We start from the raw sequence: 52,898 nt of genomic DNA on the forward strand, positions 1-52,898 counted from the left end.
TGGTCGACCACGGCGGATTCGCCGCCGCCGAGCGCGCCTTGGGCATCCCCAAGTCGCGACTGAGCCGCCGCATCAGCCAGCTGGAAACCGACCTGGGCGTGCGCCTGCTGCAGCGCTCCACGCGCCGTTTCGCGGTCACCGACGTCGGCACCAGCGTGCACCGCCATGCGCAGACGATGCTGGCCGAGGCCCAGGCCGCACGCGAAGTGGTGGACCGACTCAGCGCCGAACCGCGCGGCGTGGTGCGCGCCAGCGTGCCGGTGTCGCTGGCGCAGATGCAGCTGCCCAAGCTGCTGCCCAAGTTCCTCGAGCAGTATCCGAAGGTGCGGCTGCAGCTGAACATCAGCAACCGCCGTGTGGACATCATCAATGAAGGCTACGACGTGGCCCTGCGCGTGCGTTCGCGCCTGGACGACGACGGCAGCCTGGTGATGCGCAGCTTCGGTCAGGTGCAGGAACTGCTGGTGGCCAGCCCGAAGTACCTGGACCGCGCCGGCCGTCCCAAGGACCCGGAAGAACTGACCCAGCACGTCACCCTCAGCATCAGCGAAGACGAAGCCCGCCAGCGCTGGGAGCTGCATGGCCCGGAAGGCGAAGTGCGCCGGGTTGACCTGCAGCCGCGCGTGGCCGGCTTCGACTTCCCGCTGCTGCAGAGCATGGTGAAGGACGGCTTCGGCATCACCATGCTGCCGGAAACCGTGTGCGCCGACGCCGTGCGCAACGGCGAGCTGGAAGTGGTGCTGCCGGACTGGTCACTGCCGCAGGGCGTGTGCCATGCCGTGTTCGCCTCGCGCCGTGGCCTGCTGCCGGCGGTGCGCGTGTTCACCGACTTCCTGGCCGAGCACCTGCCGCCGCAGCTGGAGGCCTCGCGCCTGGATTGCGGTGGCGCCTGTGAAAAGGCCAAGGAGCGGATCAAGGCCAGTGCACTGGGTGCGCTGGCCGTGGATGCCGGCTGAGAGCGCTGAACGGCAACGCCGGGCCATGCCCGGCGTTGCTGTATTCCGGCGCCGATCACTTCCGGCCGAACAGCCGGTCCCAGAAGCTCCGGCGCCGCGGTGCGGCCGGTGGCGGTTCGGCCGCAACGACGGGCGCTTCCAGCACCGCCATCAGCTCCGCGCTGCGTGGCTTCTTCAGGAAGCGCGCGTAGTCCAGATAACTGGTGACCTTGCTCATGTGCAGGCGTTCGGGCATTGCCGGCAATGCACCGTCCTGCAACAGCACCCGCAATGCCTGCGGACGGTCCAGGCGGATCGCCTCGAACAGCGCGGTGCCGCCACAGCCCGGTTCGATCTGGTTGGCGCGCTGTGGCGCATCTTTCAGCAGGGCTCGCAGCGCCTCCGCGTCATCGCGCTCCACGGCGGCCACCAGCCGCGCCAGCGCCTCGGCTTCCGCAGGCGGCAGGTTGTCGCGATAGGCCTGGTCGGCGATCTCGCGCTCGTCGCGCCCGTCACCGCCCTCGATGCACAGGAAATCGGTGACCAGGGCGACCGGTATGCCGGACGTATCCAGCGCCCAATAGCTGGGATAGACACCGTCGCCCCAGCCACTGGTGAATACCACCAGGCCGTGCGGCGAGTCCTCGCCCCAGGGGCGGTACTCGGCGCCTTCATCCAGGCCATCGTGATCGATCAGTGCATCCGACCATTCACCCTCTTCGTCGCCATCGGCCTGTTCGATCAGGGCCAGCAGCGCCTGCTGGGTGTCGGTGTCCATGAAGCAACCGATACCGGCGTCGACCGGATAGCCGATGAAGCTGTCCTCATCCAGGCCGGTCAGGTCCTGCGTGGTCCAGCGCGCCATCTGCCAGTGCAGGGCGGACGCAGTGAGCAACTGGCGCGGCTTGAACCAGACCATCGCCAGCGCCGGGCGGCCGCTGTGCACGATGATCTCGACCGGGTGCCGGCCCAGCGGCGCGGTGTAGTCGGCCAGCGCCGGCGCCTCGGCCTGGACCAGCGGATCGCAGACCACCAGCTGCCCGCTGCTGACCGGCAGGTGCCCGGCGAAGGTACGGTGCAGGGCCACCGCAGCCAACTGGGTGTCATCCAGCAGGGTGGTGCGCAGGTTGGCCAGATCGAGATGGGCCATGGCGGCTCCGATTGCAGTGGAGGCCCCACCGTGCCGGATGCGGAGGGCAGGGGCAAGGGTGGTCTTGGGCAAATGCCGTTCACGTGCGAGAATACGCCGCTGCCCGGGCATCCGGGACCCGATTGGAGAGATGGCCGAGCGGTTTAAGGCACCGGTCTTGAAAACCGGCGAAGGGTTAAACCTTCCGTGGGTTCGAATCCCACTCTCTCCGCCAATCCTTAGTAAGTGTTTGTTTGTAAACGACATTTTTTAGGGACTTGAAGGGCGGCTTGGGGCACAAATCGGGGCACAACTCCGATGCGGTTACCAAGCTATCTCACTCGCTCTTCCACTGGTCGTTACCAGTTTCGCATGCGCGTTCCGACGGACATGCGCGGCATCGTCGGCAAACCTTTCGTCAAGCATCCCTTGGGCATCCACCTGTATAGCGCAAGAGTGGCTGCCTTGGCCATCGCGCAGCGTTATGCTCAAGCATTCGATGCCATCAGGGATGGGTGCATGACCAAGAAGGGACTCACGGTTGAGGATGTTCTCCGCAGCGTCGCGGAGAACGGCTCCAGGCGTTATGAAATTGACTTGCCGGGCTTCCGTCTTCGGACCACGGATGCGGCCGACCATGCTCGAGCAATGGAGGCGTTGGAAGAAATCGGCAAGTTCCACTTCCGTGATGCGGGTGCAGTTCCGGCGGCGGCTGGGCCAAACCCGTTGGAATCAGCGGCGGCGCAGCCCCTGCCAGCTGAGACGATCAGCCTCATCGATGCGAAGCGAATCTGGCAGGACAAAGTCGCCGCCGAGGACATCGAGGTCAAAACGGTCGGCATCAAACTGCTTCCCGTGACAGAGCTGATCGAGTTCTTGGGCGCCGAGCGCGAGCTGCATACCATCACGCGGCCTGAGATGGCCCGCTTCTACGACCATTTGGCCAAGCGCGGGTTAACGCGTTCTACACTCAACAATCGCCAGAGCTACCTCGCAGGAAAGAGAGGATTCTTCACTTGGGCAATGGCTTCAGGCTATGTGCTCAAGGGAGACAATGTCGCCGCAGGTCACGTCAGCGTTTCGATGGCGGAGAAGCGCAAGCGCAGGAAGTTTGGCTTCCAGGCCTTTACCTTGGATCAGGTTCATCAACTCTTCGCGCCCGATAGCTTCAAGCAGCTTTCAACGGGAGCGCGCTGGGCGGCTTTGTTGGGCCTGTATACGGGAGCCCGGGCGGGTGAGGTGGGGCAGCTGTTCACCCTCGACGTCAAGGAGGAGGAGGGGATCCCGTGCATACGGTTTACCGATGAGGGGGAGGATCAGCGGTTGAAGACCGATGTTTCCAATCGGGTCGTCCCGTTGCATCCCGACCTGATCAAGCTCGGTTTCTTGGACTACGTCGCCGAACGAAGGGAGAGCGGGGACTGGCGATTGTTTCCGCAGGCTGACAGTAAGGCGAAGAATGGTGCGGGGAACTGGATATCGAAGGCGTTCAGCTACTACCTCCAAAAGCACAGTGGTGGGTGGCCGAAAGCGAAGCGTGGTTTCCATAGTCTCCGAAAGACCGTGATTCAGGAGATGCAGGGCAGCGGTGTGGCCTCTGAGATGCGAGCCCAAATCGTCGGCCACGAATTGGACGACGAACACCACGCGACTTACAGCAGGCCCTTTACGGTGAGTGAGAAGCTCAACGGTGCCGGAGGAACGCCAGCTTTGGGTGTCCTAGATTACGGAATCGACCTGGAGGCGCTGCGCACCCTGCCGGCGCGCAAGGTCGGGCGGCGCAGCAGCAATGCTGCCGCGCGCTCTTCAAAGGTCGGCCGTAAGGGGAGCGAGCCGAACTAATGGCCCTCACTGCCGCCGATGCCTACCGACGAGCCATCGACCGCTTTCTCGGCAAACTCTCTGGCTCCGAAACCGTGGGCCAGATGGAGAAGAAGGTTGCAGACCATCTGCGCCTAGCGAAGTTGCGCCCCACGGTGGACGTGGAGCTGAGCTTCAATGAGGCCGCTGGGGTGTTGGCAATCAGCACGGCTCAACTGCACCACCTCTTGAAGGAGCACGCCCCGTCGGGGACGTTGTTCATGGTGAAGGGGGCGCGCAAGCGCTCGACCACCCTCACCCTGTTGATGGCCTGGGCTGCCGAACTCAATGCGAAGGGCCTCTGGAAACCGTTGAGCGAACGGGGTTTGACGATCAATACACTCCTTACTGCCGAACTGCCGTTTCTGGTGGCCAAAGGGCCCAAGGCTAAGCAGTTCTTCCTGGAGCCACTGACTGACCAACCGATCACCGATGCGGTAATTCGCCAGCTCCAAGCATTCGGCGCGCAGATCGGGCTTGGGATTCGGGTCTGCACACTGACCGAGGCATTCGCCCAGCCATGGCAGAACCCTGACGTCAAGCGCCAGTGGGTGGACGCATTCAACAACGCAGCCCAAGCCCAGGCCAGCCGCCTGCGGGACCTTGCTCAGCAGCTCGACGCCTCGCGAGCTAGGGTGATCGAACAAGCGCTCGACGAGCGTTTGAACCAAACCGCCCAACACACGCTAGCACTCAAGAGAAAGCGCGTCTAAGCAGTGCCTGAATCGGATTGGAAGCCTCCAATGTCCGTATTTTGGGTGGCGCTGAATTTGGATGATTACTCCAACGTCCCGGTGGTCGGAGCGATGGAGCAAAAAGATGGGCCTTGATATGTATGGGGGGAAGATCCGCAAGGAGGAGACGTCGTGCGAGGGACAGGTGTTCTTTCAGTGGCGATGCCATCCCAACCTCCACGGCTGGATGTTCGGGCTGCACAGTGCACGGACGGGGTGCTCTGACCCGTTTGAGTTCAACATGGTTCGCGTGTTTCTCGGAGCGGCAGACCTCGACGCATTGGAGCAGGCTGTCCTCGATGAGCGGCTGCCCCACACGGTGGGCTTTTTCTTCGGTGAATTGGATCCCGATCAAGCTGAAGAAGATCTGGACTTCATTGCGCAGGCCCGCGCATTGATCAACGACGGTTGGGACGTGTTCTACAACTCTTGGTGGTAACCCGCCCTACGGCAAGGGGATGGAGAAGTGGCTGAGCAAGCTGGCCAACCACCCCGGCGGCGGTATCGCCCTGGTGCCGGTCAGCATGGAAACGGGGTGGATGCACAACTGCGTGCTTTCCCACCCCAACGTGACGGCGATCCTGTTTACCCGCGGGCGGCTGGAGGCTCCCAAGGACGACCCGTGGCAGCGGATGCGTTGAGTTCGTGTCTCAGCTGGAGAGACAGTTGGGCACCATCATTGCTGCTAGGAACACGGTGTTCCCTTCGGCTATCCTGCCCAGGGTATCCATCACTGGTATTGCTAACAACAGGGGGCGTTATGGCAAGCGTGACAGTAAGGACGCGGGATGAGCTGGAAGCGGCCAAGAATGCAAAGGCGCAGCAGATTGTGGTTGTGGGCAAGTTGGCAGACGACCTGAAGAAGACGCGCAAGTTCGCCAAGCTTGGTGCCGTCGGTGTTGCAGCAATCGTTGCTGCAGTTGGGCTCGCTCCAGTAACGGCTGGGCTCAGCACGCTCAGCCTGGGGGCGGTCGCGACAGTCACTGGAGTCGAGATCATCGGCATCATCACCGCCGCAAGCCTTGGTCTCTCTTTGATCCTCGCAATCTACAAAGGCTACGATGTGGAATACGAGGCTGGCGGAAAGGTCATTTTCAAGCGCAAGGAAGGAAAGTGATGCCCGGCTTCGTTCCAGGGGCGCCTTACCTTTTTGTTTGCGAGAAGTGCAGTCATCACTTTCAGCGGAAGATCAACTTGGGGCTCTTCTGTCCGGCATGCAAGTCGCTGTCCGTGAAGCCTCGTTTGGTCTGTAAGTAGTGCTCGTTGGCCGCCATAAAGTTGGCGGCCACTTCCAATGACCGGTCGAATCGGGTTTAACATCGCGGTCTCAGGTGCCCCGTAACCCTTTTGCTTCAAAGCGCTCCAGTATCGCCGTCACGGCTTCTGCGGCACGGTCCGGTGACGCATCTATGCGTTCCAAGCCCGTCATGGCGACGGGCAACGGCGCATTCGGATCGGTCGTGGCCACCACGGCCAGGACTCTTCCTCGGATGGTGTCTTCCACCGTGGTCCATTCGTCGGCGAGACGCTGGGGTTTATCGGTGAGAAGGACCACCATGACGGGGCCGGGTGTCAGCAGGCGGTTGGAGCGTCCCCGAAGTGCTGCGCTGTTGTGGACATGGATGGCCCGGCGGTGCCCATCTTCGGTCAGTTGGACCAGGACGCTGTGGCAGCTCGGCGCGCCCATCAGCGCCTTAATGAAGTGGCGCTTGAGATGGCCTGCGGTTCTGCCGGTAGCGATTGAACAGGCAAGGCGGCCATAGACGGTGGCCTTCTCGGCCTCGATGTCCATCTCCAATGCCCGCAGCATGGCCAGAAAATCTTCCGAGGTCATGGCCTCCGCGTTCTCGGGGAACACCTGACCCTCAAGCGCGGCACGGGTGAACTCCCGGTAGCGCTCCTCAGTGCGCTTGGCAAGCCAGGCGGCGATGAATTTTGGGCCCTTCGAAAGAACGGCGAACGGACCGGAGATTTCCTCCAGGGGGGCAAGGTCAGGGTAGTCCATCGGGGTCTCGTGACGGTTTGCGGGTCCAGGTAGCTCATCCTCAAGCCTTCAAGCCCGTTCTTCAATCCTCCGGTTGAATTCCCCATTGGCAACGCGCGTGAGCTCGAACAGGTTGAGCGCTGGGAGCGCTGCAAGGCTAGTCTGCGCGCGAAGGTCGAGCATCCGTTCCGGGTGATCAAGCGGCAGTTCGGCTACACCAAGGTGCGCTATCTCGGCTTGATCAAGAACACGGCACAGGTGCTCACCCTGTTCGCGCTGTCCAACCTGTGGATGGTGCGCCGGAAGCTGTTGGCGGCACAGGGGTAACTCCGTCTTGAGGTGCCCGCAAGGGCACTTCGAGAGCGGAAAACATGGCAGTCCGCCGCGTCTGAAGGCCCAGGATGACTCCGGCGCTGAAAACCCACGACTCAGTGTGAATTGATCAGACCATCCCTATTTCTACTTTTGGCCGCTGCTAAAAATGGGGGGATTACCCGACGAGCTCCGCCAGGCCGCTTTTGACGAGCATTGGGACGACGAGACAAATTAAGATGAGTGGAAGGAGGACGCCCGCATCGACAGCGGCAAGACTACGAGGCCTTCCTGACGGCCGCGACCGAGTATCCGCTCCACTTCGCTGTTGCATGCGGCGATGCAGAATGGGCCGGTGACCTGCTCAAGGCTGGACGCACGCCTCAGGATCCCGATTTAGAAGGAACAACGCCCACGGATCTTCTGGGGCGGCCAGGTAATGATCAATCCGATCAGGTCATTCGTGCCCACAACCGATCCAAGCTTTTTGACGAGCTCCTTCCCGCTGCCAATGCTTGGAATCCACCGGAAGGCGGATTTGGGGCCGACGCCAAACGTCAAGTCGGTGCGGCCATGAAAGCCCAGGGTGAGGAAAGGGAAGCCAGAAGCCTCGAATCCGACAACGGTTTTGACATGGAAAAAGAAAGGCCGCAAGAGCCGTCTTCTTCTATTTAATTCCCTTGCGAGGTTCTGATTTTCTGCTAATGGTGGGAGGTCAAAATACTATTGTGGAGGTGTGGGTTGAACATTTCGAATCTCAAAGACGTTCTTCTGAAGCAAATCGGGCTTACCAAAATCCCCGCTGATGTGAACGCAAGGGATGAAGATTGGCTGGATCAAACGCCACTTCATGATGCGCATCACCCGCGCGAAGTTCGGAGGCTGTTGGATGCTGGGGCTGACATCGAAGCGAGGGATGGCCTTGGAAATACGCCGCTTCATTCTGTGACAAGCGAGGGAGCCGTGATTGAACTGATCAAGGCCGGGGCAGACATCAATGCGCAGAATAACCAAGGGGAAACACCGCTTTTTAACGCGAGAGGGCAAGGGGATGCCAGGGCGTTGATTGCGGCCGGGGCAGACATTCATGCGCGCGATAACCGAGGGAAAACGCCCCTTTTCGGAGCGAGCGAAGGGGCTTTAAGGGAGCTCGTGAAGGCTGGCGCTGACATCAACGCTCGCGACACCCAAGGGAACACCCCGTTGTTTGGCGCACACAACGACAGTCTCAAAGCGTTGCTGAAGGCGGGAGCGGATGTCAGCGCGAGGAATAATGAAGGGCAAACCCCTCTCTTCCGAGCAACCGGGCAGACGGAGGCCCGCGCCTTGATTGCGGCCGGGGCAGACATCCTAGCCCGGGATAACCGAGGGCGAACCCCTCTCTTCGAGGCGAACACGGGCGCGCTTAAGGAACTTCTGAAAGCAGGCCTTGATCCCGCGGCGAGCGATGACCAGGGGAATCAACCGCTGCATATAGCCAGGGACCCCGAGGCGGTGGCCTTGCTCACCCGTGCAGGCGCAGACGTCATTGCACGGCGAATGGACGGCCAGGCGCCGATCCACCGTGCGATTTTTCCAGAGACGATTGAAGCGCTCGCCAAGGCAGGGGCGGATATGAACGCCCAAGACAACAACGGGAATACCTCTCTTCATGCGGGCCGCGATGCCACTGTCTGGAGTGCGCTGATTGAGGCGGGCGCAGATCCCCACATCCAAAACCAAAAGGGCGAAGCGCCGATCAACAGCGGCAAGCCATTTTTCAACGACTTGCGGGCTCAAGAGAGGGCCAAGCTCCTGGTCAGCCTGCTCCCGCCCGCCAACGCTTGGAAGCCACCGGAAGGCGGGTTTGGGGCCGATGCCAAACGCCAGGTTGGTGCGGCCATGAAGGCCCACGGGCAGGACAGCCAAACCCAGGAAGCCCCTCGCTTGCGAGCGCGCTTCTAAGCCCAAGGGAAAGGCGGCGAAACGGGAACGAGGGCGACGAATGCTTGCCCCATCCGCGCCACCGCTCGATCCACCTTGTTCCAGTCCACGTCTACCATGTGGACGGGAGCAGGTGGTGGTAAGGCGCTGCGGCGCACATCGATCTCGAGTGAGCCGATCTTGAACGACTTCCAGATGGGAGGCTTGGGGGTCTTGGTCTGAAAGAATTCACCGGTCTGCTTGAGCTGGAACTCAAGCATTCCGAAAGCTTTCAACAGCCGATAGGCATTGTCGGGTGATACGGGCATGGCCACATCGTAGCCCAGCCTACTGCTACCCCGCAGCCTTCCACGGACGCCCCTGTCGGGCAGCAATGTCCGCCGCGTCCTCGACCCCCTTCATCCACCAATGGGTATCGTCCAGAGTGGCCGGGGCACCGCGCTCATCCAGCAGGCGGTCCAATGCCTCGCACGCGGCGAACTCGGCATCCCGCTCCCGGCTGCCCGGTGGGTGCGCATGCGCCCGGCCATGGCGATATGCGACCAGGGTCTTGGCGCCCATGTTCCGGCTTTGGGCCAGGTTCGTGCTCTCCAACGGATCAACCCCGTTGTCCAGTAAGGCGCGAACGGTCGGAGCGTCAGCGGTGAGCAGGGCGACGTGGAACGGCGAGTAGCCACGGGCGTCGTGCGCGTTGGGTTGGGCCCCGCGCCCGATCGCCGCAGCCACCTGAGCGGGGTTGCGCTGTTGGATTGCAGCGAGCAACTCGGTGTTGGCCATGCGTCCTCCTTTCCCACTGGTTTACCGCGGCAGCGGAAACGCGCAAGGGGGCAGGCGTTTGAAAAACTGTGGGGCAACCCCAGCAGTTTTTCGCTTTAGTCGGGAATGCCCACTGGACAGATGGATCTTATCTGCTTGCATGGGGTTGAAGGGATACAAATGTATTCCATGGGGGAGACGGGGATGGGGATCGCGAAAACCATTGATGGGGCGGGAGGAAAAACGCTGAAGCGGTCGAAACGTCCACCCACCCGAAACGCCGAGCTCTACACCGTGACCGTCTACCCCGAGCGAAAGAACGCCGCGATCGCCGTGACTTGGCGCACCCCCACGGGGCATGCGAGAAGCCTTAACCTGGGTTGCCACGCCTTGCGGGTGATCGAAACCCAATCGGGGCTTCCCGACAAGTGAGCACGGCGGCGCCGTCCAAGTCCAGCAGGCCATGCCCTGGAACCAATCGCAGTTGGCGGCCGCATTCCAGACAAGCGCAACTGATCCGCGTGACCTGCAAGAGCGAGCCGTCGGCCCGCCGCACACCCTCAACCTGATCGATGAAGGAACGTCCAATGTTGGGCATGAAGATGAACAAAAAGCTGAACAGAGCGGAATGCATATGATGCACCGTGACAACCCCACCGGAACCTGATGAGAAAATTGAATTCTGAAGAATTCATCTACGGGGTCGTCCGCGCAGTCCGCACGCCAGATGCCGCTGCCCGATCCCTCTATTGCCGTAGCAGGAGCATGATCAAGAGGCGCGCTGCACGGTGACAGCCTAGGCACAGGGAAGTGACCGAGCGGCGCTGTTGGAAAGCGCTGAGCCAGTGCGTTCACCAGCAAAAGGCCAGACCGGCGGCCAGTCGGTTGCGACCACTGCCGAGGGTGTGTGTCGCACGTTGCCCTAAAGAGGCCACTTGCTAGGGGTGCCGATCACGACGATGCCCTGAACTGCCGGGGCGTCACCTGGGGCGAGGGGAGTCACCCCGTTGGTTCGGCGGCGCCAACTGGGGTCAGCGCCATGGCGGAGAGTTTCACGATTGTCGCGCCCATCGGACGCACGGAGATCTTGCTAGGACGGAGGTCAAGCGCCAGTGAACGCGCTTGGGTTAAACCGCGCTAGAGGCCTACCCAACCTGGATGGCGGCCAGAGCGTCTTTGGTTGAGAGAGGGCGGCCGTAATGCCATCCCTGGCCGATGGCCTCTGGCGCGATCCGGTAGAGAAGTAGCTCTTGCTCTTCTGTTTCGACGCCTTCTGCGATGACATCCAGCCCAAGCTCACGCGCGATGCGATACATCCCTGGCAACACGGGCCGCAAGGGTGAGTCCTCGTTGATAGCGGCCACGAACATGCGATCGATCTTGATTCCTCGAAACGGTGACTGGGCGAGGTGAGAGAAGTTCGCGCTGCCCGTCCCGAAGTCGTCGATCAAGAACCGGTATCCCAGAACCGAGAGGGCCTGCATGTTGCTCTTGGCGGCGGCAGACACGAGTTCTTCCCGCTCGGTGATCTCGATGCGAATCTGTTCGGGGGACACGCCAGAATCGGTGGAAACGCTGCTGATGTAGCGAACGATGCACTCTTGGGCCATGTCCACGGGCTCGGCATTGATGCTCACGTAGAGGTTTCTGTGCTCCCGCAGAGCGGGGGCGAGGTCAGTCATGGCACGGGCCAGCACGTATCGAAAAAGATCAGGACTCAGGCCGAGGCGGTGGGCGATGGGCACGAAGACGGCCGGCGGGATTTCATCGTCTCCCGGCGGGCGCCAGCGGCTGAGCGCTTCAAATCCCACGAGCTCCCGCGTGCCAATTCGACGCAGTGGCTGGTAGGCCAGTTCGATCTCGCTGCGCTTCAGTGCAAGCACCAACCGTTGCTGGATGGTTTGCCGAGCCGTGATTTGGTGTTTGATCAGCAAGAACGCGAGCAACAGCCCTACCGAGGCACCCGCTGCCAGGATGGTGGTGAGCAACGCCGAGGGCAGTTCGGACACCACGTGCCTAGGGCTGGTAACGAACGCGCAAACGTCGGCCACCCGGCTGCAATGTTGAGCTTGGACGAGAGACGGGGTGCCGACGCGGCTGGTCGGGGACAAGGTGCGGAATGTAAACGATCGGTCCTTCGTTTCGATGCTGATGGAGCTGCTGCGCGCAGGGTCCAAGCTCTCGAAGGCAGACGGGGAGGACACGGTGAATGTGTCGCCTTGGGCGATCAGATTGGACCCGGTGTAGGGGGAGCCAACGAGATCCGATGCGTGCCAAAGCCGGACAGCGCCGCTGGAGAAGCGTGGGGCGGGGAGGGTGTAGGGGCGCGAGCGCCCCCAGAGAGCGCTGCAGACAAGGCGTCCGTCTCGGATGCGACCGATGTCGCTCATGTAGCTGGAGCGGAACGCGATCTCTTTCAGTGAGTCAATGTCGGTAGCCGAGCAAGGCGGCTGTCCAATGCGAGAGGCTTGTTCGGCCGCGACGCGCCTTGCAAGGGATATAGCCTCCGAGCGCGCCACCGCGGCTTCCGCCACGGCCTCCGCCCCTGCCTTGTCACGCACGTAGAGGATGGCTTGGGCCACGGCGAGCATCGCCAGAAGGCACACCGCCGTGGCTCCTACGATGGTCAGGACGTAGCGAAGCCGATTTTTTCGAACTCTCAAAGCAACCCCCGATCTGACACGCTCCATCGCTGCGCTGGGCTTTGCGCCTCATTTACCTAGTAAGAGGCATATCGGCAAGCTGCCCATGAGCTTCAGCCCTAACCCCACCGGCATGCAAGCCCTGATCGAACAACCATACACCCGCGCCTGAGCTGTACAGCTGACGGACGCGAGCCAAGGGTCCGTCAGCGGTGACATTTGCGTCGCTTTTAATCACAGATGATCACTGTCACATGCCCCATCTGGTGCGGACGCTTGCCTTGCCCTGGGCGTCCCACACCTCCGCTGGCTTCTTCAGGCGAGATCGGAGGACGGCCGGGTCAACCGTGGGGCGGGCCGCCAGGACATCTTCCTGCTGCTCGTGGGTGAACCAGCGGCGCTGTGCGAAGCAGGTCCGCTCTTGTTCTGCCTTGTGGTCCAGCCATGAGTCGATCGTGCCCTGCTGGTCCTTGAGGAATGCCACCTCCTCGCGCAGGCGCTTCTCCGTCAGCGCCACGTTCAGCGCTTGAACCAAGGCGGCGCCCTGGGCATTGGGCAACCCATCGGCCTTCACTTCCCGATGCTGGCCCGGGTGGAGCGTGATGTCGGTCCAGAAGGTGCCGGCGTTGACGCGGTAAGCCGCCTCGTCTTCGACGTTGACCCGGTGGGTGCGCCCGTCCAGCGCCAAGGCGAGCTCCAGGCCGTCCAAGCGCAAGCGCCACTCCGATGATCCCGTGAGGCGCTGGCCCACCCACGACGGGGTCCATTCCTTCGCCATCCTTTTGCTGTCCATGCCCCGCGATCATCCAACGCTAAAGTGAGAAGCCGATCACGTCATGATAAAGCGTGAATGCCTGTGTGGGCGGCCACCTTGGCCAACCCCGGGTGCCAAGTCCCCTTGGCCATGCGCTGCTGGACGCGGGCGCGATATGCATCGGGTGAGGGGGCCGGGGTGGGGCGTTTGTGGCGGCGCAGGTTGCAAAGGTGGCACGCGGCCACGACGTTGTCCGCCACGTCCTTCCCGCCGTCCTGACGGGCAAGCAGGTGTTCTGCCGTGCATTGGAAGGGTCCTGCCGAACGGGGGCGCAGCCCCAGCTCGTCGGGCGAGCACAGCCACATCGGACCGCTGCAGTAGTAGCAGCGGCCTTGCTGGGCGTGGAAAGAACGGGTGCGCAGGATTTTGAGGGTCTTCGTGCTCAACGGTGGGCTCCGGAATCGAAAAGGATTCCCGCGCCCCCATTGGGTGGACCTCGGGCACCCGGAGCCTATTGGCTATGCGGGCACAACACCGACGCTTTAGCGACCGGCAGGGGTTTTATACGCCGTGCCACGGGCCTGAGCAAGAGGGCGCCACTCACAAGTGGCCGTAGTCTCGGTTAGAACAACCCCGCTGAATCCAGGTGGTGATGTTGGCCCGGCAGAGATCCTCGTCCTGTCCGTCCACGTTGGTCATGCCCGATGGCGGCGCGGACCACATCTTCTGCAGCACGTAACGAGGCTCAACGCCCATGCTGGTCAGGTAGCCAGCTATTTGCCGGTAGGGCTGGCTGTCAAAGGGGATGGCATGACCATTGGGTGTGTAGATCTGATGGAATCCGAGCTTGGGATAGGGCGACCAGTTCTGCCGTTCAACCCCAGCCATGAAGACCAGAGGGCAGGCGGAGTAGCAGTTGTTGTAGAGGGTGGTGTCCAGCCGCTTGCGTCGAATGTAAGCACCGGCCTTCATAGCTTCATCGACGTAGCCCCCGCCGCTTCCCAGCATCACTACTTCTACCGTGGGGTTGGCCTCGATGGCGTCTTCGATCTTCTGTGCAAACCCGGCCTCAATATCACCCAACACCTTCAGGGCATGGCCCTCGTTCGTCACCACATAGAACGAGGATTGTCCCTCCTGCTTGATGTAGGCCTTGGGCAGGCCAAGCTGGCCGGCACAGTCCAGGTTCCAAGTGATCACACGTTCGTCGTGCGGCATGTCCAGCATGCGCTGAGCAACGCTGGCGAAGTTGCCTAGGGAATTGCCCATGATTCGGAGGTCTGAAGCATTCTCGGTGGTTTGAGTCTCGTAGTCCGGCTCGTATGCGATAGCCAGCGGGGTTACCAAGTCCGCCTTGTCCAGCAGCTGGCCGAGCACAAAGCACGTGTGCTCAGGGATGTGGATTTCGTTGAACGCCGTGCCGGCCGAACTTGCCCCATCGATGGACACGCCAGCCTGGAACACCTTGGTGCCCAATGCGTCCCTTTCTTTAATCAGCTTTCTCAGCCGCGCCACCACCGCCGGATCATCGACGTGCCCCCTCGGTTCATCGGCGGCGGGAGCAGGCTCTTCCACCTGCGCCGGCTTCGTTTCCGCTTCGGGAGTTGGCTCGGGTAAAGCCGGAGCGGGAGTCGGTGCCACCACGGGCGGCGAGGGTGGTGTGGGCGCGTTGCATCCCACGAGCATGGCTACGAGGGCCAGGCCAATGATCCGTTGGCTCATAAAGTGTTCTTCCCCTGATTGGCAAAGAATACCCGAGGCCCCGAGGGATCGCATCGTGGGGCGATGACCCGCGCACCAGCAGCTAAGGCCGCGGATTCCCTTCCCGGTGCGGCCATGCCTATTTCGACCGCCGAGCACCCCGGACCATGCCCGACCAGAGCGAGGCGATGGCGGGAGGGGCGTGGGCCACTGCTCCATTGGGCGCGGTTGCCGGGTGCGAAACCTTGGGTCCACGCGTCTGAGCGCAAGTGCGTTGCACTCCTACACGGTGTTTCGGCCTCTCTGGCCTCCTGCGCTGCCGCTTCGTCGCTGCCGAGGTGCTGCACGGCCTTTCGTCTCCCCGGATCGGTTCGCGAGCAATCCGCTCGAACCCAACGGAGCAACACCATGATCAAGAAGAATCCCCAGCCCGCCACCGACCGCCTCGACGCCTTTCTGGTAGAGGAATACGAAGTCCAGGGCGAGAAGCGCAGCAACTGGTCGAAGATCGGCGCGGCCTGGCCGCACCAGGATGGCAAAGGTTACCGCCTCGTTCTCAACGCCCTGCCAGTCAACGGGGTGGTCGTGCTCCGCCTCCCGGAGCCCAAAGACGCCTGAACCCCATGGCGCCCTTCGGGGTCCCTTTCGTGTTCCTAAGGGAGAACGCCCGTGACGACCATCAACGCCCAGTGGTGCACCGCCTTCAACGCCGCTCTGCAAGCGCACTTCGCCCTCACCATACAGGACGCCGGGCTCACCGACACCGAGTTGTCCCGCTACAGCGACCTGCAGCCCAAAGAGGCTGCCCTCACCTTTGGCGAAGACCACGATCTGGAGCGCGTGGATCGCGGGTGGTTTGGCTAGCCGCTTTGGCTGCCATGCCATGCCCGACGGACGCCACTGGGACCAACTTGGCTCGGGCAGACTGTGAGGTGTGTCACGCAATCGGTAAACTGTGCCCGCGCCAAGGTAGGCGCTATCAGGGGCACCATGAAAAAGTTCGTTCTTCCTCTCGGCTTCTTGCTGCTGTCAGGCTGCGCCACGTTTGCGCCAGCGCCGCCGCGGCAGGTGGCTTTGACCACCACTTTCGATCCCAGCGAAGTTGCTTGGTTCTCTGAGAAAGGCACTGGCGCCATCAACGGCCAAGCCTTCTTCCAAACCCGGGGTGGTCAGCCCAGAACCTGCGCGGGGTTGGAAGTCTCCTTGCAGCCCAAGTCCGGCTATGGTCGCGAGCGCCTGATCGCGCTTTACGGCAGTGCCGAGAGCGGGTATACCACCGTGGGTTCGGCCAACGTGCAGTTCATCCCTGACAGCGCCGATTACAAGCAGGCGCGCAAGACATCGGTTTGCGACGCCCAAGGCAACTTCAGTTTTACTGGGCTGCCTGCAGGAGAATATTTCCTGACCACCGGCATCATGTGGTCCGTTCCCGGTCAAGAGTTCATGCCTCCGCAGGGTGGACTTCTGATGCAAAGCGTCAAGCTCTCGGATGGGGAATCCACGCGAGTCATCATGACCCGTTGAGGTTGGCCGCCCCAAAAACACCACGCCTTCAGCCGGCGAGTGAGTGAAGCGGACTGAGTTGGGGGGCATTGCGTGCCCCCCAAGTCAGTCAGCCAAGAAAGTTGGATGCTTGGTCGCGCCCTTGCCCAAGGGCATTGAATTGTTGAGTCAACGCCTGCAGCCCCTGCTGCAAGGCCGTGTTGTAGGTGAGCGTCTGGTGGCCGGCATGGGCGTCGGCCACTCCCGCAAGAGCCATGTTCCAAGCGACGGGCAGTAGTTGGGGGCTCGGGTGGCTGGCAATGATCGTTCGCAGCCCATACTCCAACGCCTTGAGGTATCCGCGATGGGCTTCCAGATCGACTTCGCAGGCATCCAATCGCGCTGCCAGCTCTTCTAGGGTTTGGGCCATGATCGGGCTCGACAGGGGGGAGATGAGGCCCGATAGTGGCAGAAAGCCGCCAGACTTTTGCGATGAGCATCCTCAACGTTCTGCTGAGTGCCAACCAGCTGGTTGTGACCGTGGACACATGGGCCGAAGACGCGCACAGCGGACAAGCTTCGGCGGGAGCCAAACTGCTCCTCATTCCCCAGCACCAACTGTTGCTGGCGACCCGAGGGTCAGCCCAGTTCTTCCTTCGCATCTACCAACTGTGCCTGGAGGCAAGTTTTCGGGCCGATTTCACGATGGAGCAACTGAGTGCTGAGCTCGGGCTCGTGATCGATCAGCTTTGGCCCAACTACATGAAGGCCGTTGCCGAGGCTGGGTTGCCGGCGGAACACTGCGCCACGGAGTTGGTCTTGGGTGGTTGGTCGCCCAAGAACGGCCGGATGATGGCCACGGCCTATGCCAAACACGACTTGACCGTTCCAGCGGTTGTCCAGCCCATAGGAGGACAGCTGGCGTCGCCCGGCGATCCGCTCAGGGAGTGGCCGCCCAGCATGGCCACCCAGGACCTGCTGGTGGCAGCGCAGCTCCAGGCTCGATACCTCAACGCCAGCATGGGGCGGACCGTCGCCGGCGGGCGGTTGCTATTGGGCTTTTTGAAGCCTGGCCAGGCGATGGTCAAAGACTTGGGCCCGATTTAGCCCTGCCAATTTGGTCACTCGGACCGTTCAAAGCATTGCCCCAGTCGAGCGTCGGCTGACGGGCAGGTGCAGCCGCGCCTGCAGCGTGATCGGGCTTTTCTCCCAAATTTTAGCTTTAGTCAAAATAACCCTCTTGTGGGTTTCGCGTGTCGGTGTATCCCAAGCGTATGACGTTCGCGATGCGTGCGTCTGACACCGACCAACGAAATGCAAAGGGGGAGAGATGTTCATTGGATTCAGACTGACGAAGCGGCTTGTCGTCAATGCCGTGGTTGCCCTGGTGCTGGCGCGATTGCTTTTCATGGGCATGGACGGCTTGGACCGGTTTTCCGACACGTGGAACCGCAACTTTGGGGCGAACATGCCCAACGCCAGCGGATTGCGCGGCGCCGTCAACGGCGCACGCCAGGTGTTCCCGTCTGGGCTGGACGAGTATGCGCGCCAAGGCGAACTGGACGCGGCCCAAAGCACCTCGTTCATGGACGTGTTTGCCAGCGTGTTCGGGCGCGTGAAAAACGAGGAGGTGATGTTGCCCTCTACCATCAATTCCGCCGGAGGGGAGGGATCGATCTATGACCGCTACGACCAATGATTTTGAATGGCTGTCCATCCTCTCCGGGTGGTCCTTGCTCAACGACAGCGCGGCGCTGCTGTGCACCCCCGGCCAGCGCTGGGCGGGCTTGGAGGGATTGCTCATCGGCTACGTCCTCATCGCTGGACAGTGGTTCGTCCTGGCCACCATGGCAGGGGCGCTGGCATGACCACCGTCGGCGCGGTGCTGGCCACCGTGCTGGGCCTGGCTGGCATCCTATGGGTCAACGGGCGGCATGCCAGCGGGGTGCGTCGTGAGCGTTACCGCTTGCGGGCCCAAATCCTGGCCGGTTTGGCGCTGGCGTGGGTGCTCACGATGGCGAGGCTGTCCACGTGAGCCGCCCACCTTACGTGCAGATGGCCGTTCGCGTGCCACGGCAGCTGAAAGATCGGCTGGAGCAGGCGGCAGCCCGAGAGGGGCTGCATGCCAGTGAGTTGGTGAGGTTGCTCTTGAACGATGGCCTGAAAAGGCGAGAAGCACCCGAATGAAAAGCAATAAAGAGGCCCCTGTAAGAGGGGCCTCTGTGTGGACTACTTGCCGCGCGTGTCGGCATATTGAGCAGCAGTGAAGTATCCGCTCAGGTGGTCCACGAACGTTTGAAGCAGGTGGCCGTGGTAATAGGCGTAGATGATCTGCCGTTCTTCTTGGGTGCCTTTCGCCATAGGGCCCACTGTAAAGGAGAGGTTCGGTTGCGTGGCGTCAGCGTTGATGTTGGCCTTGAACGCCAGCTTGCCTTTCCAGCGCTCGGAAGTGTGCCCAAAGTTCTCCCCCACCTGCTCCCACGTCTGAATGCTGTCCTGGCCTTGTTTGGCCTTGAGCTTCGCCTTGAACTTCTGGAGAAGGCCTGCTGGATCTTGGGTGTAGAACTTCAACATTTGGTTTCCCCTGTTAGACAGGACGCCCCTGCCCTGAAAAGCAGTTGGGGCGAGTTTTGGAAAGAGCAAGGGTCAACCTGGAGGCGGACCGGGTCTCCTTTGCTGAAGAGCCGAGGGAAACATGCGCTCTCACCTCATGAGTAAATCCTGATATAAGTGGCTTCCAGTCGAAACGAGGGGCCGCAATGAGTGTGGGAACGGATGTCCGCAGCTTGGAAACAATGGATCAGGAGGAGAAGCTCAGAGAGCTGTTCTCTAATGGACTGAGGTTGGCACGATTCAATTTAGACAGCTTGCCTGCTGAGGTGAAGGACTACGGAGCGGTATGGCTTTCAACCACCGAAGTCGCGCTAGTAGATGAGCGCATGATTGGCGCCTTGATAAGTGCGTTGAACACTCTTCGCGACGAACGCAATCTCCATGCGGCGCTAATTGCCGAACAGGACGCAGTGCTCGTCTTGCAGCGCGATGCGCTGAGAGCCATTGAAAGCTCTTCCCAACGGGACCAAGAAACCGAACGGCCCAGACGCGGTGGTTGGATCACGCGCGTCTTCGGGAAGGCGCGTCGGGCTGGAGATGCGTCACATTCGCTCTCGGGCAGTCTTCGCGAGGCTCTAGATGACCTGCTACCCGGCTGGGCAAAGGGCACCCTGAAGGTGGGCGAGGAAGTCTGGGAAATCTACGGCAAGAAGTAGAGAACAGTCGTCCAATAGTCCTAATCGACCGATCATTTCAGCGGGACTACGTCTTGGTTGTCCGTTCCGAGGGCTCTAAAGATTCCGCGTAGGTTCTCACCCGCGCCAGCAATTCACGCTGGCGTTCGGGTGGGAGCCGGGACACCACCAAGATCACTTCCGCCAGCACGTCGGACGTGGCGTGGAAATAGGCCACCGGGAGGCCCAGTTCTTCGGCCAGGCGTTCCATGGTTGCTTCGTCGGGCATGCGCTCCCCTCTCTCATAGCGAGAAATGCGCGGTGCCGCAGAGTTCTGGTCTTCCAATCCCAAAACTGCCCCAAGATCTGCCTGGCTCAGCCCTCGGGCCAAGCGAGCCTCACGGAGGCGGCGGCCGTAGGTATTGGACACAGGAAGCGGGGCTGGCATCGGTCGGAAGCTGAACGCAAGGATCGGCCCGCCAGTGTGATGCTTCCAAGCATCGCTTGCATTTGCCAAAATGGCAAATATGGATGCACGTCCTACAGGGGGGAAGCATGAAAAAGGTGCTGTGCGTAGCTGGGGCTGTAGCAATCTTTTTTTGGTGCACCGCTGAGCAGGCCCAGGCCGACTCGGATCTGCTTCGCCAGATCGGCCGAGCCATCCAAGGCACGCCGAAGGTGGTCAGCGAGAGGTCGCGGAGCCCTTACCTTGAGCCGCCCGGGACCTACTGGGACCTGGATCAGGAAGGCTTGGAAGGGGTTCAACACCTGCGGGCCGGGGTGACGGCTGTCGGAGGCGGGGGCGTGGACACCTGCGACATGCAGCTGCTCGCCATGGCCCATTCGTCGTATCGCATCGACGCCGACAAGCGCCAATGGTGCCTGAGGCAATGGTGGCTGATGGACACGAAGGCCCAGGGCGCCAACGGCATCTCAGGCGATGATCCGGCTGCCATCGAGCGCCGTTATGGCCCGGCTTTCGACGCGCGCCTGCAGCGCTTCATGGCCATCCGACGGTTTGCCGTTCGTCCCACGTTTCAAGCCCTGGGCGATGTCGCCTACCGAGCCGACCGTGGGGTGCTGGAGGGATTCATCCCCATGCCTCAGGTGTCCGCGGCCGGGCAAAGCGTCACCGGCAAGGGCTTTGTGCCGTGGGTCCACCGCACCGCCGGAGGGGTGTCCAGTCCACCGAACGCCGGCCGCTTCCACCTGCTGGTCCGAATGGACACCCAAGAGGCCGCCAATCTCGCACGACAAGGTCGCAGCTACCGAGACGATCTGGTGGTGTTCTCCGTGAACCGGGTCTGGGTGGAGGGCACGGCGCCAAAAATGGACGTGACGATAGAGAGGGTTCGGCTCGGATACCGCGACGAAACCATCGACGTTGATTTGACCCATACGCAAGGAGCTCCTGCATGAAAGCATCCCTCGTTTCCCTCGCCCTGATCACCGCTGGGTTGGCTGCTTGCAGCAGCAAGGCGGATTTGCCCACCGTTGAACAAGTTGCCCATGCTTACGAGGCGCATACGAATGCCAACCTCTCCAGAGAAATGGGCCAACGAATCGAGGTCCGGGGGTGGAAAGACCTCACCGCGGATTGCACCTCAAGTGGTCCTCAGCGGGCCACGTGCGTGACCGGTGGGACGTTGGACGTGGTCGGGTTCCAGGGCGGCCAGCAGTTGAAACCCGATCCCGTTCCCGTGCCGCCGGCCTACGACTTCGTCTTTGAGAAGCAACCCACCGGCTGGGTGCCGGCCGGAGCCCAGAAGAAGGGCTGACCTTGCCAAGGGGCGGAATCGCGCTATGCATTGAGGAAACACCACTTCAAGGAGGTCCCATGTCTTACAACGCTCACCACACCCCCGGCGGTCACATGCAGTGGGGCTTGTTGGCCCCCGCCACTGTGATCCTTGGGGGAGCGGGCTTGCTGTTTCTTGCCGGGGCCCAAGAGATCGGCCAGAACGTGGGCTACGGCTGGCAGGCCGGCCTGGCAGTCGCTGGTGGGGCAGCCGTGCTGCTCCTGCTGGCCTTGCTCTACCTTCCGCTGCAGCGCAGCGTTCTGGAGGCAGTGGAGCAGGGCGCGGTGAATGCGCGCATTTCCACCGCGGAGGCGGTGCGCCAGATCATCCGTGACTACGTCGAAGGACAACTGCTACGGAACCACGTTCGGGGCAGCCGCCATGGCTGACCGCCGCCCACCACCGCCTGGAAGTCTGAGCGCCGAGCTGATTCACGCGTGCGTCGATGGAAGTCTTTTCCGCGCTCTACAGGCCCTGCGGCAGGGCGCCAACCCCAACGCGTGGCGCCTCAACGAAGGTCCTGCGCTCCATTCCGCACTTGCCTGGCCCCGCATCGTCGAAGCCCTCCTGCAAGCTGGTGCGCACCCTCAAGAGAGGAACCACTGGTGCGAGCGCCCGCTGGAAAAGCTTGCGGCTGACTACCAGTTGAGCGACGACGCCGACGAGCGCAGCCGACTTGAGCAGACGGCGTTGCTGCTGTTGCGGCTGGGCGGCAACCCTCACCGGGGCAGTCCGTTCTGGAACACGCCATCGCTGAAGGCGGCGATGCCGCACGTGGTGGCCACGGTGGTAGCCGAACGACGCGCGGTCCACCTGGAGCAGGCATGGGCAGTCCGGGGAAGCGTCAGTGCAAAGCGGGCAAGGCTGTAGAGCCGACGCCCCAACGCCGCCACCGGTCGCTGCGCGCCGGTTTCTGTAGAAGCAGCGGTGGAAAAGAGCAGGTGACGCCTTCGGCGCGACAAGTGATGTTAGGAAAAACTGCGGCCTTAGCTCCGCAGTTTTTACTTTTAGTCAAGATTTTGTCCACTAAGGCCGTGGACAAATTTCCACGGTGATCTACTTTGAATTCATAGGGAGGCAATAGCGCCGACCAACAATCAAAGGGGTTTGTAAATGAGCACCAAGACCTACACCTACGCCGAAGCAATCCGGGTTGCCCGCAAAGAAGGCGTCGTCAAGCTGGAGGAAGGCGTCTATCTGCGTTCCCGGAAATCGATCCTTTCCAACACTTACGATTACTGCCCCTACAGCGGTTCATACGGAACCGATCTCTACGATTACAAGAACGAGTTTGTGGACTTCAGGCAGGCTCCGTTCTGGATCACTACCGACTACCGCCCGGGCCCTTACGTCTGTGAGGTCCAGCCCGTCTTCGAAGAAAACGACCTGTTTTACGTTTTCGAATTGCTCGCATACTGCGAGCTCGCAGAAAGCGAGTAAAGCCACAACGCTTTTCCCGCCGACTTAAACTGGAACCGCCGACATGACCCTTTCTCTTCTCGCCATCGCTGCCCCCATCGCCCTTCCGTTTAGCGTCTGGTTGGCCCAGCGCCTTGAACGCTACGTCGATCGTGCCCTTTGGGCGCACTGAGGGAAACACCATGACCACGCGTGCCGCCCGCCACCGCTATTACGCATACGAGCGCCGCGATGGCTCTGTGTGTTACCTGCCAAAGCTGTTGCACGAGGGGATTCAGCGCTACCCACGAACGATTGCGCACTACCACCTGGTGCATTGGCTGCCCACTTCGACAACGGCAGGCACCGTCTAGCCGTTGAGGTGAAGACCAGCCGGTGCAGCGAAGACGAACTCCAGCGAGGCGTCTATCAAGCGGTGAAATACCGCGCCGTTCTCCGGGCCGAGCAGAAGGCGATCCGTCACGTGCCCAACGGGGAGGCGGTGCTGGTATGCACGCGCGCTCCGAACACGGAAACTCGAGCACTCATCAAACGCCTGCAGGTGCGGTTCCAGCAAGTGCCGCTGGAGGCGGAGCAAGAATGAAGCCTGAGGAACTGGAGCAACGTATTCGCCAAATCGATGGATTCGTTCGGGTCCTCACGCAGGAGTGCCACATCCTCGACGAGCGCCGGCACATTTTGTCCCCGCTCATTCAAGACCCCGAGATCCAAGCGGGGCTGAAAGCCAAGCTGGACAAGACGCAGGGTGCCAATGCTTGGAACCACCTGGCGCCGCTTCTTGGACAAGACCTGGTGCGCGATCAGTCACGGCTTTTTCTGGATAACGATTCGCGGTCCGGTAGCCTGACCAACCTCTGGCGAAAGCTTCAAGCAGATCCCGCGATCAAGGAGCACTACCGGGAGCGCTACGGTCGCATCTTCGATCACTTCCACGACGAACCGATCAGTGACCTGCCGCCCGAAAGCTCGGCTGTTTTCCAGGAGAAGTTCAGACAGAGCGATCGGGACGAGAACTACTCGCGCTTCGATAGCGGTTGGGAAAAGGTCTCCAATGAAATGGTGATACTTTCGGCTGATCCCGTGGCAGCGAAAATCAAGACCCTCCGGGACAAGCACCACGCCCACCTGGAAATGCGCAAGCTGGACGAGGAGCCTGGCGCGTTTGACATCAACACGCTTGGGTTGACCTTCAATGAGTTCCTGGCTTTTGGCGATCGTTGCCAAGCCACCGTGGCAGAGCTGGGACTGCTGCTGACCGGGACCAGCTGGGATCCACAGCAATACGCATCGGTTCACGAAGCCCAGGGCAAGGCGATGTGGAAAACCTTGGCTGGGGTTTGACTTCGAGGCACAACAGCGAAGAGCCCAGAAGCCGCCGCAGGTGGTCACGCTTCGTAAACGTTTGGGTCGGTTCCGCAGTGATGACGGCGGTTCTGGAACACCTGGCCCACCTGGCCTGAGGGGCAGGCGATCGGCCGGTTCTCGCTCCACTCCTGGCACGGCGGCACCGTGCTTGTTGGCGGTGGCGGCGTGACCGGCGGTGAAGTGGGCGGAGCCGGAGGCGTCACGCTCACCGGGGGAGCGGGCGGCGTGACCGGTGGGGGCGTCGTGGGCGGAACGCTGGGCGGCGGCGCGGTTGGGGGCGACACCGGCGTGGAAGGTGGCACCGGTCCCACAGGCCCCACCGGGGTTCCCACGGGCGGAGAAACGGGTGGGGTGACCGAGGGCGTGGCGGGCGGCAACACCAGCGGCGCCCCGGTCCATTCGCCCCCCAGCAATCCGCTGTGGTAGACGAAGACCACGCGCGATTTGTCAGCGCAGGTGCGGCCCAGCAATCCCACGTCGAGCTGGCCGCCGGTGTTTCGAATCACCGACACGTCCGATACCTGAGCGTCCCACACCCCGCCCGCGTTGGCCGCGACTAGGTCCACGCACGCTTGACGAGGAAGGCCGGCGTAGCTCACGGAAAACGAATCACCGAAGCGATCGACCGTGTAGGGCTGGACGTTTACCGCCCCGCCCCACGCGTTGGTCAAGACGCTTTCCCCGATGCCGAGTTGGGATTCGGGGGCCAGGCCATCGACCACCACGGCGGTGGTGCTCACCCCGCGGAACGTTCCCACCACCCCAAAACTGTTTTCGATACGACGGGACAGCTCGCGCAGGTTGCGCGTCTCGCTGCCCACCTTGGCCTTTGCATCGACCTGGCCAAAGAACAGGAACATCGCGCCCGTGGCGGCGGTCACGGCCCCGAGCGCAAGCAAGGCCTCGGTGAGGGTGAAGCCCAGCGCGCTGCGCACGCCCTTGGAAAGGCGGGTGAGGGTGGGCGAACAACGGGGGCGGGTTGTGTGCGTCATGCACTCAGCATGCGATGCACCTGGGATTCCGCAAGCCCCTGTTTTTAGTCAAAAAAAGATCGATTTTTCATCTTGACATTGCTCGGCGATCTGGTCGCATGAGGTCAAGTGAGTGGGGCGACCTACTCACGAACGTAGCTCCAAACAACCCAAGAGACCGCCACCATGATTGAAAGCCCCGCCAACTTGTCCCGCCTTATTGCTGGCCTTCCTTTCGCGCACATCCCTCCCACGGTTCCCGCGTTCCTGCCCGAAGGCAAGCTTCGCCGGCAAGCCCGCCTGGCGCGCGAGCAACGCCACTTCGAGCGCCAGCTGCGCAAGGAGCTGAAATGGAAATGACCACAGACCGGCGTGCTCAACGGCTTCTGGATGCCATCGAGCACCGCAACCCACAGGCTTTGAAGAGAACCATTGCGGCCATCCGCGAGGCACGTCTGAAGGCGTGGAGGGGCCTGACGGCTTTCCCGTCCTTGGACCACCCGGTGGGGCCCAACGGAATCACCGCTTTCCACGTCGCTTGCATGGCGTGGCACGTGAACCAGGATGACCCGGCCAAGCGACAGTGCTACGACAAGATGGCTGGAATGCTGGCTGAAGCCGGAGCGGACGTGTTCGCGGAGTTCGGTCCGGCAAAACAACGCTGGACGATCATCGAAGCACTGCATGGCGCTGCGCCACCGTCTGTCAAAGCATGGATGGCCTCTCAGCCGTTCGATCTGCATTGCTCGGCGTCAAACACCGCCCACACGCTGCGGTGGGACTGCCGTCGTCCAGCCGCCTTGTCGGAAGGATAGAAAATAATCCAAGGGCTGAACGGCCCGAAAGGGTTGCAAAAACATGCACTTGCGCTATGGCAGCGTCGGGGTAGATTCGATAGGAACCCCTATCTACTCACGAAAGGATGTCCTATGCGACTGTGCAACTTCTCACTCAAGGGTGGCGTCGGCCGCACGACGCTGGCCCTGAATCTAGCCGGGTGCTATGCCCGTGACCCCAGCCTGCGTGTGCTGGTCAATGACCGGGACCCCCAAGGCGGGGCCTGCGCGTTTGCCTCACTGTCGGACGAAACACCGTTCAGTGTCGGGCGATCGCGCTCCCCTGGCTTCGACGTGGAGATCACCGACACCCCGCCGCGTCTGCCGGACAACGAGGTGATTCCCGAGGCGGACCTCTACCTGGTGCCGACGTTGCTCGACGGGGCCAGCTTCCTCATCTTCCTGCGAACCGTGGATGTTCTTGAAAAGAAGGGAAAGCGTTACCTGCCCATCGCCAACCGGGCCAACGAGAGGCGGGCAGCCCATCGACGTCGCCTGGAGCACCCCAAGATGTCGGGCGCCATGCTGGTGCGGGATCGTGCGTTGTTTGCGGACTGCTACGAGGAGGGAAAGACCGTGTTCGACGCCAACGGCCGCTGGGCCCGGGTGGCCCAGGAGGAGATCCACGCCTTGGCGGTCCGGGTGCGCGACATCCTGGCTGCTGGTGCAGGCCGGAGGGCTGCGGCATGATGGAGCTTCCCTTGGTTTCCCTCCCAGATCCACTCATGGCCACTCGCAAAGCTCCTGCCAAGAAGGCTGCCACCAAGAAGGCCGCGGCGAAGAAGGCGGCCAAGCGCACGTTGGACGACGTCAAGGACGTGACCCATGCCAAGCCCCGCCGGGCCAGCAAAGCAGACAGCCTGCCTGTTGCCCACATCCCGGAGCATTTGTTGCTGGGGCCGGGCGACTACCCGGAGCGCAAGTCCTACTTTGACTACGACGACAGCCAGAAGGCGGGCAGCGTCGGAGGAAAGCGGGTTCACATGGTCATGCCCCGATCGGTCACCCTCCATGACTACCGCCGTCGGGAGGACGGGCTGCGCCACCACCGGGCCATGGTGACCATCCCGCCAAAACTCCGCGAGAACATCGCCAAGCTGTTTGGCTTCGACGATTCGGAAGGCGCCGGCAGTGAAGTCGCGTTGACGACCGCCATGGTGGCGTTGGCCGACTACGCCGCGGCGTCGCTCATCCAGGATAAGACGCTGTTGATCGTGAGCTCGCCCGAGGACGAACACGCGGAGGACCGCAAGGCCGCCAGGGTGGCGGTGCGGAATCTGGGGATGAGCAAGAACGGAAAGATCTACTGACCCTCACAAACAGGGGAACGAAGAAAGCGGCCATAGCCGCTTTCTTGTAGCTGTGGATCAGCCCGTGGGCAGAACAAAAGCAGCTAAAAAAGCGTCCCCTGGCGGGAGCAGGCATACGCCTACGGCGCGGAGAACCGTTGATTGAACTTCCGGATCCACGCGGAGGGCGTTTCTATCATGAGCAATGGTTCGATTTGTCCGATCAGCCGGAGCTTTGGGTCGGCTCATTGGGGAAGGCTGGCAACCTCCAGTTCGGACGATTCATTGCCCGCCAGTCGCCGCCGCAGGGCCTCTTTGGACATCTTGGGCGGAGCGTCCAGCGAGAGCTCCTTTCCGTCCAGCGAACGGTAGAACGGATCGTCCACCCCCGCGCTGACGTAAACGACCAGGTCCGGCCCGATGGTTAACAGGCCTGCATCGAACAACGCGTGGATGTCCTTCCGTAGCAGTAAGCCATTGCTCAAAGCATTGGTGGCTGCCCCGTTGTAGGGGACGATGTGAGCGGCGTCGATGACGCTTGCCAAGGCGGTCCCGGTGACCATGCACACGGCTCCGTAGTGAGCGACTATGCGTTTACGAAACTCGGCTTGGCCCTCTCGGATCACCCGAAGGACTTGTTCCACCCGCTTGCCCTCGGCCACGACGGCTTCCGCCGCCGGGGGCAGTGCCTGTTCCACTGCCAACCGCCCGCTCTCTTCCAGCACTCCCAGGAGTGCTTGGATGGCATCGTATCCAAGCAGCTCTGCCGCCGGGCGCAGCTGTGGGTCAATGCCGGATCGGTGTCGGATGTGGGCCAACAGGAGGGCGGCGTCTTCGAGGTAAGTGAGCTTCTCTCGGCGCATGCTCCAAAGCTGGTTCAGTTCGTCCAAGCCCCAGGTGTTCAGCGCCAACTGGACCTCACCGCTGCTCATCCGGCGGGCGAGGTTGCCCTTGGCTAGGTTCTGCCGGACCAAGTATTCCTTAAGCTCGGGCGGATCGGTCAGCTCATCGTCATCGATGGCAAACAGGCTTCTGTAGGTCCGCGTGGCGGCTTGGCTCTTCTCTTCGTGGCGTCGTCGTTGTTTCTCCGCCCGCCACTTGGCGATGCGTTCCTTTTCGCTTTCCATGCCGGATGGTGTTCGAGGTTGGGTGCGAAGCTAATGGTAGTGGATCACGGCCGCTGAGAGCGGCCTTGCACTTTCCGCTGGCGGGCCTCCAACCACGACGACGCTAGATCGTCCACATCGGCCTGCATGGCTGCCCGCTCCCCGGGCAACCATGCCCTCAGCGTCCCACTTGCCACGCCCGCGTCTCGCTTCGCCAAACGCCGCCTTGCTTCCAACCACTGGGCCTTCGTTTCCCCCTCACGTGTGGCTTGACGCTGGGTTCGCATGCGAACCGCGTTGGGCTTGTCGCTGTAAGCCGGGACATGGTCTTTGCCCTGGCTGGGCCAGGGTGTTTCGTGCGCGCCCTGTCGCCGCCATCGGATCTGGCTCAGGCTTGGATATCGGGCCATCCACCGGTTCTCAAAGGTGCGGTCGGGAGGGGGAGCAGTCCCCAAAGGCAGGGGAATGACCAACGCGTGGAGGGCAATCAGTTGCCACACCGCTGATTGAAAAACTTCTTCCGTCACCAGGAAGGCCACCACCTCGGGGTGTTCCAGCCATTCGCCCCGGTGCACGTTGCGCAAGAGCGCGGCCAAGTCGTTCCGCGTGAGATCGGGACGCTGGGCCAGTGGCCAGCTGGAGCGCCTCATCGACGATCTGCGGGAAGAGAACGCGCTGTTTCGCAGTGCGCTCCAAGAGGACCTGCGGCGGTTGCGAGACGAAACGAAGGCGGAGCAGGACAGCGCCATTCAGCGCTACGAAGAAGCGCTTCGCAAGGTCGTGACGGCGGCCCTCTCGCAACCCTCTCCCAAAGGTTCTGGTGCGGCCAAGGTGCCCGCAACCGGACCCATGACTGCTCCACGCACCTAACTTTCCCCCACAGCAGGAGATCCATCCCATGAACCGTTTTTCCGTTCCTCTCACTCTCTGCCTGGCGGCGTTCATGCCGCTTCAGGTTTCCGCCCAGGCTGCCCCTGATGCGGTCCATGCCGCGGAGGACGATGGCAAGCCCAAGGCCGACAAGAAGCGTCTGTTCAAAGCCGGTGGCATCGGTTGCGTGGCTGGCGGAGCCATCGCCTTGCTCACGGGCAAGAAAGACAAGGCCTCCCGTGGCACCGGTTGCTACTCCGGCTGTTCCAGAGCGGTTGCCCGAGGTGGTGGAAGCCCCCGTGGTTGTGCCTGCTCCAGCAGTGCTTCCAGAGCAGGCCGAGCCAGAGCCTGCGATCGAGAAGCCAGAGCCGGTCGCCACTCCCCCGGTAACGACGACAGCGCCAATTGCGCCCCAGCCAATGCCTTCGCCGAAACGTGCGACTGCCCCGTTGCCGAGGAAGGCCCCCGCACCCGCCGCCGAACCGCGGAACGACTGGCAGCAAAAAGCCAACGCAGACCTGGACGCTTGGGCAAAGAAGTCGGGGATCGACTGATCCCCTTGCGCATCCGCGGATTCGATCTAGAAAGAAGTGACCTACTCACGAATAGAGGAGAGACATGTTCAAGTGGCTGTTCACGCAATACCGGGAACCCGGAAAACTTCACTTCGGCTCAAAGTGGCTGAACCTGCACGGGCGCTTGTTCCTCGGCAGCCCTGAATCGTTTGGCATGGGCCACCTGAGCGAAGGCGTCCGCCGCACTTTCTACTACTTGCGCGCCGATCGCAGGCCTCCGGTCAGAGACGACGCCGCGTATGAGGCATGGACCAAGGATCGGCTCTACGCAAGCAAGGTTGAGCAGGTCGCAGAGCGCTGGGTGGCCAAAGCGGGCTTCCTGGCGTGCGCGCCGCTTTGCTTGGTGCTTGCCGTCTTGGCGCATTGGCTTCGTTGATTTGACAGGGGAGGGAAACAGAGATGGCAGCAATCAGTTTATTCAACGTGCTGGACTGGACGAGCGGCTTGGGCCGCAAGTTCCGACGGAAGAGCGGCGAGCCTTCGAGCGTGAAGGAAGAAATCATCGTCAAGTCCAACGAGGAGTATGAAAACCTCGTGGGGCGCTTTGACGTGACCGATCGCGTTCGCAGCCGAGAGCTCGATGTGCCGGAGGCTGATCGGGATTTCGCGAAGGAATGCGGCGCAGTCTGGGACGACAACGCCCAGGTGTTCAAAGTGCCCGAAGGACGCAGCGAGGACGAGTTCCAGGAGTGGTGGCCGAAGGTTCCGGAGGATCTGCGCGACACCCAATCGCGGATCATCACGACGAAGCGTGGGCGGCGTGCCGAGGGCTTCTTGCAGGGCAACGACATGGGGCAGGGCGGCGACAGCCTGGCCACTCCCTTGATGTATCTCGCCTTCCCCGTGATCGGCGTTCTGGCAACCTTCCTGGTGAGCCTGATCGTATCTATGGGTTGGACCAAGCTAGAGGCCGCCTCGACGCTGGAAAGCTTCGTCCGGATTGGTGGGGCAAGCGTGATAGCTCTCATGCTGACCATTCCTTATTTCATTGCCCTCAAGCAAGGCGAGGGCATGAAGGAGGCGCTGAAGGCATTGGTGCTGTTGCAGTGGGTTCCGATGGCGCTTCAGTTCATGGTCGGCGACAGCAAGGGCGGCACCGAGGTGGCAATGCAAGCCGGCGGCATGGCTGTGTATGCCCAGATGGCCAAGACCTACCTGTGGTGGGCCTTTGGCTTGGTCGGCATCCTGTTTGTTGTTTGCTTTGTGGCGGCAGCCTCGCGCCCGCACCGGGGCGTCATTGGCGGGACGGCCGCGCGCTTCATTCAAGCGATGAAGTGGGTGGGCCTCATCTTTGCCGCCTTGGTTGTCGCCAAGGTCCTGCCGTTTGGCTTGGGCGAGGCGGCACCTTACGTGTTGGCCTGCATGTATGCGATGCAATACGCCGAAGGCAACTTTGTCCAAAACGCCGCCCGGCTCTACCTACAGAACAACGACAACAACCTGGCCACCCAGGGGGCGTTGATCAACTCACACGTCAAGGCGCGAGAGCAGCAAGCCGAGGCGGCCCTGCGAGACAAGACCCCGCTGATCACCATTGGGCGCGCCACGGGGCACCTGTCCGACAAGGGCTATGGCTACTCACCCGACTTGGGCACGGTCATGATGATGTCGTGGAGAGACCTGACCCAAGGGTTGATCATCTATGGCGCCATTGGCTCGGGCAAGTCTTACAGCCTCATGCGCCCAGTGGCCCGTCGTTACCGCCGAACGGCTGAGGCCATCGCTCGTAAGCGGGGCAAGAATGGCAAGGCCGGCGGTGCACTCGTCGCTGACGGCAAAGACGGGGCGATCATCTCGGACTTGGAAGGATTGTTCGATATCGTCGTCAAACCCGGGATGCGGGTGGCACCATACGAAGGGTTGGCGCCGGATCAGATCGTGCGGGCATTGCGCGGCGCATCCGGTGGGCGCGTGGACGAGAAATCCAAGCTTTGGACGGATGGTGGTGATGCATTCCTTTACCACACCGGCATCATCCTTCGTGCGCTCGTGGATCACGAGATGGCTTACAGGTCCTGGTGCTCGGCCAAGCTGGAAGGGTTGGAGCGTGCACAGATGAACGCGGAGCTTGAGCTGGTCAAACAGCGCAAGCTGGGCGAGGACGGGGCCGAGACTGAGGCATTGCTCGAGCGGATCGCCGAGCAGATCGCCATCCATCGAATCCCGGTGAGCGACGACAGGCAATGGCATTACACGCCATTCCACCACATCAAGTTGTTGTCCATTGTGGAACGCGTGATTCCCGCCAGCCCCGCGCCTCGTGCCAATGCAAAGCTGATGGAGGTGGTGAAATACTTGGGCCTGGAAGAGGCGGACACGAGCCATGACGAAGAGGGGCGGCTGGCCTATGCGGCCTACCTGCAGCAGCACCGCCTTCGTCAGGACAACGCTCCCGAAACCATCCATCCAGACCTCTTCCGTCCCATGTCTCAGCTGCAGAGCTCGCTGGAATGGGCGTTCCAGGAGATTCCCGCGATGCATCCGGAACAGAGGCAATCGTTCACGCTCAACTCGAGAGGGCTGCTGGAGAAGCTCTTGCGAGGCGAAAAGCTGCGTGACAGCAAGACGGACATGCCTTGGCATTCGATTGAGACGGGCGAGGTGGACGTGTCCGACGCGCTCTATGGAGCCATGGTAGGCCTCTTCTTGCCCCCGACCCAATTCGGTGAAGCGGGTGAAATGATGATGCGCCTGCTCAAACAGCGGGTCATGAATGGAATCAAAGCGCGTGGTGCATTCGGTGACAAGTGGCGTGAAGCACTGCCCGGCCAGACCGAGGTGATGCTAATGATGGACGAGGCCCACCTGCTGTTGACGGCCGATGACATCAACCTGTTCTCCGTTTCGCGCTCGCTGGGGTTGATGCCCGTGCTTGCAACGCAAGGCTTTGAGAGCTTGGTCAACGCCTTTGGGTCGGTCAACGAGGCGGAGCTGATGGCCAACACGATGCAATCGGTGATCGCGCTGAAGTGCTCGCACAACACCCACGAATACCTGGAAAAGCGGTTCGGGCAGGCCACGTTGACCACCTTCAAGCAGCGCACCCGGGGCATCGACTACCAAGGCGGCATGAACAATTGGCGCCACTCAGTGCTCAACGACCCGGACCATGCCTACGCGTCCGCCTACGACAAGATGCGCATGGAAGGGGCCGGGCGATTGACGGCCTCGCGCATCGACGCCGTGACGGGCCGCCGCTGGCGGATTGGATCGGAGGACACGCTGGGCCAAGACGAGATCGCGCGCGACATTGACATGCCCACCGGGGGCAAGCGCGAGGTGCAGCCGCTCTTCCTGCAGGAAGAATACTCCGCCCTTCTTGAGCCCCGTGGTCACGCCATCGTGGCGCTGAACCGTGCCGGCATCAAGCGAATCGATTTGGCGGAGCTGCTGCCCGATGCGGATTGATGCGGATAGGCAAGGGGGCTCGCCCCCCTTGCCAAAGCCACGGATTGATCAACGGTGAACCCATTCACCCCAGCGGAGGAAACAAACATGAGCGACACCCTTTCCCAACCCATCGAAGAAATGACCAAGCTGCGAGCACTCCAGGCGCAGCGCAACGAGCGGCTTCTGGGCGATCGCCCACCGCCCCAGAAGGACAGCGCGGCACGGGCGGACTTCGAGCAGAACGTGGTCCAAGACCAAGACGCCATCGAGCAACGCCGACAGCGCGTTCTGGATTGGGCAGAGAAGGCCTCGCCCGATCAGATCGCCGCGCTCCAGGCAAAGATCCAGGAGGCCGACAAAGCCGTTCGTGATGCAAAGCCGGACGACAAGCACGAACAGGTGGTTCATGCGACCGTTGCGCAGTGGCGGCAGCAACGCGGGGCCCAGCGGGAGGAGACCCCTCCCATGTTGACCCGTGAGCAGCGGATGGAGAACGGACCTGGGCGCCTGGGATACGCCGATTACGCCCGCAGTTCGTTGAAGGAGGCGGCTTTCATGAAGGACTACGCTGCCAATTACGATTGGGAGAAGCACCAGAAGCAGGCCCAACCGAACGTCTTCCGACAGTAATTTTTCATCGATGTTCAAATCTGCCCGGTTCTGCGCAGAATCGGGCATTTTTGCGTCTTGACGTCCAGTTTGATGGTGCTTTACTGGTTTTGTAAAGAGTAGGTAGACCTACTCATAAAGCCAAAAGGAGAGCCACCATGTCCACGTTGTTCAATGCCCTCAAAGACTTCGCTTTCGAAAACGCGGTTCCACTGCTGACCAGCTTGTTCCTGCTGACCGCGGCCTTCGCAGCGGCTGTTCTCGTCTACCCCCCGGCCGTTCCGGTTCTGCTCAAAGTGGTGGCCATGGCGGTGGCGGGCTTTGTGACCATCGGGGTGGTGGTCCAGAGTTCCTTCCGGTGAGCAGCCGGCGCTGGCTCAAGCTGCGTGCAAGGTGCAGGAAGCGTTGGCGCCGGTTTGACTGGGAGGGGTTTGATTTCTGGTTCTACCCCGCGCTGATGTTCTACATGTTGGGCTGGATCGTCTTTGGCCCACCCGACAGCGTTTAGCGATCGGGTCAGTAGTCCGGTAACGAAGCCGGGGCAGTCTGTAAAACTGCTGGTTCACTCCCCTGCAGGTTCAAGTCCTGCCTGACCCACCATTTCTGCGTGTTGGCTTGACGGCCAGCGATTCAACGCTACAACCATGGGGATGGACACCCAAGAATCCCTGTTGCTCCTCTTGCGTCCCCTGGGCCTCCAACGAGCGGAGGCCTTGGCGGGCGCGCTCGCGCGCGAAGCCGGCGCATCCAAAGGCCTTCACGATTCGCAAGTGTTGGCGCGTGCCCACGCCCTGAGCGTTGCCCCTGTTGAGGGTCGGTTGGGCGATCTGGTTTGGCAGGTGCGCCAGCGCGAGCACGATGGGGCACCGCAAGTGGACCTGCGCTGGGGCTTGCATCGCATGGGGTTCGACGCGCCCAAGCGGGCCTCCACCCGGGATCTGGTCCGTGCTTACGAGAGACGCTTGGCAGACCGTGACGAGCCGATGGTTTACAGCACCTTGGCAGAGAGGGTGCCCGTTCGAACTCGTGCGGGACGATTTGTAGCAAGCAAATGGTTGCGGATAGGGGCAGTGTCCCAGTCAAAGCTGCCGTGCGGTTCGCCCAGGGCTCAACCCTTGCCGGGTGCCAGTGACGGTTAACGCCGGTGGTGCCCACCCGGGCCTGTCGCTATCGCGCCGAAGGCGGAGTTATTCACTTCCAAACGGGCTTTTAGATTTTAGAAGCCGGCGCGAAGCGACCGGCAGCTGCGTGCGGGTGTGCGGCAATTTCTTTGTCATCCGCGAGTGACGCCGATGGCGAAGAGTGATCTTCTCGGAGACGTAACAAGCACCCGTGACGTGCCCGGCAGCGTTGCGCCTTCCCAGCCGGTCCGATACTGGCGCCGCGCCGTTCTTGCCGGTGCATTCGTTTTTGGCTTGGCCTACGTGGGGAGCATGGGCGTTGCCTGGCTCTTGCCGAATCCCGATGGCTCGCTCATCCGCTTCGCCGATGCTTTGAAAGGTGGTCTGGTGGACTACGTCAAAGAACACCCCGACGCCAGCCACGACGAGGCCTGCAAGGCCACTCGCAAAAAGAAGGAAGAACCGCCGTTCGAGCAGGTGGTCAAGGACTGGCAGCAAACCTTCGCCAACATTGCTAAGGAAAGGCCTGATCTGGTTCCGACCACCCAGTCGCTCAAGCAGACCCAAGGTCAGCACCTGGACCCGCATACCTTTGACGAGGTCTTGCAGCGCATGCACGAGAACGAGGCGATGTTCTGCGAGCATGACCTGGTCCGGGAACTGGGGATGGAATTCGCTGGTCAGAAGGACGCCAATCAAATCCTTCAAATGGTGAAGGAGTTCACCGAGCAGGACGACCTGGTGCGCGTGAAAGCCGAACACCTCCACGAAGACGATCGGGGCAATCGGTTGGCGCGCAAGCACAGGGAGGATCGCTTCTGCGCCACCTGGATGGTCGAATGGGAAGTCGAGATCATCCGTCGCTCGAAGGAGCGGGAGAACGAGACGGACCTGAAGCTGTTCCGCTCCACCGTAGACCGGGAGATCGCCGCGTATGAGAAGCAAAAGGGGTTCACCCTTACCGAAGAGCAGAAGGCTGCCATTGGTCATTTGACCCATGGAACCGCAGGTGTCGGCGTTATGTCGGGGTTGGCCGGGACCGGCAAGACCACCGTGGCTGAGGTCTACAAGCAGTGCTTCGAAGCCGAAGGGAAGCGGTTGATGGGGCTGGCAGTCGGTGGCAAGGCCGCCAAGAAGCTTGAAGAAGAGTCCGGCATGCCCTGCATGTCCGTGGCGAAGTTCTTTTCCCAGGTGCGTCAGGGCAAAGTGGCGCTGACGAAGAGAGATGTGGTGGTGCTCGATGAAGCCGGCATGGTGGCCACCGATGACACCCTGAAGCTGATGACCTACTGCCAGGGGGTGGGTGCCAAGCTTGTCATGCAGGGAGACAGTGACCAGCTTCAGCCCATCGCCGCGGGCAACGGCTTTGAGCTGGCGAAGATGGCCCTGGGCGACACGAAGCTGACCGAGATCCGCCGGCAGAAGAACGCCGGTGACCTGATCACTGCCAACAGCTTCTACGAGCGGGACCACCAGGGGAAGGTCAAGGACATGCGCCGCGGGCACCGCAGCCGCCAAGGCACCATCGACATGGGCACAGAAATTCTGGAGAACCTCAAGCAACGCAACTGCATCGACGACTTCGGAACGGAAAGACAGGCCATCAAGGCGTTGGTGGACGATTACTTGAAAGACAAAACGCCGATGGACGAGAAGCTGGTCTTGGCCCACACGCGCTCTGAAGTCAAAGCCCTCACCATGGGCATCCGGAAGGGGCTCCAGGAGCAAGGCGTGCTGGACAAAGAGGAGTTCACCTTCCGATCGATCGTGAAAGGGCAATGGGAGGACCTGACGCTCTCACGCCGCGACCGTGTGATGTTCACGGCGACCAACAACGATTTGGGCGTCATCAACGGCACCGAGGGCACGGTGGAGAGCATCCGGAAGGACAAATCCGGTGGCTACGACCTGGTGGTGCGCATCGACTCTTCGAACCCGAAAGAGGACGGGCGCATCCTGAAGTTCAACACCAGCGAGCACAACGCCTTGGCCCACCGGTATGCCATGACCGTCCACAAGGCGCAAGGACAGGGAAAATCCGAGGTTTACCACTTGGCCACGAACATGGGCATGCTCGACCAGCAGTCGGCCTTGGTGGCGTTCACCCGCCTCACCAAGGGCAGCTACCGCATGTATACGACCGACGAGATGATGGAGCGCATGGCCGAACGGCTGGGAACCGAACGGCACAAGGAAATGGCGCTGAGCGTGGGACTGTCCAGCAAGCAGGCGGACCCGGTGCGCAACCTGGTCCAAGAAGTGGAAGCGCTGCTGGCCGGGTTGAAATCCGAAACCGAGGTGCCAATCTCGAACGCGGAACGGCGCGAGATGAGGCTTACCCGGTGACGCATCGGGCCAGCGCCAACACGCTGATCACCACCACTACCCATGGCCACCACCCCACGCGTTCGGGGGGGGGCTTTCACCGGTGTTCCCAGCTGCCACCGCCGTTGGTGGGCCAACCCGCGCACGTGGGCCGTGGCCCGCCGGTGCGGGTTGACCACGATCCCCGGTGGCTTGGCGTAGATGCGCCATCCCTCCCGGGAGGCCTTCACCCGCCACGCCTGCTCATACGCCTCGGTTTCCGCCCGGGTGGCTGTCACCACCTCCAGCGCATGGAACCGGAAGGGACGGTGCCAGCCGCCTTTGGGGGAGCGGTGCTGCTTCTCCCGCTGCTGCGGGTTCGAGCTTTGACCAACGTAGCATCCCCCGTCGTCGAACAACAGGGCGTAAAGGGTGCGGGGCAGGGCGTGATACTTCTCGCTGCGTCCCAGGTTGTGGCGATGGGTCATGCTCTCTCCGTGAGTAAAACGACCCACTCACGAATAGATCAGAATTTGAAGTTGGCAAGCCCGCTGCGAAGGACGTGAGGGGCCACACGTCGCTTGCGTGTAATCTCTTCGCAGTTCATGGCGAGCATGGGGCGTGCGAGTGACCTTTAAGTTCCCGGTTGGACCTTCCAAGGGGCGTTGCAACATATGCGGGCAGGATACCGACCTGACCGAAAACCACGTGCCGCCCAAGGCGTGGGCTCAAGGCATCGCTCTGAGGGTGTCCAGCGTCGCCGACGCAATCAGTGGAGAGAAGAAGCCGCGGTCCCACAAGATGCCCAATGGTGTTTGCTTTAGGAGCATCTGCAGGACCTGCAACGGCTCGGTGCTTTCTCGATACGACAAGGCGCTTGTATCGATGAGCCGGGAGGTAACGGAGATCTTGCGCGATCGAAGCAAGGTCACCTACTACCAGAGCATCCGCATCCAGCCGCAGCTTGTGGCAAGGGGAGTTCTGGGCCACATGTCATCGGTGGGCTTGAATCGCTACGAAGAACGCCACAGCCAGCACCTGTTCGATGACCGGTCAGATCTTCTACGCCAGGTTCGGCTTCACTACTGGGTGTATCCCTACAGCGGGAGAACGGTTCTTCGCGACTTCGGGCTTTGTGTATTGGGAGGGAAGGGCAGTTCGGCGGTGTATGTCCTGAAGGCCTATCCGCTTGCCTTTGCAATGGTCTGGAACAGGGAGTTCCAGTTCGAGGACTGGCAGCCACGGAGCTTCGATCCGTTCGCTGGGTTCGAACCAGACCAAGAGGCGAGCCTTCCGCTGGAGTTCGTGGGCCTGCCAGGACAGGTTTGGCCAGAGCACGTCCAGGGAAGCACTATCGCGCTTTTACACTCCGATGGAGCCTTCGTGGCGAAGGAGAAAAGACGGGGCTAGGTTCAGGCGATTTCGACTCTTCCGGAGCAGAGGCGCTGCGGATAGCAGCAGCGCTCCAAAGAAAAGCCCGGGCTCGACCCGGGCTTTTCATATCGGCCAACGGGGAGCATGGCTCACCGCGCGTTGACTTCAGTGTGAGGTGAGGATCGCTCTTGCGCAGATCTCGGTGGTCGCGTCATACATCGCCTTCAGGACCCTGCTGAGGACCTTTAAGCATTTTGAGGTGCTTTTCTTGGTATTGTTTTTGCTATTGCTATTGATAGTGGTGCTGCGATTCTCTGTATAGATTTTCTTCACGTTCTTTTCCTTTTCTGTGTTGTGGTTGCATTTGGTGTCGTAAATACTCTTGGTGTTTGAAATCCAGTCGATAGCTATGGCCAGGACTGTCGCAGTTGTCAGCAGGGTTGCGACCACCCAGATAAGGGGCTGTTCGGCAGCCCATCCTCCGAATGAGGGAGCGGATTGTAGTGATGTCTTCTCCTGATTTCCACTGCAATAACTCTTAATAGTTAAACAACTTCGCTCTTGCTGCGAACAAGGGCCCGAGGGGCCCTTGCCGAGATACGATCACCTCCTTCTCGCTACTGACATTCGTTACCAACCGATGGCCCAGGCTGCGCCCACGGCGGTGTCCTGCCCACTGCGGGAAACCCCAATCGAGAAAGCCGATGGGGATCCGCGTGGGGTGGTCACGTCACGGGTGTAGCCGATGGAAATGGCGGCTTGACCGCTGCAGCCACCGACACCTACGGCCAAGCGGTTGCGGTTCTCACCGTGGATCGCCGACGTCGATGTGGCCATTTGGGCGTTTGCTTGGGCCATGGCGCACACACCGCTCACCCGTTTGTCGAGCTGGCGGAAACGGCGGTCCGTCAGGTTCCAGCGGTCGTCTTGCTGGCGTTGGTATTCCCACAGCTGGCCACCGTTGATCGCGTCGGTAGACCCGGGAGCGATCGCTCCTGCAGCCACCCCGGTTACCCGCTGGTTGCCGGCGTTGATCCCGGATCGGGTGACCGATGGACCGCCCTGGACAGTGAAGCCGTCGCTGTTGTGGATGGTTCTGGCGACCTGGATCGAGCCCTGCTCGGACAGCTCAACGGTGTCTTTCAGTCCAACGGTTTGCGTGCCGTTCCCGTTGTCTGTGACTTCAATGTTGGCCCCGGCCACCGCGGTGCTGCTTCCGCCATCCTTGCCGTCTTTACCGTCCTGGCCTGCGGGACCTTGCGGACCGGTCGGACCTTGCGGGCCCTGCGGGCCGGTGGCGCCACCACCGCCGCCAGGGTTCTGCTCCAGTTGGTGGACGCGCCCGTCGAGATCATAGATAGCGCCGGCCACGGTGGTGTAGTTGTTCCCGCTGCTCAGCTGGTAGTTCGGCGCCACGATCACACCGTTCACTACGGTAGCGCCAGCTCCCAAGGTTTCCACGGCGGTGCGCAGTTGGCTGACGGCCACGGCGTCGTTGTCCGCTCTGCCCAAGGCAACCTGGGTCAAACGACGGTTGCCGAACGCTGCGGTCTCTTCTTCATCGCACGTAGTGTTGGCGCCCACGGCCACGCATCCCCTTGCGTTGGCCACGGCCCGTGGCCCCAATACCACGCTTTCCGTGGCGTTGGCCGTGGCCAACGCGCCGAGGGCAGCAGAGTAGGGCGCAAACGCCTGGGCCCACGGGCCCACGGCGGTGCCGGCCTCGCCGGCAGCGCCAGCGCCGTAACCGTAGGAGCCCGCGAAGTCGGCAGTGGCGTTGGCACCGGGCCCCACGGCGGATGCGCCTTCGCCCTCGGTCTGGGATGCGGCGCCCAGCGCCAGGTTGTTAACGCCTTGCGCAGTCGCCCCGCTGCCGAAAGCCGCTCCACCGTTTTCATCGGCTCTTGCGGTTGGGCCTACAGCGGTCCCACTAGCTCCAGGCGAACGGGCATTAGAGCCGATGGCCACACTGGAGATTCCGCTGGCTAGGCTGTGCCCGCCGATGGCCACCGCAAAGTCGCCGGTGGCTTGCGCTTGGGGGCCGACAGCGACGGCGTAAACCGCGAACGCCTTTGCGCGCGAGCCAATGGCGAGCGCATTTGAGCCCTGCGCTTCGCTCAAGAAACCCAGAGCGGTGGTGTGGCATCCGCGTGCGGTGGCGCGATTGCCCAACGCGGTGGCTCCCACGCACTCTCCCGGAACGCCATTTTCATCCACCATTGTCCCGCCATCGGCGAGGGCGTCTGCCCCGATGGTCGTGGCCCCTATGGTCAACGATTGAGCGCGGTCGCCCACTGCGGTGGTATCGGGTTTGTTGGCAACGGCGCCGTTGCCCATTTGAACCTGGGCCTGCGCCGTGCCTGCAAAGAGGCCCGCCAGCAAAGCGCAGTGGATGAGGGAGCGTTTCATGGGATGGCCTCCTGGGATATGAAATGAGTGATCGTGTGCACTCACGAATAGATCAGATCCTGGAATGCGCAAGCCCCCCCAACGAAACTTCCCGGCACAACGGTAGGAGGAGCCGTTGCGCCGGGAAGCGGTGGGGCCGACTTTTCCCCACCCCTGTTCTTCTACGTCAGGGAAAAGATTCCGCAAGCCCCCCTTGCGCGTTTTCGATTCTCCGCTTGCATGGGTGCATCGCTCATGTGAGTAAGGAGGCCTACTCATGTTTCAATGCTTGTTGCTAGCGCTCGCATTGGCCAGCGCCCCCATCCTGGTCCACGCTCACGTGCCAGCCACCGATTCCGTTGAGGTCCACGGGAAGAAGCCAGGGTTCTTCAAACGCCTGTTCCATCGTCACAAGGACGCCCCGCAGTGGGACGGTGTCCACCCTGAGCTTCGCTCAACGCTGGAACGGATCGCCTTGCAGATGAAGGGCGAGGGCTACGACCTGCGGCTGATGGAGGGCTACCGGTCTAAACAGCGCCAGGCCGCGCTGCTCGCCAGCCAAAAGGGCGTGACCCAGGTGGGGCCAGGCAGCAGTTGCCACAACCACGGTTGGGCCGCAGACATGGTCATCTACAAGCGCGGGCGCCCTTCTTGGGACCTGAAGGACGAGCAGGTGCGGCAGGGCTACCAACGATTCGGTGAGCTGGCCCAGCAGGCGGGATTGAGGTGGGGTGGGGCTTGGAAGAGCTTCAAGGACATGCCCCACGTCGAGATGCGCAGCGAGTGCCTGGCAGCCATTCGTGGCGGATCTGCCCCCCGCCGATCAATGCAAACAGTGATTGCCAAGGCGGAGTCGGTCTCTGACGCACCGAAGGCACCTCGGGGGGCCTGGAGCGGCGATTCCGAGCTGGCGCCGGACTGGACGTGCGAGTCCGTGCTTTGCAGTGTGTCGTGGGCGACGGTGAGCCGGCCATGGAGCTATGGCGCAAGGTTGGCGCTGAAAGGGCTCCAGGCAAAACCGTTTGCTGCGGCGTCCTGTCCCATGACCCCAATCGCCCTGAGACGCACATGAGAAAGCGGTCCACCGGATTGCTTCCCTTTTCGGCGGAGAGTGAGGGCGAGCGGGTCATCTGCCCTGATCGCGCCGGTTTGGAGGGGATCGAGAATGGCGCTTCCAAGGGCGGCAAAAATGGCTGGATCCGTTGCACCGCAAGGGGTATGCTCGTCGCGGGCACATTCCAGGGCACCTCCCAGATTGGTGAAACCCAAGCCGCCCAAGGGGTGAGGGCACTTCTCAAGGAAGTCCCACTCTCTCCGCCAAGAAGTTCAGAGGAGCCCCTGGAAGCAGGGGCTTTTTTGTTTCTACGGTCCTTGCTGACCAGCCATCCGGCCACTATGGTCAGGTGAACGAATAAATCGATGCATTCCTCTGGCAACAGGGAATTACTTCATTCAAGGACGGTAATCGTTCCGGGTGCACAAGCGCTGACGTTGGCGCCGGGCAATTTGAATGTGCCAGACACCCGCGTTAGGCTTCGGATGCCCAAGGAGGGCGACCAACGGAGTCATGGCATGAAGATTGGATTCAAGCTTTCTGTTGCTGTTGCGGCCTGTGCGTTGACCTTTGGAATCGGTAGCGCCACGGCGAAAGCCCCCGGTCCTTGTTCCGTCTGCGAAGTCCAATACATTGCATGCGAGGCTTCAGGTACAGACTTGAGCATCTGTACCCGGAACTATATGCAATGCTTGCGTCTGAACGGCTGCATTATCCCGTAGTAGGGCGCGGCGGGGACGTGTGGGGACCTTGCGATACCCTGCAACCTTGCCACCCTCCAGACAAAAGCCTCGGTCCTGCCGGGGCTTTTTCGTTTCCGGAAACGCCATGGCGCGGAGGGAGCGGGATGCATTCATCCCCGACGCCCACCCTTCGGCTTGTTGTGGCACAACGGGTAGCTCGAGCACGACCGGAAGGCCCCGTGCGGTCCATTGCGGTCCACGAACACGCCCACCCTGCACACTGGGCAGCGCTCTTCGTGGAGGGCCGCGCCTGAAATCGCGGTCACTTCCACTGCCCCGTCCTTCACCAGCTCATCCAGGAACGGCGAGTGCTTGCCCTGCAGGGTGAACATCGCCACCGACCGTCGCGCACGCGTCAGCGCGACATAGAACAACCGCCGTTCTTCGCTCAGCGGATAGGTATCCCCATCCGGCATTGCCAGCGAAAGCACCGGGTCATCCGCGCGCAGGCTCGGGAAGCTGCGGTTGATCATGCCCGGCAGGATCACGTAGTCCGCCTCGCGCCCCTTCGATCGATGTGCGGTCAGGAACTCGACGTCCATCGTGCTGCCGAAGGCCGTCTTCCAGTCCGAAGGCACTGCGCCACGATCCGCGCGATACCGTCCCAGAACAAAGACCGTCACGCGCCCGTTGCGGCCCTGCGCAACCGCACCCGCCAGCAGCTGCTGATGCAGCTTGGCGAGGTACTGGCGAACGCCATCCTGCACCTCCTCACGCCGGTTCATCTGGAACGCCTGCAGCACTGGGCCCATTGCCGGCGCAGCAGAGCGAACTGCTTTGGCGATCTGCGCGGGGTTGCGGCTGATGAAGCGGCTGGACACATCGCACAGTGCCTGCGGGCAACGGAACGTCTGCTCCAGTTTCAGCACCTGGCCATGGCCCATCCACTCCCGGAATCCGGTCATCACCGAAACGTCGGCACCGGCGAAGCGATTGATCGACTGCCAGTCATCGCCCACCGCGAACAGATGGCGGCCCGGTTGGCTGACCAATGCACGACAGAGGCGCGCACGGGCGCGCGATGCATCCTGGAACTCATCGGCCATCACCAGTTCGTAGGGTGATTCATAGTGGCCCTGCTCCAGCAGGCCGGCCGCCATGTTGAGCATGTCCTCGAAGTCGATGCTGCGCTCGTCAGCCAGCGCATTGTCCCAGGCCTGGAAAACCGGCCCGGCGATCTCCAGGAAGCGCCGGTAGCGTTCCTTGAACTGATCCTCGGGCATCTGCCGCAGGCGTGCCGCCATATCGTCCAGCGTCAGGCAGTTGCTCTTGGCATGGGCAATGAAGGTGCGCATCAGGCCGATCAGGTCCGCGTCCGGCATCGGCTTGGCGCCCTGGTCAGGCAGCTCGCGATCCGGGTTCGGGTCGAGCTCGACATCAGATGCGCCAAGCCGCTCCGCAAGATCCTGAAGGGCCTGTCCACTGCGCAGGCCAAACGACGTCGTCTCGACCAGGGCGGTGCCGCGCGCCACATGCTGCTGGCGCTTCCAGTGCATCCCTTCGCTGTAGTTGGCAAAGTGCTTAGGCGGCTGGCCATCGGCATCCAGCGCAAAGTGCTCGTGATACAGCTGGGCGTCCGGATAGTAGAAGTCCGGACGATACTGGCGGTGGGTGTCTGTCGCGGTATCGAACTCGTAGCGTCGTTCGTAGTCGTACGCCACGCCGTTGTAGAACAGCCAGTCGGCGATGACGCACTCTTCCAGGCTCTTCACCCGCTCACCCTGCAGGGTACGGATGTAGGGCGTGCCATCGCGGTCGTAGCCATCGGCCATCATGTCGGCACCAAATGGCGGAAGGTCGCGCCCGAACACCAGGCGGAACATGTCCCACTGGGTGCGGAAGTGGGTCGAGCGGTCCTTCAGGTCGTCCACCAGTTCGGCCAGCTTGTTGAAGCCCAGCGTCGCGTCGACCGCCCATTCCGGGATATCGGGCTTGCGCCCTGTCGCTTTGGCAATGATGGCCAGGCCGAGGGCATGGAAGGTCCGGGCTTCCACCACGGTGTCGCCCATGCCGAGCCGGTCGAAGCATCGCTGTGCGCGCTCCTCCAGCTCCTGGGCGGCGTCCTTGTTGAAGGCGAGCATCACGATCCGTTCGGGTTCGACAAAGCCGCGATCGATGGCATAAGCGGCCTTGGCGACCATTGTGGAGGTCTTGCCAGAGCCGGCCGCGGCCACGACCTGCACCCGGTTGTCGAAGCAGATGACGGCGCGGGCCTGTTCCTCGGTCAGGGGCTTGCTCTCGACCCGGTCCAGGAAGTCCTTGGCCAGCACGCGCTCACGCATTGCCATGGTCGCGTTGGCCTCGGCCCATACAGTCGGCCAATCCAGCTGCCAGTCGTGCAGGGCGTCCAGCGCAGCACGATGACTGTGCGAATGCAGGTCGCCATGCACGTTCTCATCAAGGAACAGTTGCTCCAACTCCGGCGGCTGCAGGGGCAGGGAGGAGCGCTCGGCCAGCAGCGTCTGCTGCTGCTCGTGGGTGATCCAGCGGCGGCCGGCACTGCCGCGGTCGATGAGCGCATCTGCAGCGCTCAACCACGCCTGGACCTGCTGCAGGATCGTGTCAAACAGGGCCTTGCGCCCCCGTGTGGTGCGCGCAAAACGCACCTGCTGCAGCGCCGCCGCAAGCCGGAACGCCTGCGCGTTGGCAAGCCCATCCACCGACAGCCGCACGGCGCTTCCTGCCTGCAGCTCGACCCGCGACCAGAAAAGCCCTGGAATGACCTGCACGCCGTGATCGTCGTCCACGCGTTGCCGGTATTGCTGACCGGCGATGTTCAGCTCGATGTTTTCGCCATCCAGCCGCAGCCACCAGTGTGGCGAACGAGTCACACGTTGGCCCCAGGTCGAGGGGCGCCATTCCATAGACATCCAGGTACTGCCTTGCAAGCGTCAACTGGGCATGTAGAGCCCCTAAGCCCGCATGATAAGGGGCCTTGACGTTGCATGTGGTCTTTCACGCGCAGCCAGGGCGCGTCCGGATGCCGTCTATCGCAGCGCATCCAACAGCCAGGCGCGTGGCATCATGACGCGTCTGGATTCAGGAGCCGACCATGGAAATCAACTGGGACCGCGTGGGAACCTTGAAGCACGTCGGTGGTGGCTACGATATCCGGACGGATCCATTGAGTATCCTGGTGACCACCGCGAAGCAAGGGCATGAGGGCGAAGTTTCCGACATGCTTATCGTGATGGATGATGGCACCGTCATTCCGCCGGATGGGATCCTGCGCTTGGCACGAGCGCCGGGCCGGATCCCTTAGGCGTTCGGAAACCGGCAGCGCCAGCGGCAGTTGCTGAATCAGCAGTTGCTGAATCACTCGTAGGCACGGTCCCGCTTTGCAGGGGGGACCTCCACCGCGTCCCCACGCCGGATCAGCTCATCCAGATCCACCGCCGATGCTGCCAGTGCATCCTGTGCGTCGAAATCCCACTTGTTCCTGTAGTCCCGCGCCAGCAGGTCGCAGACTGCTTTTGCACGCTGGTAGGCCTCGTCCTTTTCCTCGGCCTGCTGCAACTCATCGCGATGGATCTGGCAGAGCATGAGCTGGTGCGCGTCCTCGGCGCGCTCGCGCTCCCAGGTGATGTCGGGCAGGCCCGAAAGTGCGGCGGCAAGCGCGAATGCGGTCATTGGCATGTCGGGAGTCCAGCGGCGGTGGGAGCCTGAGCGTATGCGACCGGCGATGGCCGAAGACCACTGCCGCGCCGCGTGTTTCACGGCAGGTTCACCATTCGTAGCAGCATGGAGGGCGCATTGCAGCCCTCCACCTACACCCATCCATCGAGCCCCGCTGCGGTCATCCGCTCAGGCATTTACATCCACAACGATGCGGCCGCGCACCTGACCGGGGATGATCTTCTCGTACACGTCCAGCACGTCGGCAAGCCCGATCAATTGCACCGTGCTTTCCAGCTTCTGCGGGTCCAGGTCGGTAGCGAGGCGATCCCACGCACGCTGGCGAACGTCCTGCGGTGCATTCACCGAATCCACGCCCGCAAGGGTCACGTTGCGAAGAATGAAGGGCAGCACCGAGCCGTGCAGTGCGCCGGCATTGCTAAGTTCGCTTGGCATCCATCACAGGAACCTGCAATGACCCGGACGTCCCCGCTTGTCCTGCTGGGCCTCTGCCTGGCCCCGGCTCTGGCCTTCGCCCAATCCGACCGGCAGGTGGCCGAAGACATGGTCACCCGCGCCGCCAACGTCTGCCCAGGCCACAGCACCGAGCGCACGGCGCCTACGGTGAAGAAGGTACCGGTGGGCGCGCTGCGCGTCATGCTCGACCGTGGCCTGGTGATGTGCCCGGACCGCCGTCTGGATGCCTCTGCACCCGCAGTGTTCTACGGCCGCGTGGGTGTATTTGGCTGGAATCCGGAGGTGCCAGCGGCTGCGACGGTGGTTGTCGCCAAGATCGACCAGATGACCCGCAAGGATGAGTACCCGGTGGAAACGCTGGTGTGGGATGCCAAGGGCACGGCCCTCACCCAGCAGACGGTTCCGGCGTTCGAGCCGCGCCCGGGTGCGGCGGTGCTGTACAAGGTGCGCTGAGCGCCGCGCGCTGGGGGGTAGATGCCCACCTTGGTGGGCACCTTCCAAAGCGATGCGACGTGGCATCCAGTACCGGGGTGCTACTTCGCCGGGGCATCCGCAGTCTGCGCGGCCACCATGGCCTGCTGCATCTCCTTCAGCGACAGATAGCCATCGCCATCAGTATCCAGCCCCGCGAAATACTGCGCGATTTCCGGCACCACCGTGGCTTCCTTCCTGCTGATCTTTCCGTCTTTGTCGGCATCCATTTCCTTGAACGCAGCGTCGATGGAGTCGGCCTGCCTGCTGAAGCGTGCCTGCTGGTACTTCGCATACTCGGCCTTGTCGATGTGGCCATCGCCATTGCTGTCCATGACGGCGAAGCTGGAGTCGATATAGGCCTGCTTCGGATCACCGCTGGTGGCGTGGCCGATCAGCGGTGCGGCGCACAGGGCGATGATGAGCAGCGTCTTGTTCATGCGGTTGGTTCCTTTGGAATGCAGGGCAGGTCAGCGGCAGGGATGGCTGTAGCCATCCGAACCGCGGTAGGTGTCGTTGCGGCGGTCGTAGTTGCCGTAGCGGTTCATGCAGTAGTCGGCGCGCTCGCGGGTCTCGCGCTCGCGCTTGGCCGCGGCGGCGATCACGCCGGCCACCACCGCCGCGCCGACCACGCCCACCACCACGCGCTTGGCCTTGGCATCGTCGCGCCGGTCGCGCTCACGTTCGCGCTCGCGGCGCTCCCAGTCCTCGCGCTGGCGGTCCTGGTAGCCCTGGTCCCAGCCGGAGCGGTAACCATCGCGGTACTGTGCGTGAGCCTGGCCCGCGTAGGGCAGCAGCACCAGCAGTTGCAGTGCGGCACCTAGCAGCAACGCTGTACGTCCTGTCTTCTGAAACATCGTTCCGCTCCTGTGCGGCTGTGTCGGTCGTGCCAGTACAGCGCGCGGACATTGCGCGAACCTGTAGTCGTCTGCGTTGGCCGTCTTTCGTTCAGCGCACCAGTGCCTCCACCGGGTCCAGCTGCGCTGCACGGCGCGCCGGCAGGAAACCAAAGCCGATGCCGATCAGGCTGCTGCAGGCAAACGCGGCCAGGATCGAGGTTGTCGAGAACACCAGCGAGAAGCCGATGTCGGCTAGTGCCAGCACTGCCCCCAGCGCCAGCGCCACGCCGATGCCGAGCACGCCACCGAGCAGGCAGACCAGTACCGACTCGATCAGGAACTGCTGCAGGATGTCGCTGCGGCGCGCACCCACGGCCATGCGCACGCCGATCTCGCGGGTGCGCTCGGTCACCGACACCAGCATGATGTTCATCACCCCGATGCCGCCCACCACCAGCGCGATGGCGGCAATGGAGCTGATCATCAGCGTCAGGATGCGGGTGGTCTGCTCGATCGACGTGCGGATCTGCGCGTTGTTGCTCATGTAGAAGTCCTGCCGCCCGTGGCGGCGCTCCAGCAGACGGCGGATGGCGGCCTCCGCGGCCTGCATGCCCACGGTGTCGGACACCCGCACGGTGATGCTGGACACATGGCTCTGCCCCAGCATGCGCGCCATGGCGGTGGTGTAGGGCACCCAGACCTGCAGCAGCGAGGCATCGCCCACGGCGCCGGCTTCCTTCTTCACCACGCCTACCACCCGCACCGGGACATTGCCCAGCAGCAGGGTCTGGCCGATCGGGTCTTCCTGTGCGGCGAAGAACCGTGCACGCGTGTTGGCATCGATCACCACCACCTGCTGGTAGCCGGCGACGGCGGGCTGGCCAAAGAAGCGGCCTTGCCCCAGCTTCAGGCCGTGCACGCGGAAGTACTGCTCACTCACGCCCTGCATCTGCACGTTGGCCGAGCGGTTGCCACGCTGGGCGGTGCCGCTGCTGGCGACGCCGGGCGTGGCGCTGTCCACGAACGGTTGTCCGGCCAGCGCCGCGCTGTCGCCGGGCGTCAAGGTCTCGACCTGTGCAGCGTGCACATCGCCGAAGCCGGAGCCCGGATAGACCTCGATGGTGGTGGTGCCCAGCGAGGCGATGTTGGACAGGATGGCCTGGCGTGCGCCAGTACCCAGGGCGACCACCGACACCACCGAGGCAATGCCGATGATGATGCCGAGCATGGTCAGGAAGGTGCGCATGCGGTGCGCGTTCATCGCGCGCAGGGCCATGCGGAAGGCTTCGCCGAAGCGATCACGCAGGGCCTGCCAGCCGGTGCCTTCGCTGCGTGCCTGCAGGGTGGCCGCGATGCTGCGGGCGAGGCCAGTCGCGGCAGCGGTAGGGCGATCATCCACGACGCGCCCATCGCGGATCTCGATGATGCGCTGCGCGTGTTCGGCCACGGCCATGTCATGGGTGACCAGCACCACCGTATGGCCTTCGGCGTGCAGTTCGCCCAGGATCTTCATCACCTCCTTGCCGGACTGGGTGTCCAACGCGCCGGTGGGTTCATCGGCGAAGATCACCGCACCGCCGTTCATCAGCGCGCGCGCGATCGACACGCGCTGCTGTTGCCCGCCGGACAGCTCGCCGGGCAGATGCAGCATGCGTTCGCCCAGGCCCAATCGCTGAAGCAGGGCCTGGGCGCGGGCATGGCGTTCGGCGCTGGGTTGGCCGGCGTAGATGGCCGGCACTTCCACGTTGCCCAGCGCGGTCAGGTCGGTCAGCAGGTGGTAGCGCTGGAAGATGAAGCCGAAGTGCTCGCGGCGCAGCTCGGCCAGCTCGTCCGGCGACATCTGCGCGGTCTCGCGACCGGCGATCTGATACGCGCCGGACGAGGGCCGGTCCAGGCAACCGAGAATGTTCATCAGGGTGGATTTGCCCGAGCCGGATTGGCCGACGATGGCCACCAGCTCACCGGCGCGGATATCCAGGTCGATGCCATCGAGCACGACCAGGGTCTGTTCGCCCGCTGCGAATTCGCGACGGATGCCGCGCACGCGCAGCAGCGGCGTGTCCTTTTCTGTGTCCATCATGGCTGTGCGGCGGCTGCGGCTGCGGCGGCTGCGGCGACAGCGTCGCCGGTCTGGGCCAGTACCACCTGCTCGCCTTCCTGCAGGCCACTGCGTACTTCCACGTTGATCTGGTCGTCCAGCCCGGTGGTGATGCGTCGCGGGGCAGGGTGGCCATCCGCGCCGCGCACCTGCACGCTGTAGCTGCCGTCTGCGGCACGCGCACCCAGCGCGGCCGAGGGAATGGTCAGCACGCCCCTGGCACGCCCCAGCACGATGCGTACCTGCGCGGTCATGTAGCTGCGCAGGCGGCCATCGGCGTTGTCCACGTCGAACTGGCCGTTGTAGTACATGGCCGTACGGCTGGCGCCCGCCGAAGCGCTGGCGGACGCGAAGCCGGAGGTGTCTTCGTTGGTGATCGACTCCGGTGCCGGTGCGATGTCGCGCAGCGTGCTGCTGTAACGTCGGTCACTGTCACCCAGGATGGTGAAGAACGCCTCCTGCCCCAGTGCGGTGTGGACCACGTCGGCCTCGGAGATCTCGGCGTAGACGGTCATCACGTCCTGGTTGCCGAGCATCACGATGGTCGGTGCGCTCTGTACCGCGTTGACGGTCTGGCCCTGGCGCGCGACCACGGCCAGCACGGTGCCGTCGGTGGGCGCGGTGATGCGGGTGTAGCCCAGGTTGGTCTGCGCCACATCCACATCGGTCTGCCGCTGCACCACCTCGCCATCGAGCGCGGCGATCTGTTCACGGGTGGCATCGACCTTGGCCTTGGCCGCATCGTAGTCTGCGCGCGCGACCAGTTGCCTTGAAACCAGCGCCTGCTGGCGTTGCAGGGTCAGCTGATACTGGCGCAGGTCGGTGGCCAGCGCGTCGCGGTTGGCGCGCGCGGTGCGTTGTGCCGCCTGCGCACTCAACAACGCGTTGCGCTGGGTGCGCGAATCGATATCGGCAATCGGATCGCCCGCCTTTACCTTGTCACCCAACTTCACATGCAGGGTTTCGATGCGGCCGGAGACCTGCGCGCCCACGCTTACCAGCCGTGAGGGCTTCAGTGTTCCGGTGGCTTCCACGACCTGTTCGATGTTGCCGCGGGTGACCGGTGCCAACTGCAGTTGCGGTCGCGGTGCGGGCCGGAGCCACGCGAAGAGCGCCAACAGGGTGCAGAGGACTGCAGTAGCAATGATCAGCACGCGGCGGCGGTGGCGCGGTGCGGTGCTCATCGGCACAGCATCCAGGAAAGACAGGGCATCGTGAGTCCTCGCGACAGATGGGATTGCACGCCGGCAGGGCAGGCGTGGATGGCCGTCGAGTCTCAGTGCGCCAGATTGCGTGAACCTTGCGGAGGTGCGGGCGTGTCAGTAGGCGGCGCCCTGCGTGAGCAGTGCCATCGCGATGAACTGGAGCATGCTGCCGAGCGCCAGCAGCACGTGGCGGAGGCGTTGCGCCGCCGTGGGCAGGGTCGAAAGCTGGCACAACGCGCCGACCAGCAGCACGGCGCAGACCGCAACCGGCAGCGTTGCGGTGGCGGCGATGATCGCGATGATCATCAACGTGGCAGCAAGCATCACGGCGGCTGCATGCGCATCCAGGGTCCGCAGCAGCGGGGGAACCGGGCGCAGTGCAGCCCCCCGCCACACTGCCAGCATGTGCAGTGCGGCATGCACGGCGACGAACACCACCACGGCGGTGGCTGTTGCGTGCGCGTGCCGATACGCGGAAGCCACCAGCGCAAGGCCTGGGAGCAGCAGGAACAGCGCGGCGAACAGGCGGATCAGCACGCTTGCCCGCTCGCGTTCGGGAATCATCCGCAGCCAGTGCGGCCAGTGTTCCAGCCCACGCGCGCGGCCTGCGTGCGCGCGGCGGTTCCACGCTGCGGCGGTCAGGCTGGGCGCATTCCGAGGAGGCTGGGTGGGTGTGGAAGAGGGCGTTGGCGAAGCTCCCTGTGTCACATGCAGGCTTCCTGTCAGATCCGGACGCAGCACCTTCAGCGGTGCTGCTCACCTGGATGCTGGGCAGCGAACATTGCCGCAACCTTGCGCATCAATCGCGATCGCTGTGCGTGGACAGCCGGGAGTCATCCACGTGGAAGGGAGGCGCTCAGTTCGCCGGCACTGACGTGCTGGTGACGCCGGGATGCAGGGGGAACTCGACGCGGATCAGGGCGCCGCCACCCGGCGCATCCAGAATCGTGACGTGGCCGCCGTGGCGGTCGATCACCTGCCGCACCAGGTTCAAGCCCAATCCGGCGCCGGTCTGCCGGGGGCGCAGGCGCTGGAAGGGTTCGAACACGCGTTCGCGCTGGTCGACCGGAATGCCAGGGCCATCGTCTTCCACCTCAAGGCAGCTGCCCTGTACGCGTACGATGATGTGGCGTCCACCGTGCTCGGCGGCATTGAGCACCAGGTTGGAGAGCACCCGTTCGATGGCGCCGGACTCGCCCAGCACCGGGAAGTTCGGTTCCACCACCACGGCGACCGTCTTGTCGGACTGGATCAGCAGGGGGGCCAGATCGGCGACGACCCGCTTTGCCACGCGGGCCAGGTTGAGGGAGTCCTTGGGTCCATCTGCTTCCATGCGGTGCAGGTCCAGCAGCTGCTCGGCCAGCGTTGCCAGCCGAGCGACTTCCACGGCCAGGCTGCGCGAGGTGGAATCGTTGGTGGCATCGATCTTCACCCGCAGGATGGCGATGGGCGTACGCAACTCGTGGGCGGCGGCGGCGATGAAGCGGCGCTGCCGTTCGTGCCCTTCGTCCAAGCGGTCCAGCGCTTCGTTCACCGCGGTC

The 52,898-nt window shown here is 62.6% G+C and carries 62 protein-coding genes, 2 tRNA genes and 3 pseudogenes (2 of these 67 running past the window's edge); 42 read left to right on the forward strand and 25 right to left on the reverse strand.

The features are described from left to right. Positions 1-956, forward strand: the 3' portion of a protein-coding gene (locus BKE09_RS19845) for a LysR family transcriptional regulator (RefSeq protein WP_075677499.1). Its footprint begins 37 nt before the window's first position; the window shows 956 of its 993 coding nt (coding positions 38-993); its start codon lies beyond the left edge, outside the window; its stop codon occupies positions 954-956. A 55-nt stretch (positions 957-1,011) separates the two neighbouring features. Here the strand turns inward: BKE09_RS19845 and BKE09_RS19850 are convergent, their stop codons facing one another. Beyond that, complete coding sequence (locus BKE09_RS19850) at positions 1,012-2,085, reverse strand: DUF4241 domain-containing protein (protein ID WP_075677501.1); 1,074 nt, start codon at positions 2,083-2,085, stop codon at positions 1,012-1,014. A gap of 124 nt (positions 2,086-2,209) precedes the next feature. Here BKE09_RS19850 and BKE09_RS19855 point away from each other — a divergent pair. The 6 genes from BKE09_RS19855 (at position 2,210) to BKE09_RS19880 (ending at position 5,775) form a co-directional block, all read left to right on the forward strand. Next, positions 2,210-2,299, forward strand: a tRNA-Ser gene (locus tag BKE09_RS19855). A gap of 83 nt (positions 2,300-2,382) precedes the next feature. Beyond that, on the forward strand, positions 2,383-3,906 hold the full coding sequence (locus BKE09_RS19860; protein ID WP_049460802.1) for a site-specific integrase: 1,524 nt from the start codon (positions 2,383-2,385) through the stop codon (positions 3,904-3,906). Beyond that, complete coding sequence (locus tag BKE09_RS19865; protein WP_075677503.1) at positions 3,906-4,637, forward strand: hypothetical protein; 732 nt, start codon at positions 3,906-3,908, stop codon at positions 4,635-4,637. Before BKE09_RS19860 ends, BKE09_RS19865 begins: the two co-directional genes overlap by 1 nt. Before the next feature lie 106 nt (positions 4,638-4,743). Next, positions 4,744-5,097 carry a hypothetical protein gene (locus BKE09_RS19870; RefSeq protein WP_049460805.1) on the forward strand — a complete coding sequence of 118 codons (354 nt, stop codon included), beginning with the start codon at positions 4,744-4,746 and terminating at the stop codon, positions 5,095-5,097. A 19-nt stretch (positions 5,098-5,116) separates the two neighbouring features. Beyond that, entirely contained in the window at positions 5,117-5,299 is a 183-nt protein-coding gene (locus tag BKE09_RS19875) for a hypothetical protein (RefSeq protein WP_075677505.1), read from the forward strand. A 119-nt stretch (positions 5,300-5,418) separates the two neighbouring features. Next, positions 5,419-5,775 (forward strand): hypothetical protein, encoded by a 357-nt coding sequence (locus BKE09_RS19880; protein ID WP_006375896.1) that lies wholly within the window; start codon positions 5,419-5,421, stop codon positions 5,773-5,775. Positions 5,776-5,985: 210 nt separating this feature from the next. On the opposite strand, the gene BKE09_RS19885 is transcribed toward BKE09_RS19880, so the two are convergent. Then, positions 5,986-6,663 carry a hypothetical protein gene (locus BKE09_RS19885; RefSeq protein WP_075677507.1) on the reverse strand — a complete coding sequence of 226 codons (678 nt, stop codon included), beginning with the start codon at positions 6,661-6,663 and terminating at the stop codon, positions 5,986-5,988. Between the two features lie 114 nt (positions 6,664-6,777). Here BKE09_RS19885 and BKE09_RS19890 point away from each other — a divergent pair. The 3 genes and pseudogenes from BKE09_RS19890 to BKE09_RS19900 form a co-directional block, all read left to right on the forward strand. Then, a pseudogene (locus BKE09_RS19890) lies at positions 6,778-6,969 on the forward strand (transposase); the annotation flags it as partial. A gap of 228 nt (positions 6,970-7,197) precedes the next feature. Then, positions 7,198-7,629 carry a hypothetical protein gene (locus tag BKE09_RS23420; protein ID WP_139319688.1) on the forward strand — a complete coding sequence of 144 codons (432 nt, stop codon included), beginning with the start codon at positions 7,198-7,200 and terminating at the stop codon, positions 7,627-7,629. 66 nt (positions 7,630-7,695) lie between these two features. Continuing rightward, positions 7,696-8,898, forward strand: a complete 1,203-nt coding sequence (locus tag BKE09_RS19900; RefSeq protein ID WP_075677511.1) for an ankyrin repeat domain-containing protein — start codon at positions 7,696-7,698, stop codon at positions 8,896-8,898. Here the strand turns inward: BKE09_RS19900 and BKE09_RS19905 are convergent. Continuing rightward, positions 8,895-9,185, reverse strand: a complete 291-nt coding sequence (locus BKE09_RS19905) for a hypothetical protein (protein WP_139319689.1) — start codon at positions 9,183-9,185, stop codon at positions 8,895-8,897. The genes BKE09_RS19900 and BKE09_RS19905 overlap by 4 nt on opposite strands. Positions 9,186-9,210: 25 nt before the next feature. Next, a complete protein-coding gene (locus tag BKE09_RS19910; RefSeq protein ID WP_049460850.1) occupies positions 9,211-9,654 on the reverse strand; it encodes an ankyrin repeat domain-containing protein in 444 nt (147 codons plus the stop codon). 183 nt (positions 9,655-9,837) lie between these two features. On the opposite strand from BKE09_RS19910, the gene BKE09_RS19915 reads away from it, so the two are divergent. Together BKE09_RS19915 and BKE09_RS23425 are read left to right on the forward strand one after the other, a co-directional pair. After that, positions 9,838-10,065 (forward strand): hypothetical protein, encoded by a 228-nt coding sequence (locus BKE09_RS19915; protein WP_139319690.1) that lies wholly within the window; start codon positions 9,838-9,840, stop codon positions 10,063-10,065. 31 nt (positions 10,066-10,096) lie between these two features. Next, on the forward strand, positions 10,097-10,300 hold the full coding sequence (locus tag BKE09_RS23425; RefSeq protein ID WP_139319691.1) for a hypothetical protein: 204 nt from the start codon (positions 10,097-10,099) through the stop codon (positions 10,298-10,300). A 478-nt stretch (positions 10,301-10,778) separates the two neighbouring features. Here BKE09_RS23425 and BKE09_RS19920 read toward each other — a convergent pair whose 3' ends face one another. From BKE09_RS19920 to BKE09_RS19935, 4 genes are all read right to left on the reverse strand, one after another. Then, the gene (locus BKE09_RS19920; protein WP_235646486.1) at positions 10,779-12,239 is read right to left on the reverse strand and encodes an EAL domain-containing protein; all 1,461 of its coding nucleotides are present in this window, start codon (positions 12,237-12,239) and stop codon (positions 10,779-10,781) included. A gap of 286 nt (positions 12,240-12,525) precedes the next feature. Next, positions 12,526-13,053: a hypothetical protein gene (locus BKE09_RS19925; RefSeq protein WP_240502951.1), complete on the reverse strand. Its 528-nt coding sequence runs from the start codon at positions 13,051-13,053 to the stop codon at positions 12,526-12,528. A gap of 56 nt (positions 13,054-13,109) precedes the next feature. Further along, positions 13,110-13,475 carry an HNH endonuclease gene (locus BKE09_RS19930; RefSeq protein ID WP_075677517.1) on the reverse strand — a complete coding sequence of 122 codons (366 nt, stop codon included), beginning with the start codon at positions 13,473-13,475 and terminating at the stop codon, positions 13,110-13,112. Positions 13,476-13,629: 154 nt separating this feature from the next. After that, positions 13,630-14,751, reverse strand: a complete 1,122-nt coding sequence (locus tag BKE09_RS19935) for a hypothetical protein (protein WP_139319692.1) — start codon at positions 14,749-14,751, stop codon at positions 13,630-13,632. Between the two features lie 387 nt (positions 14,752-15,138). Here BKE09_RS19935 and BKE09_RS19940 point away from each other — a divergent pair, with 387 nt between their 5' ends. The 3 genes from BKE09_RS19940 to BKE09_RS19950 all read left to right on the forward strand — a co-directional run bounded on the left by BKE09_RS19940 (position 15,139) and on the right by BKE09_RS19950 (position 16,254). Beyond that, positions 15,139-15,348: a hypothetical protein gene (locus BKE09_RS19940; protein ID WP_075677519.1), complete on the forward strand. Its 210-nt coding sequence runs from the start codon at positions 15,139-15,141 to the stop codon at positions 15,346-15,348. 51 nt (positions 15,349-15,399) lie between these two features. Next, positions 15,400-15,594 (forward strand): hypothetical protein, encoded by a 195-nt coding sequence (locus BKE09_RS19945; protein ID WP_075677521.1) that lies wholly within the window; start codon positions 15,400-15,402, stop codon positions 15,592-15,594. Between the two features lie 126 nt (positions 15,595-15,720). Then, complete coding sequence (locus tag BKE09_RS19950; RefSeq protein WP_054172073.1) at positions 15,721-16,254, forward strand: hypothetical protein; 534 nt, start codon at positions 15,721-15,723, stop codon at positions 16,252-16,254. Between the two features lie 88 nt (positions 16,255-16,342). Here BKE09_RS19950 and BKE09_RS19955 read toward each other — a convergent pair whose 3' ends face one another. After that, positions 16,343-16,642 (reverse strand): hypothetical protein, encoded by a 300-nt coding sequence (locus tag BKE09_RS19955; RefSeq protein ID WP_049462987.1) that lies wholly within the window; start codon positions 16,640-16,642, stop codon positions 16,343-16,345. 62 nt (positions 16,643-16,704) lie between these two features. Between BKE09_RS19955 and BKE09_RS19960 the strand changes: the two genes are divergently transcribed. From BKE09_RS19960 to BKE09_RS23565, 4 genes are all read left to right on the forward strand, one after another. Further along, complete coding sequence (locus BKE09_RS19960; RefSeq protein ID WP_049463040.1) at positions 16,705-17,319, forward strand: hypothetical protein; 615 nt, start codon at positions 16,705-16,707, stop codon at positions 17,317-17,319. A gap of 223 nt (positions 17,320-17,542) precedes the next feature. After that, entirely contained in the window at positions 17,543-17,911 is a 369-nt protein-coding gene (locus BKE09_RS19965; RefSeq protein WP_049462988.1) for a hypothetical protein, read from the forward strand. Beyond that, the gene (locus BKE09_RS19970; protein WP_049462989.1) at positions 17,892-18,080 is read left to right on the forward strand and encodes a hypothetical protein; all 189 of its coding nucleotides are present in this window, start codon (positions 17,892-17,894) and stop codon (positions 18,078-18,080) included. The genes BKE09_RS19965 and BKE09_RS19970 overlap by 20 nt, the downstream gene beginning before the upstream one ends. Beyond that, positions 18,077-18,247: a hypothetical protein gene (locus BKE09_RS23565; RefSeq protein ID WP_157805905.1), complete on the forward strand. Its 171-nt coding sequence runs from the start codon at positions 18,077-18,079 to the stop codon at positions 18,245-18,247. The genes BKE09_RS19970 and BKE09_RS23565 overlap by 4 nt, the downstream gene beginning before the upstream one ends. 194 nt (positions 18,248-18,441) lie before the next feature. Here the strand turns inward: BKE09_RS23565 and BKE09_RS19975 are convergent, their stop codons facing one another. Next, entirely contained in the window at positions 18,442-18,786 is a 345-nt protein-coding gene (locus BKE09_RS19975; RefSeq protein ID WP_049462990.1) for a hypothetical protein, read from the reverse strand. Between the two features lie 185 nt (positions 18,787-18,971). Here BKE09_RS19975 and BKE09_RS19980 point away from each other — a divergent pair, with 185 nt between their 5' ends. Next, positions 18,972-19,481 (forward strand): hypothetical protein, encoded by a 510-nt coding sequence (locus BKE09_RS19980; RefSeq protein ID WP_139319693.1) that lies wholly within the window; start codon positions 18,972-18,974, stop codon positions 19,479-19,481. A 46-nt stretch (positions 19,482-19,527) separates the two neighbouring features. Here the strand turns inward: BKE09_RS19980 and BKE09_RS19985 are convergent, their stop codons facing one another. Beyond that, positions 19,528-19,887: a helix-turn-helix transcriptional regulator gene (locus BKE09_RS19985; RefSeq protein WP_049462992.1), complete on the reverse strand. Its 360-nt coding sequence runs from the start codon at positions 19,885-19,887 to the stop codon at positions 19,528-19,530. 107 nt (positions 19,888-19,994) lie between these two features. Here BKE09_RS19985 and BKE09_RS19990 point away from each other — a divergent pair, with 107 nt between their 5' ends. The 7 genes from BKE09_RS19990 to BKE09_RS20020 all read left to right on the forward strand — a co-directional run bounded on the left by BKE09_RS19990 (position 19,995) and on the right by BKE09_RS20020 (position 23,998). Beyond that, on the forward strand, positions 19,995-20,858 hold the full coding sequence (locus BKE09_RS19990) for a hypothetical protein (protein ID WP_049463041.1): 864 nt from the start codon (positions 19,995-19,997) through the stop codon (positions 20,856-20,858). Beyond that, a complete protein-coding gene (locus BKE09_RS19995; RefSeq protein WP_049462993.1) occupies positions 20,855-21,217 on the forward strand; it encodes a hypothetical protein in 363 nt (120 codons plus the stop codon). The genes BKE09_RS19990 and BKE09_RS19995 overlap by 4 nt, the downstream gene beginning before the upstream one ends. Positions 21,218-21,276: 59 nt before the next feature. Further along, complete coding sequence (locus tag BKE09_RS23775) at positions 21,277-21,627, forward strand: hypothetical protein (protein WP_240502952.1); 351 nt, start codon at positions 21,277-21,279, stop codon at positions 21,625-21,627. Next, a complete protein-coding gene (locus BKE09_RS23430) occupies positions 21,620-22,108 on the forward strand; it encodes a hypothetical protein (RefSeq protein ID WP_139319694.1) in 489 nt (162 codons plus the stop codon). The genes BKE09_RS23775 and BKE09_RS23430 overlap by 8 nt, the downstream gene beginning before the upstream one ends. Positions 22,109-22,351: 243 nt before the next feature. After that, positions 22,352-22,678 (forward strand): hypothetical protein, encoded by a 327-nt coding sequence (locus BKE09_RS20010; protein ID WP_049462999.1) that lies wholly within the window; start codon positions 22,352-22,354, stop codon positions 22,676-22,678. Positions 22,679-23,018: 340 nt separating this feature from the next. After that, on the forward strand, positions 23,019-23,240 hold the full coding sequence (locus tag BKE09_RS20015) for a hypothetical protein (RefSeq protein WP_240502953.1): 222 nt from the start codon (positions 23,019-23,021) through the stop codon (positions 23,238-23,240). Then, positions 23,237-23,998 carry a hypothetical protein gene (locus tag BKE09_RS20020; RefSeq protein ID WP_083663128.1) on the forward strand — a complete coding sequence of 254 codons (762 nt, stop codon included), beginning with the start codon at positions 23,237-23,239 and terminating at the stop codon, positions 23,996-23,998. Before BKE09_RS20015 ends, BKE09_RS20020 begins: the two co-directional genes overlap by 4 nt. A gap of 44 nt (positions 23,999-24,042) precedes the next feature. Here the strand turns inward: BKE09_RS20020 and BKE09_RS23660 are convergent, their stop codons facing one another. Further along, the gene (locus tag BKE09_RS23660; RefSeq protein WP_075677523.1) at positions 24,043-25,014 is read right to left on the reverse strand and encodes a type 4 pilus major pilin; all 972 of its coding nucleotides are present in this window, start codon (positions 25,012-25,014) and stop codon (positions 24,043-24,045) included. A gap of 165 nt (positions 25,015-25,179) precedes the next feature. Between BKE09_RS23660 and BKE09_RS23575 the strand changes: the two genes are divergently transcribed. The 4 genes from BKE09_RS23575 to BKE09_RS20040 all read left to right on the forward strand — a co-directional run bounded on the left by BKE09_RS23575 (position 25,180) and on the right by BKE09_RS20040 (position 27,139). Beyond that, the gene (locus tag BKE09_RS23575) at positions 25,180-25,353 is read left to right on the forward strand and encodes a hypothetical protein (RefSeq protein WP_156476632.1); all 174 of its coding nucleotides are present in this window, start codon (positions 25,180-25,182) and stop codon (positions 25,351-25,353) included. Beyond that, the gene (locus BKE09_RS20030) at positions 25,344-25,808 is read left to right on the forward strand and encodes a hypothetical protein (RefSeq protein ID WP_049430686.1); all 465 of its coding nucleotides are present in this window, start codon (positions 25,344-25,346) and stop codon (positions 25,806-25,808) included. The genes BKE09_RS23575 and BKE09_RS20030 overlap by 10 nt, the downstream gene beginning before the upstream one ends. Before the next feature lie 114 nt (positions 25,809-25,922). Further along, the gene (locus BKE09_RS20035) at positions 25,923-26,519 is read left to right on the forward strand and encodes a ParA family protein (RefSeq protein WP_049463003.1); all 597 of its coding nucleotides are present in this window, start codon (positions 25,923-25,925) and stop codon (positions 26,517-26,519) included. A 35-nt stretch (positions 26,520-26,554) separates the two neighbouring features. Further along, positions 26,555-27,139 (forward strand): hypothetical protein, encoded by a 585-nt coding sequence (locus BKE09_RS20040; RefSeq protein ID WP_235646490.1) that lies wholly within the window; start codon positions 26,555-26,557, stop codon positions 27,137-27,139. A gap of 224 nt (positions 27,140-27,363) precedes the next feature. Here the strand turns inward: BKE09_RS20040 and BKE09_RS20045 are convergent, their stop codons facing one another. Continuing rightward, positions 27,364-28,245: an HNH endonuclease signature motif containing protein gene (locus BKE09_RS20045; RefSeq protein ID WP_075677525.1), complete on the reverse strand. Its 882-nt coding sequence runs from the start codon at positions 28,243-28,245 to the stop codon at positions 27,364-27,366. A 555-nt stretch (positions 28,246-28,800) separates the two neighbouring features. Here BKE09_RS20045 and BKE09_RS20055 point away from each other — a divergent pair. The 7 genes from BKE09_RS20055 to BKE09_RS20100 all read left to right on the forward strand — a co-directional run bounded on the left by BKE09_RS20055 (position 28,801) and on the right by BKE09_RS20100 (position 37,135). Next, positions 28,801-29,094 carry a hypothetical protein gene (locus BKE09_RS20055; protein ID WP_240502954.1) on the forward strand — a complete coding sequence of 98 codons (294 nt, stop codon included), beginning with the start codon at positions 28,801-28,803 and terminating at the stop codon, positions 29,092-29,094. 618 nt (positions 29,095-29,712) lie between these two features. After that, entirely contained in the window at positions 29,713-30,045 is a 333-nt protein-coding gene (locus BKE09_RS20070; protein ID WP_006375352.1) for a hypothetical protein, read from the forward strand. A gap of 23 nt (positions 30,046-30,068) precedes the next feature. Further along, positions 30,069-33,077 (forward strand): TraM recognition domain-containing protein, encoded by a 3,009-nt coding sequence (locus tag BKE09_RS20075; RefSeq protein ID WP_075677527.1) that lies wholly within the window; start codon positions 30,069-30,071, stop codon positions 33,075-33,077. An 87-nt stretch (positions 33,078-33,164) separates the two neighbouring features. Next, positions 33,165-33,689 (forward strand): hypothetical protein, encoded by a 525-nt coding sequence (locus BKE09_RS20080; RefSeq protein WP_075677529.1) that lies wholly within the window; start codon positions 33,165-33,167, stop codon positions 33,687-33,689. Positions 33,690-33,826: 137 nt separating this feature from the next. Then, a complete protein-coding gene (locus BKE09_RS20085) occupies positions 33,827-34,030 on the forward strand; it encodes a hypothetical protein (RefSeq protein WP_005410159.1) in 204 nt (67 codons plus the stop codon). 151 nt (positions 34,031-34,181) lie between these two features. Further along, positions 34,182-34,268, forward strand: a tRNA-Tyr gene (locus BKE09_RS20090). A gap of 692 nt (positions 34,269-34,960) precedes the next feature. Next, the gene (locus BKE09_RS20100; RefSeq protein ID WP_240502955.1) at positions 34,961-37,135 is read left to right on the forward strand and encodes an AAA family ATPase; all 2,175 of its coding nucleotides are present in this window, start codon (positions 34,961-34,963) and stop codon (positions 37,133-37,135) included. Between the two features lie 272 nt (positions 37,136-37,407). Here the strand turns inward: BKE09_RS20100 and BKE09_RS23780 are convergent. Next, positions 37,408-37,581: pseudogene (locus tag BKE09_RS23780) on the reverse strand (GIY-YIG nuclease family protein); the annotation flags it as partial. A 139-nt stretch (positions 37,582-37,720) separates the two neighbouring features. On the opposite strand from BKE09_RS23780, the gene BKE09_RS20110 reads away from it, so the two are divergent. Further along, complete coding sequence (locus BKE09_RS20110) at positions 37,721-38,503, forward strand: hypothetical protein (RefSeq protein ID WP_139319695.1); 783 nt, start codon at positions 37,721-37,723, stop codon at positions 38,501-38,503. Between the two features lie 129 nt (positions 38,504-38,632). On the opposite strand, the gene BKE09_RS23670 is transcribed toward BKE09_RS20110, so the two are convergent. Both BKE09_RS23670 and BKE09_RS20115 read right to left on the reverse strand, forming a co-directional pair. Next, positions 38,633-38,917: a hypothetical protein gene (locus tag BKE09_RS23670; RefSeq protein ID WP_139319696.1), complete on the reverse strand. Its 285-nt coding sequence runs from the start codon at positions 38,915-38,917 to the stop codon at positions 38,633-38,635. Between the two features lie 180 nt (positions 38,918-39,097). After that, positions 39,098-40,876, reverse strand: a complete 1,779-nt coding sequence (locus BKE09_RS20115; RefSeq protein WP_049463013.1) for an adhesin — start codon at positions 40,874-40,876, stop codon at positions 39,098-39,100. Positions 40,877-41,132: 256 nt separating this feature from the next. Between BKE09_RS20115 and BKE09_RS20120 the strand changes: the two genes are divergently transcribed. Next, a complete protein-coding gene (locus BKE09_RS20120; protein WP_075677533.1) occupies positions 41,133-41,927 on the forward strand; it encodes a M15 family metallopeptidase in 795 nt (264 codons plus the stop codon). 835 nt (positions 41,928-42,762) lie between these two features. On the opposite strand, the gene BKE09_RS20135 is transcribed toward BKE09_RS20120, so the two are convergent. Further along, on the reverse strand, positions 42,763-45,516 hold the full coding sequence (locus tag BKE09_RS20135) for a UvrD-helicase domain-containing protein (RefSeq protein WP_075677537.1): 2,754 nt from the start codon (positions 45,514-45,516) through the stop codon (positions 42,763-42,765). A 188-nt stretch (positions 45,517-45,704) separates the two neighbouring features. On the opposite strand from BKE09_RS20135, the gene BKE09_RS20140 reads away from it, so the two are divergent. After that, positions 45,705-45,914 (forward strand): hypothetical protein, encoded by a 210-nt coding sequence (locus BKE09_RS20140; protein WP_075677539.1) that lies wholly within the window; start codon positions 45,705-45,707, stop codon positions 45,912-45,914. 53 nt (positions 45,915-45,967) lie between these two features. Here BKE09_RS20140 and BKE09_RS20145 read toward each other — a convergent pair whose 3' ends face one another. Further along, positions 45,968-46,282: a hypothetical protein gene (locus tag BKE09_RS20145; protein ID WP_240502956.1), complete on the reverse strand. Its 315-nt coding sequence runs from the start codon at positions 46,280-46,282 to the stop codon at positions 45,968-45,970. A gap of 174 nt (positions 46,283-46,456) precedes the next feature. Beyond that, positions 46,457-46,693: pseudogene (locus tag BKE09_RS20150) on the reverse strand (oxidoreductase); the annotation flags it as partial. Between the two features lie 48 nt (positions 46,694-46,741). On the opposite strand from BKE09_RS20150, the gene BKE09_RS20155 reads away from it, so the two are divergent. After that, the gene (locus BKE09_RS20155) at positions 46,742-47,197 is read left to right on the forward strand and encodes a hypothetical protein (protein ID WP_075677543.1); all 456 of its coding nucleotides are present in this window, start codon (positions 46,742-46,744) and stop codon (positions 47,195-47,197) included. Between the two features lie 80 nt (positions 47,198-47,277). On the opposite strand, the gene BKE09_RS20160 is transcribed toward BKE09_RS20155, so the two are convergent. The 6 genes from BKE09_RS20160 to BKE09_RS20185 all read right to left on the reverse strand — a co-directional run. Continuing rightward, positions 47,278-47,655 carry an EF-hand domain-containing protein gene (locus BKE09_RS20160; protein ID WP_075677545.1) on the reverse strand — a complete coding sequence of 126 codons (378 nt, stop codon included), beginning with the start codon at positions 47,653-47,655 and terminating at the stop codon, positions 47,278-47,280. 30 nt (positions 47,656-47,685) lie between these two features. Then, entirely contained in the window at positions 47,686-48,072 is a 387-nt protein-coding gene (locus tag BKE09_RS20165) for a hypothetical protein (protein ID WP_075677547.1), read from the reverse strand. A 91-nt stretch (positions 48,073-48,163) separates the two neighbouring features. Continuing rightward, positions 48,164-50,131, reverse strand: coding sequence for a MacB family efflux pump subunit (locus BKE09_RS20170; RefSeq protein ID WP_075677549.1), 1,968 nt, complete (start codon positions 50,129-50,131; stop codon positions 48,164-48,166). Beyond that, positions 50,131-51,336, reverse strand: coding sequence for an efflux RND transporter periplasmic adaptor subunit (locus BKE09_RS20175; protein ID WP_075677551.1), 1,206 nt, complete (start codon positions 51,334-51,336; stop codon positions 50,131-50,133). The genes BKE09_RS20170 and BKE09_RS20175 overlap by 1 nt, the downstream gene beginning before the upstream one ends. A 135-nt stretch (positions 51,337-51,471) precedes the next feature. After that, entirely contained in the window at positions 51,472-52,065 is a 594-nt protein-coding gene (locus BKE09_RS20180; RefSeq protein ID WP_240502957.1) for a hypothetical protein, read from the reverse strand. A gap of 148 nt (positions 52,066-52,213) precedes the next feature. Beyond that, positions 52,214-52,898, reverse strand: partial view of a HAMP domain-containing sensor histidine kinase gene (locus BKE09_RS20185; protein ID WP_075677553.1) — the 3' portion only. The gene runs 665 nt beyond the window's last position; only the last 685 of its 1,350 coding nucleotides appear in the window; its start codon lies off the right edge, out of view; it ends in the stop codon at positions 52,214-52,216.

It is taken from the genome of Stenotrophomonas sp. TD3, from assembly GCF_001939825.1.
GTDB lineage: Bacteria > Pseudomonadota > Gammaproteobacteria > Xanthomonadales > Xanthomonadaceae > Stenotrophomonas.

What these genes read in the sequence shown, in the direction of transcription:
- BKE09_RS20070 (WP_006375352.1), top strand. Translation starts at nt 29,713, where the DNA reads ATGTTCAAGTGGCTGTTCACGCAATACCGGGAACCCGGAAAACTTCAC.
- BKE09_RS20120 (WP_075677533.1), top strand. Translation starts at nt 41,133, where the DNA reads ATGTTTCAATGCTTGTTGCTAGCGCTCGCATTGGCCAGCGCCCCCATC.
- BKE09_RS19910 (WP_049460850.1), bottom strand. Translation starts at nt 9,654, where the DNA reads ATGGCCAACACCGAGTTGCTCGCTGCAATCCAACAGCGCAACCCCGCT.
- BKE09_RS20085 (WP_005410159.1), top strand. Translation starts at nt 33,827, where the DNA reads ATGTCCACGTTGTTCAATGCCCTCAAAGACTTCGCTTTCGAAAACGCG.
- BKE09_RS23430 (WP_139319694.1), top strand. Translation starts at nt 21,620, where the DNA reads ATGGCTGACCGCCGCCCACCACCGCCTGGAAGTCTGAGCGCCGAGCTG.
- BKE09_RS19995 (WP_049462993.1), top strand. Translation starts at nt 20,855, where the DNA reads ATGAAAGCATCCCTCGTTTCCCTCGCCCTGATCACCGCTGGGTTGGCT.
- BKE09_RS20135 (WP_075677537.1), bottom strand. Translation starts at nt 45,516, where the DNA reads ATGGAATGGCGCCCCTCGACCTGGGGCCAACGTGTGACTCGTTCGCCA.
- BKE09_RS19925 (WP_240502951.1), bottom strand. Translation starts at nt 13,053, where the DNA reads ATGGCGAAGGAATGGACCCCGTCGTGGGTGGGCCAGCGCCTCACGGGA.
- BKE09_RS19860 (WP_049460802.1), top strand. Translation starts at nt 2,383, where the DNA reads ATGCGGTTACCAAGCTATCTCACTCGCTCTTCCACTGGTCGTTACCAG.
- BKE09_RS19905 (WP_139319689.1), bottom strand. Translation starts at nt 9,185, where the DNA reads ATGCCCGTATCACCCGACAATGCCTATCGGCTGTTGAAAGCTTTCGGA.
- BKE09_RS19985 (WP_049462992.1), bottom strand. Translation starts at nt 19,887, where the DNA reads ATGCCAGCCCCGCTTCCTGTGTCCAATACCTACGGCCGCCGCCTCCGT.
- BKE09_RS20030 (WP_049430686.1), top strand. Translation starts at nt 25,344, where the DNA reads ATGGAAATGACCACAGACCGGCGTGCTCAACGGCTTCTGGATGCCATC.
- BKE09_RS20155 (WP_075677543.1), top strand. Translation starts at nt 46,742, where the DNA reads ATGACCCGGACGTCCCCGCTTGTCCTGCTGGGCCTCTGCCTGGCCCCG.
- BKE09_RS20080 (WP_075677529.1), top strand. Translation starts at nt 33,165, where the DNA reads ATGAGCGACACCCTTTCCCAACCCATCGAAGAAATGACCAAGCTGCGA.
- BKE09_RS19870 (WP_049460805.1), top strand. Translation starts at nt 4,744, where the DNA reads ATGGGCCTTGATATGTATGGGGGGAAGATCCGCAAGGAGGAGACGTCG.
- BKE09_RS20145 (WP_240502956.1), bottom strand. Translation starts at nt 46,282, where the DNA reads ATGACCGCATTCGCGCTTGCCGCCGCACTTTCGGGCCTGCCCGACATC.
- BKE09_RS20175 (WP_075677551.1), bottom strand. Translation starts at nt 51,336, where the DNA reads ATGAGCACCGCACCGCGCCACCGCCGCCGCGTGCTGATCATTGCTACT.
- BKE09_RS19935 (WP_139319692.1), bottom strand. Translation starts at nt 14,751, where the DNA reads ATGAGCCAACGGATCATTGGCCTGGCCCTCGTAGCCATGCTCGTGGGA.
- BKE09_RS19885 (WP_075677507.1), bottom strand. Translation starts at nt 6,663, where the DNA reads ATGGACTACCCTGACCTTGCCCCCCTGGAGGAAATCTCCGGTCCGTTC.
- BKE09_RS20115 (WP_049463013.1), bottom strand. Translation starts at nt 40,876, where the DNA reads ATGAAACGCTCCCTCATCCACTGCGCTTTGCTGGCGGGCCTCTTTGCA.
- BKE09_RS19960 (WP_049463040.1), top strand. Translation starts at nt 16,705, where the DNA reads ATGAGCATCCTCAACGTTCTGCTGAGTGCCAACCAGCTGGTTGTGACC.
- BKE09_RS19975 (WP_049462990.1), bottom strand. Translation starts at nt 18,786, where the DNA reads ATGTTGAAGTTCTACACCCAAGATCCAGCAGGCCTTCTCCAGAAGTTC.
- BKE09_RS23775 (WP_240502952.1), top strand. Translation starts at nt 21,277, where the DNA reads ATGTCTTACAACGCTCACCACACCCCCGGCGGTCACATGCAGTGGGGC.
- BKE09_RS19875 (WP_075677505.1), top strand. Translation starts at nt 5,117, where the DNA reads ATGGAGAAGTGGCTGAGCAAGCTGGCCAACCACCCCGGCGGCGGTATC.
- BKE09_RS19850 (WP_075677501.1), bottom strand. Translation starts at nt 2,085, where the DNA reads ATGGCCCATCTCGATCTGGCCAACCTGCGCACCACCCTGCTGGATGAC.
- BKE09_RS19880 (WP_006375896.1), top strand. Translation starts at nt 5,419, where the DNA reads ATGGCAAGCGTGACAGTAAGGACGCGGGATGAGCTGGAAGCGGCCAAG.
- BKE09_RS23565 (WP_157805905.1), top strand. Translation starts at nt 18,077, where the DNA reads ATGACCACCGTCGGCGCGGTGCTGGCCACCGTGCTGGGCCTGGCTGGC.
- BKE09_RS23660 (WP_075677523.1), bottom strand. Translation starts at nt 25,014, where the DNA reads ATGACGCACACAACCCGCCCCCGTTGTTCGCCCACCCTCACCCGCCTT.
- BKE09_RS20170 (WP_075677549.1), bottom strand. Translation starts at nt 50,131, where the DNA reads ATGGACACAGAAAAGGACACGCCGCTGCTGCGCGTGCGCGGCATCCGT.
- BKE09_RS19955 (WP_049462987.1), bottom strand. Translation starts at nt 16,642, where the DNA reads ATGGCCCAAACCCTAGAAGAGCTGGCAGCGCGATTGGATGCCTGCGAA.
- BKE09_RS23575 (WP_156476632.1), top strand. Translation starts at nt 25,180, where the DNA reads ATGATTGAAAGCCCCGCCAACTTGTCCCGCCTTATTGCTGGCCTTCCT.
- BKE09_RS20040 (WP_235646490.1), top strand. Translation starts at nt 26,555, where the DNA reads ATGGCCACTCGCAAAGCTCCTGCCAAGAAGGCTGCCACCAAGAAGGCC.
- BKE09_RS20075 (WP_075677527.1), top strand. Translation starts at nt 30,069, where the DNA reads ATGGCAGCAATCAGTTTATTCAACGTGCTGGACTGGACGAGCGGCTTG.
- BKE09_RS19970 (WP_049462989.1), top strand. Translation starts at nt 17,892, where the DNA reads ATGACCGCTACGACCAATGATTTTGAATGGCTGTCCATCCTCTCCGGG.
- BKE09_RS19940 (WP_075677519.1), top strand. Translation starts at nt 15,139, where the DNA reads ATGATCAAGAAGAATCCCCAGCCCGCCACCGACCGCCTCGACGCCTTT.
- BKE09_RS19865 (WP_075677503.1), top strand. Translation starts at nt 3,906, where the DNA reads ATGGCCCTCACTGCCGCCGATGCCTACCGACGAGCCATCGACCGCTTT.
- BKE09_RS20160 (WP_075677545.1), bottom strand. Translation starts at nt 47,655, where the DNA reads ATGAACAAGACGCTGCTCATCATCGCCCTGTGCGCCGCACCGCTGATC.
- BKE09_RS20045 (WP_075677525.1), bottom strand. Translation starts at nt 28,245, where the DNA reads ATGGAAAGCGAAAAGGAACGCATCGCCAAGTGGCGGGCGGAGAAACAA.
- BKE09_RS20020 (WP_083663128.1), top strand. Translation starts at nt 23,237, where the DNA reads ATGAAGCCTGAGGAACTGGAGCAACGTATTCGCCAAATCGATGGATTC.
- BKE09_RS19915 (WP_139319690.1), top strand. Translation starts at nt 9,838, where the DNA reads ATGGGGATCGCGAAAACCATTGATGGGGCGGGAGGAAAAACGCTGAAG.
- BKE09_RS20035 (WP_049463003.1), top strand. Translation starts at nt 25,923, where the DNA reads ATGCGACTGTGCAACTTCTCACTCAAGGGTGGCGTCGGCCGCACGACG.
- BKE09_RS19965 (WP_049462988.1), top strand. Translation starts at nt 17,543, where the DNA reads ATGTTCATTGGATTCAGACTGACGAAGCGGCTTGTCGTCAATGCCGTG.
- BKE09_RS20100 (WP_240502955.1), top strand. Translation starts at nt 34,961, where the DNA reads ATGGCGAAGAGTGATCTTCTCGGAGACGTAACAAGCACCCGTGACGTG.
- BKE09_RS20140 (WP_075677539.1), top strand. Translation starts at nt 45,705, where the DNA reads ATGGAAATCAACTGGGACCGCGTGGGAACCTTGAAGCACGTCGGTGGT.
- BKE09_RS19980 (WP_139319693.1), top strand. Translation starts at nt 18,972, where the DNA reads ATGAGTGTGGGAACGGATGTCCGCAGCTTGGAAACAATGGATCAGGAG.
- BKE09_RS19990 (WP_049463041.1), top strand. Translation starts at nt 19,995, where the DNA reads ATGAAAAAGGTGCTGTGCGTAGCTGGGGCTGTAGCAATCTTTTTTTGG.
- BKE09_RS20010 (WP_049462999.1), top strand. Translation starts at nt 22,352, where the DNA reads ATGAGCACCAAGACCTACACCTACGCCGAAGCAATCCGGGTTGCCCGC.
- BKE09_RS19950 (WP_054172073.1), top strand. Translation starts at nt 15,721, where the DNA reads ATGAAAAAGTTCGTTCTTCCTCTCGGCTTCTTGCTGCTGTCAGGCTGC.
- BKE09_RS23425 (WP_139319691.1), top strand. Translation starts at nt 10,097, where the DNA reads ATGCCCTGGAACCAATCGCAGTTGGCGGCCGCATTCCAGACAAGCGCA.
- BKE09_RS20165 (WP_075677547.1), bottom strand. Translation starts at nt 48,072, where the DNA reads ATGTTTCAGAAGACAGGACGTACAGCGTTGCTGCTAGGTGCCGCACTG.